The following is a 53,231-nucleotide window of genomic DNA, read 5'->3' as shown; positions in this document are numbered from 1 at the left end:
ATCGCCAGGGTGCCGCCCGTCATCCCGGCGCCGGCGCGGTGTCCGGCATCGCCCTCCACCGTGAGGGTCCCGCCCTTCATGCCGCGCCCGGCCTCCAGGCCGACGGACCCGGCGACGCGGATCGAGCCCGACTCGAGGCCCATGCCGACCCGGTCGAGGCGCGGCGAGCCGCCCTCTATGCGGATCTCCGAAGGGTCGTCGCCGGCGATCGCGAAGACGTCGCCGAGGCGGAGGCCGGCGGCCGTGGTGCCGACCGGGATCGCGGCGATGGCGGCGGCGGACAGGCCCGCGAGGGCGGCCGGGGTGACGGCGGAGAGGTCGAGCCGCTCGGGCGGTTCGCCGAGGAGCCGGAGGGTCAGCGCGGCCATCAGACGAGGTCCCTCAGATGGAAGTGATGGCGACCGAGGTTGCCGCCGTAGTTTCCCGCGGAGATCCGGGTGATGCCCTTGGCCGGCCCGAACGCGCAGGCCGCATGGACGGCGCGGCGCATGGACTCCTTGATGGCCTCGAAGGAGAGCCCGTCCATGACGAGTTCCATCACGCACTCGGTGTCCGGGTCGAGGGCCGAGCCGGGGTCGCCGCGCAGGACCGGGCAGTAGGCGTTGTTGGTGGAGGCGATCATGCCCTTGTACTTGGAGCCGACCTTGGAGCCGGAACGGACGATCCCGCCGGGGAAGGGCAGGATCACGTCCGGCACCGTCGAGGCGGCCTCCACGGCCGCTTCCGAGGCGGCCAGCACCTCGGCGTGGCTGCGGCCGAGAATCAGCACGTTGCCGCCGCCGATGGCGCTCTCGGAGAGGCCGGTCATGTGCTCGATCAGGAACTCGCCGTCCATCACGGGCACGCGCCAGTAGCGCGTCCGGCCGAGGCGCTTGGCGATCTGGTTGCCATCGCCGAAATAGCGCAGCGTCGCACCGAGCTTCAGCTTCTTCGTGCCGTCCATGCCGGAGAAGCAGGCCGAGCCGGGGCTGGTCAGGACGCACTGGCCGACACGGTTCTGCAACTGCGTCTGCAGGCCGCCGCCGTCGAAGCCGAAGATCAGGACGCGGAAGCCGGGCCGGCCGTCGGGCGTCTCCTCGGGGGAGAGCGCCCGGTCGATGCCGGCCTCGCAGCCGCAGGCGATGACGGAGGTGGCGAAGCCCGTCATGGTGCGCGCGGCGATCTCGGCCCACTTGGCGGTCGGCGCGGTCACGACGACGCCGGTCGCCGCCATATCGAAGGCCTCGGCGAAGCCGTCGTCGATGCGGACCCCGTTGAGGCTCAGTTCAGACATGGCTCGACCTTGAAGACATGGCGCTCGCCGAAGGCCTCGTCGGGAACCGCGAAGGCGTCCCGGCCGACCCCGTAGCGGTCGACGAGGTAGTCGCCCATGGCGCGGTCCATGAGGGTGTCGTAGCCCGGGGCGAGCGTGTGGGTGCGGCCGAAGATCCAGCCGGTGCAGCGGCCGTCGCGGACCGCGACCCGGCCGTCCTTGAGGACGAGGCGGGCCTTGGAGAACATGGCGGAGCGGTCGGCGAGGTCGTCGTAGACGGCGACGTCCGCCACGGCACCCGGCTTCAGGTGGCCTCGGTCGTGGAGGCCGAGGAGCCGGGCCGGGGCGGCACGGGTCATGATGGCGATCTCGGCCAGCGTGTACTCGCGCTCGAGCGCGGCGAGGCCGGTGCGCTTGCGCGCCTCCTCGGGCATCGCCTCGATCCAGCGGTTGCGTTCGCCGCGGTCCATCAGGAGATGGATGATCTGCGGATAGCTGGTGAAGGGCCCGCCGTTCGGGTGGTCGGTCGTCATCAGGACCCGCCAGGGGTCGGGCGAGAGCAGGAACAGCTCCATGCCGATCGCCCACTGGAGCTGGTTGATCCAACTCTTGCGCCGGTAGTCGATCGGCACGATGCCGCCGCCCTCGGCGTCGCCGTCCACGAGCGCCCACTTCTTCGGGCTCGCGTAGGGGTGGCCAGCATATTGCTTCATGATATCGAGCGAGATGGTCACGGTCGGGCCGAACATGACCTGCCCGACGTCGACGGAGACGTTCGGGTGCTCGGCGATGGCGGCCGCGATGGCCTCGGCTCCGGAGCGGAAGCCGCCGGCCGGGTCGGCAAGGTATGAGTAGAACTGGACGTGGGCGAGGTGCATGCGTCGCCCTTCGGCGGCCTGCATGGTGGCCCGCACGGTGTCGGGGGCGCCCGGGACGCCGAGATTGTTGCAGTGGACGTGGAGCGGATGCGGCACGCCGATGTCGGCGGCGGCGTCCAGCAGTGCCGTCACGATCTCGCGCGAGGTGACGCCGTAGTGGGGCACCACGTCGTCGAAGTCGAAGGCGCGCAGGTTCGACTTGAAGGCCGGCGCGCCCCCGGCGTTGATCACCTTGAGGCCGAGGCCGCGGCTGTTCTTCAGGGCATACGCGACCGCGTCGCGCACGGCGGTGCGGCCCTCGCGGCGGCGCAGGAGGTCGAGCAGGGCATCGTCGTTGCCGACGACCGTCAGCGCGCCCTTGTCGATGACGGGGAGGTCGCAGAGCTCCAGGTGGGTCTGCAGCGCGTGGGTGGGCGGCAGCGCCGGCTCGATGACGGTGGTGAAGCCCATCTCGGCGTAGAGCCGACCGGTTTCCCAGGTCGACCAGCCGGCCGTCGCGAAGGGCATGCCGGCAGGGGCGGGCGCCTCGTTGGCGTGCAGTTCCGGCAGGAGCAGGCGCGACAGGGTGACGTTGCCGCCGGCGATGTGGCTGTGCACGTCGACGGCGCCGGCCATGACGATCCGTCCGGAGACGTCGAGGGTCTCGACGGGTTCGCCGGGGTCGGGCGCGGCGACGATCCGGCCGTCGCGCACGAAGACGTCCCGGACGGCGTCGAGGGTCTGGGTCGGGTCGATCACCCGGCCGCCGGCGAGGCGGAGGATCATGCGGCGGCTCCCAGCGCGGAGGCCTCGGCGAGGCGGGCGAGGACGGCGGCGGCGGACGGCCGCGCGGACGGCGCGATCGCGGGCACGAAGGCGAAGCCGTCGCGCTCGGCGCCGTAGAGCGTCGCCCCGTGATCGACACCCGGAACGCCGACCTCGATGGTCACGGCGGCGTCCGCTGCGATCCCGGGCGCGACGAGCGCGACCGTGCGGTCGCGCGGCGCCCAGGCGGGCAGCGGCGGTCCGAGCGGGGCGACCCACAGGAGGGCGTCGGCCTCGCCCGAGACCACGAGGCGCTCGGCCTCGAAGCGCCAGTCGTCGTATTCCGGGTAGCCCCGGCCGAAGCCTAGGCGGAGCGGCATGCCGGTCGACCAGGCGGACACGATGGTGGCGATGCGCCCGCCGAGCGGGGGCGGGGCGGGCAGGGTGGTGAAGCGGGTCGCGGCGTTCAGGTCCTTGGCGAGGCCCTGCAGCATCTCGATGCCGAGGGGATCGAACTCGGCCGGGTCGTAGACGAGGACGCCGAAGCGGCAGCCCTTCAGGAGGTCGGCGGCGGTCCGCAGTTCGGCGGGGCTCGGGCCGGCGGCGCCGAGCGGGCCGAGCGCGCGCCCGGCGACCAGGGCGCGAAGCGCGCCGGCGAGGCGATCGACCCGCGTCGGATCGGCGTCCAGCGACATCACCGAGGTGGTCGCGGTGCCGAGTTCGTTGGGGTGCTTGCCGCCGATGGCGAGGGTCAGGACGGTGCGCTCGGTGCGCCAGGGATAGAGCGGATGGGCGTCGTCGAAAAGGCCAACGGAGGCCGCGTAGGCGACCGCGCCGGGGCCGGCGAGGAGCACGAGGTCGGCCCGGTGCCGCGCCTCGGCAGGCGTCGTGTTCATCTGGCCGGTGTCGGCGAAGACACGCATCTCGTCGGCGAGCACGCGGCCGGCCGCATGGTCGATCGCGCCCCTCAGACGCGCGGCCAGATCGAGGGCGGCGCGCAGGCCGTCGACATCGGTGCCGAGGCCGGCCACCACGGGAAAGCGTGCGGAACGGAGGATGCCGGCGGCTCGCGCAACAGCGCTCCCCGGGTCCGCCGGGGCAGGCACCGCCGGGCCCAAGTCATTCTCGGACGACACGTTTCCTCCTGATCTTCTTAAGGGCCCAAGGATGTCACCCCACCGGTCCGAAATGCAAGTCGCGCCGCAGGTGCGGAAGGCGCAGAAAGCCTCGCCCGGCGCCGAGACAACTCGACGCAGTACGCAAATTCGTTCTTATGGAATTCTCAGGATCAGTCGTCGTCGTACTTGATGTAGCTGAAGCGCAGGTCCTTGCGGGGCGTGCCCTCCAGGCCCTTGCCCTCGAGGCCGGGCTGCCACATGACCACCTCCTCGATCTTGGCGGCGAGCGCGAAGTCCTTGTCGGTGATGCCGCGCGCGGCGTGGTTCATGAGGCGGACCTCCACCCAGGCATAGGAGGCGGTGAGGTCCGGGTGATGCCACGCGGCCTCGGCCAGGTGGCCGACGGTGTTGATCACCATCAGGGTGCCCTTCCAGCTGGACGTCTTGTAGGTGCGGCGAATCCAGCCGTCCTCCAGGCGCCACGTGGGCAGTTCGGCCGCGAGGCGGGCCGTCACCTCGTCGTCCGTGTAGGTTCGTTCCTTGGAACGTTCGGTCATCGTTGCGATTCCCCCTGTGAGAGGCCAAACTCGCAGCCCTCGTCCGGCGCATCCGTCCGGACCACCCGAGTCCTGTCCGGTCAACTAGGGGGCGGCATGGCGCGCGTCCAGACGCGGGCGGAGGCGGTCCGCGTGACCGCGCCCGCGCGCCTGCATATCGGTTTCCTCGACCTCAACGGCGACCTCGGACGCCGATTCGGCTCCATCGGGCTGGCGGTCGACCGGCCGGCCGCGACGGTGAGGATCCGGCGCGCGGAGGTCCCGAGCGTGTCGGGGGCGGAGGTCATGCGGGCGCACCGCTACCTGAAGGCCGCCTGCGACGCACTCGGCCTGCCGATGCGGCACGAGCTGGTGGTGGCCGGGACGATCCCGCCGCATGCGGGCTTCGGCTCGGGCACGCAGCTCGCGCTGGCGATCGGCGCGGCGGTGGCGCGGCTGGAGGGCCTGCCCTTCGAGGCCGGCGCCATGGCGGCGCGGCTCGACCGTGGTGCCCGATCGGGAATCGGGGTCGCGGCCTTCGAGACCGGGGGCTTCGTCCTCGACGGCGGCAAGGGGCCGGGCGACCGGCCGCCGCCGATCGTCGCGAGGCTCCCCTATCCGGAGGACTGGCGAATCGTGCTGGTGCTCGACGAGGCCGTGGACGGGGTGCACGGAGAGGCCGAGACGGCGGCGTTCCGCGCCCTGCCGCGGTTTCCGGCGGAGGATGCGGCGCATCTGTGCCGAGTCGTCCTGATGCGCATGCTGCCCGCGCTCGCCGATCGCGACCTCGCCGCCTTCGGGGCGGCCGTCTCGGAGGTGCAGGCCCGGCTCGGCGATCATTTCGCCCCCGCGCAGGGGGGCGGGCGCTTCACCTCGGCGCGCGTCGGGGCGGCGTGCCGGGCCCTCGAGGCGGCAGGGGCGGCGGGGATCGGGCAGAGTTCGTGGGGCCCCACCGGCTTCGCGCTCTTCGGCTCCGAGGCGGAGGCGGAGCGGGCGGTCGCTGGACTTGCGGTGAATGACCGCACGCCGGACGGTTTGTATTTCGTCGTGGCGAGGGGCAGAAACCACGGTGCGCGCATCGAGGCGGAGCCGGACGGGGGGTGACCCGCCGCTCCCGCCCAAAGGGAGCCCCGGGACATGGCCAAGAACATCCTGCACATGCTGACGCCGCTCAAGCACATGAGCCCGTTCGACGTGAACATGGCGGCGGACGCCGGCTACGACGTGCTGGCGACCTACACGTCCGTCACGCCCGAGGAGGTGCGCGGCCTCGTCCAAGACGCCATCTTCTCGCGCTCGCCCGCCGATGCCGTCCGGCAGGGCATCTTCTTCGCCGGCAAGAACGCCATCGCGGCACTCGACATGATGAAGACGGCCGAGAACAGCCTCGTGCCGCCGTTCCTGGTCAACCTCATGGCCGATCCGGCCGGCTCCTTCACGACCGCGGCCGGCATGGTGGCCTGCGCGGCGAAGCTCCTGGAGACCAAGTTCCAGACCACCTTCAAGGGCAAGACCGTGGTCATCTACGGCGGCACGGGCGTGGTCGCCTTCTCGGCGGCGGTGATCGCCGCCCAGGAGGGCGCCAAGGTGAAGCTCGTCGGCTATGACGGCACCAAGCGCGTGGGCGGCATCGCGGCCGACATGAAGGCCCGGTTCGGCGTCGACGTGGAGCCGGCCGACGGGTCGAGCCCGGAGAAGAACGCCGCGCTGGCGATCGACGCCGAGGTGCTGTTCGCCGCCGGCCCCGCGGGCGTGCAGATCCTCGATGCCGAGCAGGTGGCGGCCGCCAAGTCGCTGCTGATCGCCGCCGACGTCAATGCCGTGCCGCCCCCTGGTGTGCACGGGGTCGACGTCTTCGCCAACGGCGACCCGCTCGGCTTCGGCCAGGCGGTAGGACTCGGCGCGCTCGCCATCGGCAATGTCAAGTACCAGGCGCAGCACCGCCTCCTGAAGCGGATGATCACCACGAGCGAGCCGCTCGTCCTGGACTTCCGCCACGCCTATGACGAGGCGCGGGCCTTCATTGGCTGACGCTTCGGGATCCGGCGCATCCGTCCTGATCGCGGCGCAGTCGGGCCGCGCGCTCGCGGCGGCGGCGCGGCGGGCCGGCTACGTGCCGCTGGTCGCCGACCTCTTCGCCGACCTCGACACCAGGGCGCTCGCGGCGGCGGCGGTCGCGGTGGAGGGGGCCTTGCGGACCGGCTTTCGCCGGCGCTCGCTCCTGGCGGCGCTCGAACGGCTGGCCGCGGGCGCCCCGTCGCCGCCGATCGGGCTCGTGCTCGGCTCCGGCTTCGAGGACCGGCCGGGGCTGATCGCCCGCCTGGCGGCGCGGTTCCGGCTCCTCGGATCCGGCGCGGAGGCGGTGCGGGCCGCCAAGGATCCGTTCCGCCTCGCCGCCCTGGCGCAGGACTTCGGCATCCCGATGCCGCGCGTCGCCGCCGCGGTGCCGGAGGGCGGGCGCTGGCTCGTCAAGCGGATCGGCGGGTCCGGGGGCGTGCACGTGCGGCCGGCGCGGCGGGCGGGGCCGCTCGCGGCCGGGCATTACGCGGCCGAGTTCGCGGAGGGCGAGCCGGTTTCTCTCAGCTTCGTGGCGGGCCCAGACGGCGTCCGGTCGATCGGCTTCTGCAGCCAGTGGCCGGATCCCAAGCCCGGAAGGCCCTGGCGGTTCGGCGGCATCGCGGGGCCGATCGTCCTCGACCCGGCGCTGGCGGCCGAGATCGAAGCGAAGGTGGAGCGTCTCGCCCGGGCGCTCGGCCTCCTCGGCCTCGCGAGCGCCGACATGCTCCTCGACGACCGGTCCTGGAGGCTTCTGGAGATCAATCCGCGGCCAGGGGCGTCGCTGCCGGTGCTCGATTGCGGCGATCTGCCGCTCTTCGAGGCGCAGGTCCGTTCATGCAACGGACAATCCTTTGATTTACATACGAATTCTGGGCCCGTGCAGGGCGCCGCGGTGGTCTATGCGGATGCGGACCTTGCTGCGGTGCGTGAAGCCGAGTGGCCCGACTGGGTGTTCGATAGGCCCGAGCCGGGATCCGCGGTCGCCGCACACGATCCCATCGCGACGGTGATCTCGACGGGCGGGACTTTGGGAGAGGTCCGCGCCCGACTGGAGGAGAGGTCCCGGGCGGTCCGTCGACTGGCGGGCGAGAGGCCCTTGGGGGGATGACGAGAATGGATGGAATTTCCACGAAGCCGAGCGTGAACGGGCTCGCGCGCGGATTGGTCGACGGATTCGCCGCGGACGCGGTCGAACTCCGCGCCCGGGTGTATGAGGGGCCGCTGGGGTGCCGCCTCGTCGACGCCGGGGCGACGGTGAGGGGCGGAATCGAGGCGGGCCGCCGACTCGCCGAGATCTGCATGGGCGGCCTGGGGCAGGTCGCTATCGTCCCCTCGGTGACGACCCCGCGCTGGCCGACGGCGATCCGGGTCGGCGCCGCCGACCCGGTGATCGCGTGCCTGGGCAGCCAGTATGCCGGCTGGAGCCTGTCGGACGGCGACTGGTTCGCGCTCGGCTCGGGCCCGGCGCGGGCGATCTACGCCAAGGAGCACATCTACGAGGACATCGGCTATTCGGACCGGGCCGACACGGCCGCGCTGGTGCTGGAGACTGCCGCGCCGCCGCCCGAGGCCGTGGTGCGGACGGTGGCCGAGTCGACCGGCGTCGCCCCGACGGCGCTGACCTTCCTGTACGCCCCGACGCAGAGCCTCGCCGGGTCGACCCAGGTGGTGGCGCGGGTGCTCGAGGTGGCGCTGCACAAGGTCCACGCGCTCGGCTTCCCGATGGGGCGGGTGGTCGACGGGGTCGGCGTCGCGCCGCTGGCGCCGCCGTCACCGGACTTCGTCACCGCCATGGGTCGGACGAACGACGCCATCATCTACGGCGGCTTCGTGCATCTCTTCGTCGAAGGACCGGACGACGAGGCGAGAGACCTCGCCCACAAGCTGCCGAGTTCGGGCTCCCGGGACTACGGATCGCCCTTCGCGCAGGTCTTCTCCCGTTTCGGGGGCGATTTCTACGCCATCGACTCGATGCTCTTCTCCCCGGCCGCGGTCGTCGTCTCGTCGTTGGAGTCGGGCATGAGCCACAGGGCCGGGGCCATCGCGGAGGGGCTCCTCGACGCCTCCTTCGGCTGATCCCATGGCGGAGATCCTCGACCGGGCGGTGGTTTTCGCGGACGGGCGCGACTGGCACGTCCGCGGCCTCATCGCGGGGTTCGAGCGGCGCGGGGTCCCGGCCGACATCGTGCCGCTGGAACGCGTCGGCTTCCGCACCGGGGCGGGCGGCGACCCGATCCGCATTCCCGGCTACGACGGCCGTCTGCCGCGCGCCGCCTTCGTGCGGACGATCTCGGGCGGCAGCTTCGAGGCGGTGACGGTGCGGCTCGGGGTCCTGCACGGCCTGGCCGCCGCCGGGGTGACGGTCTGGAACCGGCCGCGCGCGATCGAGGCCTGCGTCGACAAGTCGATGACGAGCCTCCTGGTGGCCCGCGCCGGGCTGCCCACGCCGGAGACCTGGGTGACCGAGGATGCGGCCGCTGCGGCGGCAGTCCTGGCGGAGGCCGGCGGGCCGCTGGTCCTCAAGCCGCTCTTCGGGGCGCAGGGGAAGGGCCTGCGCCTCATCGAGACGGCGGCCGACCTGCCCGGGCCCGAGGGGGTCGCAGGGGTCTACTACCTGCAGCGCTTCGTCGCCGCCCCAGGCGGGTTCCGGGACTACCGCGTGTTCGTCTCCGGCGGGGCGGTGGTGGCGGGGATGCGGCGGCACGGCGAGACCTGGATCACCAACGTCCACCAGGGCGGCCGTCCGGAGGCCTGGACGCCGGACCGGCGGGCGGCGGACTTGGCGCTGGCGGCGACGGAGGTGGTCGGGGCGGACGTTGCCGGGGTCGACTTGGTCGAGGCGGCGGGCGGTTCCTACCTGGTGCTGGAAGTCAACAGCATGCCGGCTTGGTCGGGGCTGCAGTCGGTCGCCTCGGTCGACATCGCCGATCGGGTGGCCGGCGACCTGGCGCGGGCGGCGTTCGGGGTGGGCGGATGAGCGGGCTCGGCGCGGCGGCGATCGCGGCGGCGTTCCGGGCGGCGTGCCTGGACGAACTTCAGGCGCTGAAGCCCGGCAACGTGCATGTCCACGCGGCCGGACACCGGATGACGGTGCGCGACTTTGAAGCGAGCGCCGAGGCGGCTGCCCCGCACGTGGCGGCCCGGGGCGCCAGCGTCGGGGCGCGCATCCTCGGCGCCATGCGGGCGACCTGGGCGGCGGTCGGCCAGAACACCAACCTCGGCATCCTGCTGCTCGCCGGTCCGCTGGCCGCGGCCGCGGAGCGCGGCGGCGAGCCGTGGGTGGCGATCGCAGAGGTGCTCGCGGGTCTCGACGCGCGGGACGCGGAAGACGTCTTCGCGGCGATCCGGCTGGCAGATCCGGGCGGGCTCGGCGCGGTGCCGGAGCACGACGTGCGGGGACCGGCGGGCGACCTCCTGGCCGCCATGGCGGCGGCGGCAGACCGCGATTCGATCGCCCGGCAGTATGCCACCGGCTTCCGCGACATCCGGATCGTCGGGCTGCCGGCGCTCGATGCCGCGGTCGCGCGGTCCGGCTTCGGTCCGCAGGCCGTGACGGAGACCTACCTCGCCTTCCTGGCGGCCTTCCCGGACAGCCACGTGTTGCGCAAGCACGGCGCCGAAACGGCCGAGGAGATCCGGCGCGAGGCCTCGCGCCTGCGCGAAACTGTCGCAACGTCAGAGGCGCGCGTCATCCTGTTGCAGACGGATTCCGCTTGGAAGAGCCGGGGGATAAACCCCGGCACCTCCGCGGACCTGACGGTTGCGACGATTTTGCACCGGAGAATGTGGCAGAATACGTGAAAACCCGTATGTGGGCTCTCTTGCCGCCCGTCATGGCGCGGATTAGGCTCCGCACCGTCTGGGAATTACCGCGCTATCTGGCGAACCGGTTCGGAGGCTCCCTCTTCACGATGGGGTACCGGGCGCTGACAACAAGGATAGGCGGGGGGCCGTGTCACGGGAGTTGCCTCTGGCGCGGAAACCGGGTTTGTACTGGGAGGTTTACAGATGGCGAAAATCAATAAGGTGATGGTCGGCGAGGCGCTCGTCGGCGATGGGAACGAAATCGCACACATCGACCTGCTGGTCGGACCGCGCAACAGCGCTGCCGAGACGGCGTTCTGCAACAGCCTGACCAACAACAAGGACGGCTTCACGTCGCTCCTCGCGGTCATCGCGCCGAACCTGCCGTGCAAGCCGAACACCTTGATGTTCAACAAGGTGACGATCAAGGGCGCCAAGCAGGCCGTGCAGATGTTCGGCCCCGCGCAGTATGCGGTGGCCAAGGCCGTGCAGGACTGCGTCGCCGACGGCACGATCCCGGCCGACGAGGCCGACGACGTGTACGTCCTGGTCGGCGTGTTCATCCACTGGGAAGCCGAGGACGACGCCAAGATCCAGTCGTTCAACTACGAGGCCACGAAGCTCGCTCTGAAGCGCGCCGTCGCCGGCGAGCCGAAGGCCGCTGACGTCACCGCGAAGCGCGACTCCGTGAAGCATCCCTTCGGGGCTTAGACAGGAAACCACCCTGGGCAGCCGGAAACCCCGGCGATGCCGCGGGGGCTGCTCCAGCGGTTGGTTGCCAAGTTCTTCGGAAAGTGAAGGACCGGATTCGGGGACGGCAAGGGTGCCGTCCCCGTTTTCGTTTCAGCCCCCGGCTTCGGAGGTCGCACCCCGGGATGCCGCCACGGCACCGGGGACAGGGAACCGGCGCGGAGCCTTGCGGAACGGGTCGATCCGGCCTCACCGCGGCGCGGTCGTGCGCTTCGCCGGGCGGGATGCCGCGGGCGCCGGCTTCGGGGCAGGAGAAGCCTTCACGGCGTTCCCCGTGGCCGGAGCCGGGCGTGGCTTGTTGTAGTAGCCGTTGAGGACCCGATAGAACTCCTCGCGCTCCGCCATGTCCTCCTGGTCCGCCCGGGCAGCCGAAACGGCTCCGAGCAGCACCATGGCGGCGGCCGCGAACTTGGCAATCGACATGTCTGACTCCTTTTCCTCCGGCACTGATATTTCGGCCGGTCACGGTCAGGAAGGCTCAAGCGTTGCCTTAAGTAAAGAGAATATTTGATGATTTCACGCTGCATGCACGTGCAGTCCGGTTCACTCCTGATGATTTCCTGGGCAATTGCCGCGAATGCGGCACCGCTGTCTGCAACTATATCGTTTCAGTTCAAAGAATCCGCCACTGTTTCCATCTCAGAAATGTCAGTTGACTAACTTAATGCCAGGGCGTCGAGGTCCGTAGGTGTTATGCGGCCTTCATGGAGCGCCGTGGCCACCAGGGCACCGGACACGCGCAGGTCGGCGAGAGCCTCCAGGTCGGCCCGGTCGCGGACGCCGCCTGCCGCCCACAGCCGAACGTCCGCGGCCCGCCGACGCATCTCCGCCAGCCTGTCGCGGTCCGGGCCGGCGCCGCTGCCGACCCGGGCGAGGGTCATGACGATCACGTCCTCGGGCCACAGGCCGGGGTCCTCCCGCAGGGCCGGCGGGCCCTGGAAGGCGTCGCCGCGGAAGTCAAGCGACAGTACGGCGCCCGGCCCGAGGCGGCGCGCGAGGCCCGTGTCGCGCTGGCTCTCGCTGCCGACGACGAGACGCGCCCTGTGTCGCGCGAGCCAGGCGCGGCAGGCGGTTTCCTCGGAGAGGCCGTTGTCGACCCAGAACTCGACGCCCGGAAAGGCCGCGCCCAGCGCCGCGACGGTCGAATCGTTCCGGTCCCGGCCCTCGATGCCGTCGAGGTCGGCGATGTAGAGGCGACGGAAGGCGTGCAGTGCCATGAGGCCGCGGGCGACGCCGAGCGGCTCGGGGGAGGGCGAGAGAGGCGTGACGATCGGCGCATAGCTGTGCCGGTCGCCGCGGCTGGCGCGGACGACCAGCCCGTGCTTCAGATCCAGGACGGGAACGATCTCCAAGGCATCTCTCCGGTCGGGAGGCATCAGGGTGGCATCGGACGGGGGCGCCGGGCAAGGCCGGCGCATCGGTTGGGACATCGGCGGCGCGCACCTCAAGGCGGCGCTCGCGGTCGGGGGGCGAATTGCCGCCGTGGTGCAGGAGCCCTGCCCGCTGTGGCAAGGCCTGCCGCACCTGGACGCCGCCTTCGCGGCCATCCTGGGGCGGCTCGGACCGGCGGACAGTCATGCCGCCACCATGACGGGCGAACTCGTCGACCTGTTCTCGAGCCGGGCCGAGGGTGTCGCGAGCCTTGCCGCCCGCGCGGCGGCGCATCTGGGCGGGGCGGTGGCGATCTACGGCGGCCGGGCCGGCTGGCTAGCGCCGGAGGCCGCCGGGGGCCGGGCCGAGGACGTCGCCTCGGCCAACTGGCATGCGACCGCCGCGCTCACCGGCGCCCGCATCGGGGACGGGCTCCTGGTCGACATGGGATCGACCACGACCGACATCATCCCGATCCGGGCGGGACGCCCGGCGGCGCGCGGCTACACGGACGCGGAGCGGCTTTCGGGCGGCGAGCTCGTCTATACGGGCCTGACCCGCACGCCCCTGATGGCGCTCGCCGCGGAGGTGCCCTTCGGCGGGCGCCGCCTCGGCGTGATGGCCGAGTATTTCGCGACCGCGGCGGATGCCTGGCGGGTGCTCGGCGTCCTGCCGGAGGGTGTCGACCAGCATCCGACCGCGGACGGCCGGGGCAAGTCGGCCGCCGAGAGCCGGCTGCGCCTGTCGCGCATGATCGGGGTGGACGTCGCGGCCGCCGACGAGGCGGCCTGGCGGGGCCTCGCCGCGGTCTTCGCGGAGCGGCAGGTCCGGCTCGTGCAGGACGGCTGCCTGCTGGCGGAATCCGGAGTGCCGGGCGGCGGCGTCGGCCCGGTCATCGCCTGCGGGATCGGGCGGGCGGTGGTCGGCGAAGTCGCGCGGCGGCTCGGGCGGACCGTGGCGGCTTTCGAGGACCTGGTCCCGGCGGACGGGGAGGCGGCGCCCTGGACGGGCTCCTGCGCGCCGGCGGTCGCCATGGCGCTCCTCTGACGCGCGACTATCGGGGGGTGGCGCGCACGAAGGCCCCGAAGGCGCGCGGGCCGTCGCCGACCTTGACGGCCGCGATCCGCTTCAGGGTCTCGGCGTCGATCACCGACAGGGTGTTGGAGAACCAGTCGGCGACCAGGATCCGGCGTCCGTCCGGCGTCGCCGCGATGCCCTCCGGGTATTCGCCGCCGTAGTCGAGGCGGGCGATCGGTTTCAGGTCGGCGGTCGAGAAGACCGAGATCGTGTCGCCGTGCTGGTCGGTCACGAAGGCGCGGCCGCCGGCCAGCGCAACCGCGTAGGGCGTGTTGCCGACCGGCACGCGGGCGATCTCGCGGGCGGCCGGAATGTCGATCACCGAGACGTCGTTGGAGCCGACATTCGCCGTGTAGGCCCTTGCCCCATCTGCCGAGACGGTGACCCCGAAGGGTCGGGTGCCGACCTTGACGGTGGCCACCGCGCGGGCCGCCGCGGCGTCGACGATCGACACCTGGTCGGAATCGCGGTCGGCGGTGAGGACCAGCCGGCCGTCCGGGGTCGGGGCGATCCCCGAGGGGCTCTCGCCGACGGAGATCTCGGCCGTCACGGTGCCGGCGTCCGGGTCCACCGCGACGAGGCGGTGGGCGTACCAGTCGGCGACGTAGACGGGCCTGCCCGAGGGGTGGACCGCGACCCCGAGCGGGCCGCCGGTCAGCTGGATCCGACGTGAGACCGTGCGGGCCGCCGTGTCCACCACGGTCAGGACCTTGGACTCCGGGCTCGTCACGTAGGCGCGGGCGCCGTCGGGCGAGACCGCGATCCCGGCCGGCTTGCCGCCGATCGGGATCGTCGCCACGGGCTTCAGGCTGTCGAGGTCGACGACCGTCAGGTCGTCGCTGCCCTGGTTCGTCACGAAGGCCTCGTCGGCGCCTGCGGGGGCCGCCGCCGCGAGCCCTGCCGCGACCGCCAGGGCGAGGCCCCGGGCGCGGGCGGCCATCAGCTGCCGCTCTCGACCTTCTTCTTCAGGGCCTCCAGGCCGGACTTGTAGACGCCCGTGATGGCCTTGATGGCGGCCTCGTCGCTCAGCTCCGGCGGCGGATCGTTGTTGGGGAAGCCGCGGTAGAAGGCGCCGCGCCACTCGACCTTCGACTTGCCGCCCTCTTCGGTCACGGCGATTCGCGAGGTGTAGTTGGTCACGGGCAGGACCTTCACGTCCTCCTTGGTGATCCGGTAGCTGTAGTTCATGCCCGGGCCGTCATACTTCTCGAGGGTCTCCTCGGGGATGACGGGGCCGCCCTGGAGCGTCAGGGTGCGGGTGGCGTTGACGTCGTTGCCGCCCTTGCCCTCCTGCTTGGCGACGGCCGGGTGCCAGCTCATGTCCTGGAAGTTGCCGATCACGGACCAGACCTTGGCGGCCGGGGCGTTGATCTCGATGGTCTCGGTCACCTTCTGGCGGGTCGGCCCGTGGGCGTCAGCCATCGTGACGCCGGTCAGCAGGGCGCCGGCAGCGAGGGCGGTCAGCAGGACATGCTTCATGGTTTCCTCCGGTTGCGTCTTCAGGACAGGCCGGCGAAATGGGCCTCGATCTTCTCGACGATCCAGGTCCAGGCTTCTCGCTCGGCCTCGCCCGCGGTCTTGCCGATGGCGATATCCAGATATTTCAGCTCGGCTTCGATCTTATCTCTCGGCAGCATGTGAAGGCGAGTGGACAAAATGGCCGCCTCCAGCACCGCCGCCTGGGCGCGGTTGAAGCCCGCGAAGGGCTTGTGCGCCGCCTCGTGGACGACCCCGCAGCGGAACCGCGGCCTGGTCTCGTCGTCCGTGGCCTCGAGGACCTGCAACTCGATGTGGCCGAAGCAGTCGGCGAGCCGCATGCCGTCGACCTTGTCGGCCTGCACCATCGGCCAGTCGCGGCGGCCGGTTACGTGACCGGCGACGACGCGCATGTCGGTCGGCCCGGAGGCGACCGCGAAGGGGTGGCGGCGCAGGTTGTCGATGGCCGGGGAGGGGCGGAAGGGGGCGAGCACCCAGAGCTCCGCCTCGCGGATCAGACCGTAGGGGGCGACGTGCCAAGTGTCGTCGGCGTTCTTCGTGGCGACCACGGTCTCCAGGATGAAGGGCATCAGTCCGCGTCCTCTCCGGGGTCCACGGCCGGCTCCGCGCCGGGCTCGCTTCGCTTTTTCCTGGTCGCCAAGGTGTGGCCCGCGGCTTTCAGGCGGGTCAAGTCCTCCTCCTTGCGGTCCCATGCCGCGCCCCAGTCGATGGGCTCGTCCTGGGCGTAGCGCTTGCCCAAACGGAAGGCGGTCTCGGCCTTGGCGAGTTCGGCGCCGAGGTAGAAGGCGTGGCTGCCGTCGGCCTCCACGCCCAGATGCGGAAAGGCGTCGAGGGCCTCGCGGGCGACCACGTGGACGTCCCGGTTGTAGACGTGGACGCCGTCCTCGACGACCTCGATGCGGTAGTTCCTGTCCCGGACCGCGGCGGCGTTGGCGGCGACGCCCTCCGGCGTGTTGGCGTAGGGCTTGCGGTCGTGGACGGTGGCGAGCCGGCCGCCGTAGCCCTTCGGCAGGGCACCGTCGTGCCGGGCGGCGAAGAGGATGCGGCGGGCCGCGTCGTGCTCCTCGATGGTGCGCCGGGTGTGGGGGCTGACCTGCACGACCAATACGTTGCGGATGGCGAGTTCGGAGGCGATGCCGAGCAGCGTCATGGTGATGCCCGAGGTGTCGGCCTCGGTCAGCTCGGTGAGGTTGCCGGTGCCCATCAGCATCTCGGCCGCGGGCATGCGGCGGCGGAACTCGTGGTAGCGGACGATCGAGGCGGTGAAGCCGAAGTGGATGGGGTCGAGGATCGGGTCGGCCATGTAGGGCAGGCCCCAGGCCTCCATGCGCTCGGCGGCGCGCACCAGGCTGTCGAGGTCGCCGGGGCGGGCGGGCACCAGGACCGGCACGGCGGGGACGTCGCGGGCGTGGTCGAGCGTGTCCTCGTTGAGGCTCAGCAGAAAATCGCAGCCCGCGCGCGCGCCGGTCAGGAGCTCGGCCAGGTCGGCGCTGTCGACGCTGACCGCGATGCCCTCGGCCTTCAGCGCCCTCACGCAGTCGGCGAGGTGGGGGAAGGGGGTGTCGGGCAGGCAGCCGAGGTCGACGACGTCGGCTCCGGCGGCGACGAGGCCCTTCGCCTTGGCGACCACGCCGGCGACGTCCAGATCCGGGGCGTCGACGATCTCGGCGAAGATCCTGAGATCGTGGCGCGAGAGGTCAGGCTCGCGGGCGCCGCGGCCGAAGAAGGCCGGCAGGTCGACGATCTCGTCCGGTCCGCGCTCCACCGGCACGCCGAAATGGGCCGAGAGGGCCGCGAGGTCGGCGCGGCAGCGGCCAGGCACGACGATGCGGGTGGTGCCCTCCGGCGGCTTCACGCGGCGGCGGATGATGTCCTCGGTCATCAGGGCGGCGACCTTCACGCCGACGTCGGCGACCTGCCACTGGAAGGTCGCGCCGCCCGGTCCCCGGCCGCCGATCTCGGCCAGCGTCTTCTCGAGCCGCGGGCGGGCGAGGTGGCCGGTGAGGAGCAGGATGCGGTCGGGGCGCGGCTCGTCGCTCATGGGGCTGGACCCTAGCCCTGGCCGGCCGCCTTCAGGGCGGCGTCCACGGCCGCCTCGAGATCGGGCAGGGTCTCGACGACGGTCGTGTATTCGAACCCCTTGAGCCGCTCGGTGTTCTCCAGGTCGATCCGGCGCGGATAGACCTTGACCCAGCCCGAGGGCGCCTCGGTGTCCATCTCGGGGGCGGTGTCGCAGGCGAAGACGATAGAGGGCACGCGGCACTTGCCGGCCTGGGCGAAGACGTTGGTGGCGAGCGTGTCGGAGATGCCGCAGACCGCCTTGGCGACCGTGTTGGATGTCGCGGGGGCGACCACGAGAGCGTGGTACTGGCCCTTGTAGAAGTTGCCGACCGGCGCGGCGCTGGCGGTGGTGTCCTTGAAGATCCGGGTGTCGGCGGGCAGGAGCTCGAACTCCTTGCGGTACATGCGGATCACCTCGGCGGCCGCCTTGGTGACGAAGATGTCAAGGTGGGGCACGCGGCGCATGACCGTCAGGCACTCGACGAAATAGTGGCCGGAGCCGGTCAGCGCCCATCCGAGCCGCGGTGTCACGACGTCCTTCGCCACGCTCTCAATCCCTCGCTCGCCGGAGTTCCGTCCCGATCGCGGCCGCCGGGTCGCCGATCGCCTGTCCGAGCCGCCGGTGGTCGGCCGGGCCGAGGAGGCGGACTATACCGGAATAGCCCGCGAGGAAAGCCGGGAAGGCCTGGTCCAGATAGCCGCGCCCGATGAGGCCGTCCAGGTCGGCGCCCGGGGACGGCTCCGCCGACTTCACCAGGAGGAGCGCCGCCGCCCCGATCCCGGCGGCGAGGTGCAGGGCGAGGCTGTCGGAGGTGACGGCCCAGGATTCCGGGATGGCCGGGTCGCCGGCCCGGAGCGCGGCCGGTTGCCAGAGCACGGGGGCGCCGGCGGCGAGCGCCGTCCAGACCTCGGCCGGGGCGGCGGCGAGCCGGAAGGTGGGGCGCAGTTCGGCGACGAACTCGGCGAAATGGCCCATGGCGTCGAGCGCCAGGCGGTGCGCGAGGCCCTCGGAGAAGCCGAGGCGGTGCTGGGCGGCGCGGACGGCGTCCGCGAAAAGGCCGCCGCCGCAGACGATCGCGACCGGGCGGCGGGCGGCGGCGATCGCGTCGAGCAGGACCGACAGGTTGGCGCCCGTCATCAAGCTACCGCCGAGCTTGACCACGACGGGGGCGGCGGCGGGCATCGGTCAGGCGGCGGGGCGGGGGGCGGCGACGGCCCCGAGCCGCGCGGCGGCGTCGGCCACCGCGTCGCGCCGCAGCGGGCGGCGACGGTCGAGGCCCTCGCAGAGGCCGCCGCGGAAGCCGAGCAGATCGGCGCCGAGCGGGGCGAGGCGATCGATGTCGGACACCCGCAGGGAGCCGGCGAGGCCTGCCATGAGGCCGTGGCGCCGGGCGAGAGCCACGAATTCGGCGAGGCGATCGAGGCCCATGAGCGTGAGAAGGCCGCCGGCCTTGCCGGCCGTGTCGAGCATCATCCCGGCGAAGCCGGCCTCGGCCGCGGCCGGCACGAGGGCGAGATCCGGGTTGCGATCGGCGAGGAGCACGCCGACCAGCCTGGCCTGCGGTGCGAGCGCGCGGCCCAGGTCGGCGACCAGGCGCGCCCGGCCGGGGCCGGGAAAGAGGCCGACCTTGACCATGTCGACGCCCGTCCCGGCGACCCGGGCGGCGGCGTCCAGGGCGGCCCCGGGGTCTTCGTGATCGCCGATCACGGCGGTGACGGTGCGCCGGCCGGCAACGGCGGCGACGATGGCCCGGATCGTCGCCTCCGGCAGGGCCCCGAGCGCGCCGGCGGCGGGATCCTTGGCGTCGATCAGGTCGGCGCCGGCGTCGAGCGCCAGGATGGCCTCGGCCGGGTCGGCGACGCTGACGAGGAGCTTGGGCATGGGTCACCTTCGAGTGCGGGCCGGCACCCTAGCGGAGGGGCGCCGGCCCGGGAAGGCGGGCGCCGGAATGTCGCAGGCCCGACCGGCCGCGGCCCGGCGCGCCTCACCGCCCCGAGGACAGGGGATGTTCCATCAGCCGGTTCTTGACGAGGTAGCGCATGCCGCGCAGCCACATCTCGTCGGAATTCGTGCGGATATCGGCCGAGTAGAGGCGGAGGCGCTCCCCCGTGCGGGCGTCGCGGACCGAGAGGTTCAGGTTCAGGATGAGGTTCGAGACCTTCTGGACCCAGCCCGAGACGGAGAGGTCGGCGCCGGCCTCGCGGGCGAGATCCGCCTCGCAGCCGTTGCACTTGTAGAGTGGCGCCTTCTCGGCGAGCTTCGCGGCGACGGGCGCGAGGTCGACGAACGCGACGTCCGGGTCGGCCTCGGCGATCAGCCGGCGGGCCTCGTCGGTCACCAGGCGCAGGCGCGCGGTCTCGTCAGCGCGCTCGCCGCGCAGCTCGCCCTCCAGGCTGGTGTCCTCGAGCTCGAACAGGAAGAGCGCGACCTTGACCTTGGCGGCCGCCGCCGAACTCGGGGCGAGCCCGGCCAGCGCGAGGGCAACGGCGAGGAGGGCCGAACGCAGGGCGGCGGCGAGCATGGTCGGCATGGTATGTCCTTGCGAATGGGGGAGGGGCGTCAAGGCGCCCGGGCGAGCGGGGGCTCGGCGAAGCGGTTGCGGAAGAGCCAGCGGACGCCGCGGACCCACATCTCGTCGGTGTCGCCGTTGACGTCGACGCTCATGGTGCGCACCACCGTGTCGGCGGCGACGTCCCGGACCGCGATGTCGATATGGACGAGGACCGGCGTCAGCTTCTGGACCTTGCCGAGCACCGCGAAGTCCGCGCCGGCCTCGCGGGCGAGGTCGGCGTCGCAGCCGTTGCACTTGTGGAGGGGGGCGGCGTCCTTCAGCTTCTCCGCCATCGGGGCGAGGTCGACGACCGCCTGGTCGCCCTTCTCGGCCACCAGGCGGCGCAGCTCCGCGGTGGCGAGGCCGAGGCGGCGCCGGTCGTCCTCGGCGAGGCGGTTGTTGCCCTGGAGCATGGCGGCGCCGGCCGCGGTCATGCCGGTCGGGTCGGCGGGCATGCCGCCCGAAGCGAGCTCGAAGTCGAAGATCGCCAGCCTGGGTCTCTCGGCCGCGGCAATCGGCCACGCCGCCAGCAGCGCGGCGGCGGCGGCCGAGATTCTGAGGCTCCTAAGAAGCGGTCCGGCCATGGCGGGGGAGACTCCGGGCGACGGGCGGCGGTTCCGCCCCTCCGGACCATGCTAGCGCGCTCCCGTCGACCAGCAAGCCCATGTGGGACTTATGATTTTCTTAGCGGATTGTCGTTGTCAGGCGGTCGGCCGCTGCTAGGGTCCGCCACCAGAAGAGCAATCGGGAGGACCAGGATGGCATCGTCCGGGAGACGGCCCGCCGCCATGGCGGCTGTCGCGGCGTTCCTTTGGGCCGGCCCCGCCGCGGCGGCCGAGCTCACGGTCGGAATCATTTCGCAGAAGCCACCGCCGCCGCCGATCTACGACCAGGACCCGCTGCCGGAGGACCACGGCATCGCCGGGGGTCGGCTCGCCGTGCGCGATTCCAACACCACCGGCCGGCTCGTCGGGCAGAGCTTCAAGCTCGAGGAGGTGGTCATCGAGGAGGACGGCGACCCGGTCGCGGCCTTCGCGGAGCTGACCGCCAAGGGCTTGCAGTTCATCGTCCTCAACCTGCCGGCCGACAAGGTGCTGAAGGTCTCGGACGCGGCGAAGGGCAAGGAGATCACGCTCTTCAACGCCGGTGCGCAGGAGGATGCGCTGCGCGGCGAGAACTGCCGGGACAACGTCATGCACGTGGCGCCCAGCCGCTCGATGCTGACGGATTCGCTCGCGCAGTACCTGGTCTGGAAGCGCTGGCGCAACTGGCTCGTCATCTACGGACCGCATCCGGGCGACCAGGCCTATCTGGGCGAGGTGCGGCGGGCGGCGAAGAAGTTCGCCGGCAAAATTGTCGCCGAGAAGGAGTGGACCTTCGGACCGGACGGCCGGCGCACGGCGCAGCAGGAGGTGCCGCTCCTGACGCAGGGGCTCTCCTACGACGTGGTGGTGATCGCCGACGAGGTCGGCGAGTTCGGCGACTATGTCGAGTTCCACACCTGGGACCCGCGGCCGACTTCCGGCACGCAGGGCCTGACCCCGACGACCTGGCACCCGCAGGCGGAGCAGCACGGGGCGGTGCAGCTCAACAACCGCTTCAAGCGCCTCGCCAACCGGCCCATGACGGCGCTCGACTTCAACGTCTGGATGGCGGTCCGGACCGTGACCGAGACGGCGCCCCGGGTGAAGTCGGTCGACTACAAGCCGATCGTCGACTACATCCGCGGCCCCTCCTTCGAACTCGCGGCGTTCAAGGGCGTGGGATTGACGTTCCGGGACTGGGACTGGCAGCTCCGTCAGCCGATCCTGCTCGCCCAGCCCGCCGCGCTCGTGTCGATGTCGCCGCAGCCGGGGTTCCTGCACCAGCGCACGCCCCTCGACACGCTGGGCACCGACAAGCCCGAATCCAAGTGCAAGCTCAAGTGACGACCCGCAGCGGCGCCCGGGATGCGCCGCAACGACATCAAGGAGGAAGCCCCATGCCGTCGCGGATCGCCGCCGTCGTCCTCTCGCTCGCCGGCCTCGTCGCCGCCGATGTGGCCGAGGCCTACACGGTCTTCGTCTCGAACGAGAAGGACAACACGATCAGCGTCATCGATTCGACGACGCTGACCGTCACCAACACGTTCAAGGTCGGCCGCCGGCCCCGCGGCCTCGCGGTGACCCAGGACGGCAAGTACCTGATCGTCTGCGCCAGCGACGACCACCGGGTCGAGGTCTGGGACACGACCACGTTCCAGCGCGTGAAGACGCTGCCGTCGGGGCCGGACCCGGAGCTTTTCGCCTTCAGTCCGGACGGCAAGCTCCTCTACATCGCGAACGAGGACGACAATCTCGTCACGGTGGTCGACATCGAGGCCAGCAAGGCGGTCAAGGAGATCCCGGTCGGGGTGGAGCCGGAGGGAATGGCGGTCAGCCCGGACGGGAAGACCGTGATCAACACGTCCGAGACCACCAACATGGTGCACTTCATCAACGCCGAGACGCTGGAGATCACCGACAACGTCCTGGTCGACAGCCGTCCGCGCTTCGCGGAGTACACCCGCGACGGCGCGAAACTCTGGGTCTCCTCGGAGGTCGGGGGGACGGTGGCGGTCATCGATCCAAAGACCCGGCAGGTGGTGAAGAAGATCGAGTTCGCGGTGCCGGGCCTCAACAAGGAGGCCATCCAGCCGGTCGGGATCCGCATCACCAAGGACGCCAAGAGGGTCTTCGTCGCCCTCGGCCCGGCGAACCGCGTCGCCGTCATCAACGGCGACACCTACGAGGTGGAGAAGTACCTGCTCGTCGGCCAGCGGGTCTGGCAGCTCGCCTTCACGCCGGACGAGAAACAGCTCTGGAGCACGAACGGCGCCTCGGGCGACGTCTCGGTCATCGACGTCGACACGCTCCGGGTGACCAAGTCCATCAAGGTCGGGCGGCTGCCCTGGGGCGTGTGGGTGAAGCCGTGACGGGCGGCGCCCCGGGCCGTGGCGCGACAGGGGAGTGGGCCGTGAGCAACGACGAGACGGGCAGCCGCCGGGGCGGCGGGGCGGACACCCTGGCGCGCAACGCCATCCTGGTCGAGCGGGTGAGCCACAGCTTCGGAGCGCGCAAGGCGCTCGACGACGTTTCGCTCGACGTGCCGGAGGGGCGCTTCACCGCGCTGCTCGGGCTCAACGGGGCCGGCAAGACGACGCTGTTCTCGCTTCTGACCCGGCTCTACGACAACGTCACGGGCCGCATCGAGATCATGGGCCACGACCTGCGCCGCCGGCCGACCGCGGCCCTCGGGCGCCTCGGGGTGGTGTTCCAGGCGCGCACGCTCGATCCGGACCTGACCGTGATGCAGAACTTCGTCTACCACGCCGCGCTGCACGGCTACGGGCGGGCCGAGGGCAAGCGGCGGGCGGAGCGGCTCCTGGAGCGGATCTCGCTCGCCGACCGCATCAACGACAAGGTGCGCGGGCTGTCGGGCGGGCAGGCGCGGCGGGTCGAGATCGCCCGGGCGCTCCTGCACGAGCCGCGGGTCGTCATCCTGGACGAGCCCACCGTCGGCCTCGACATCGCGGCCCGGACCGAGATCGTCAACCTCGTGCGCCGCCTGATCGACGAGGACGGCCTCAGCGTGCTGTGGGCCACGCATCTCTTCGACGAAGTCAGGCCGCAGGACCGGGTGGTCCTGCTGCACAAGGGCCGGGTGCTTGGGCGGGGCACGTCCGCCGAGATCGTGGCGGCCGGCGGGGAGGCGACCCTCGCGGCGGCCTTCCGCAAGATCACCGGAACCAAGGCCGAGGAGGCCGCGTGATGCACGGGACCATGGCGCCTGCGGCCCGCGACGCCGCCTTCAAGCTGCCGCGCCTCGGCTATCTGCACTGCTTCCTCGGCATCCTGAAGCGCGAGATGCTGCGCTTCGTCCTGCAGCGCGGACGCTTCCTATCGGCGCTGGTCCGGCCGCTGGTCTGGCTCTTCATCTTCGCGGCCGGGTTCCGCTCGGTGCTGGGCGTCTCGATCATCCCACCCTACGAGACCTACGTGCTCTACGAGGTCTATGTGACGCCCGGGCTCTGCGCGATGATCCTGCTCTTCGCCGGCATGCAGTCGTCGCTGTCGATGGTCTACGACCGGGAGGTCGGGTCCATGCGCATCCTGCTGACGAGCCCCTATCCGCGCTGGTTCCTGCTCTCCTCCAAGCTCGTCTCGGGGGTGACGATCTCGCTCCTGCAGGTCTATGTCTACCTCGCCATCGCGTACTGGTGGGAGGTCGAGCCGCCGCCGATCGGCTACCTGATGGTGCTGCCGGCGCTCTTCCTGTCGGGCCTCATGCTCGGCTCGATCGGGCTCTTCATGTCGTCCCTCATCAAGCAGCTCGAAAACTTCGCCAGCGTGATGAACTTCATCATTTTTCCGATGTTCTTCACCTCGTCGGCGCTCTATCCGCTGTGGCGCGTGAAGGAATCGAGCCTGCTGCTCTACTACGTCTGCATCCTCAACCCTTTCACCTACTGCGTGGAGCTGATCCGCTTCGGCCTGCACGGCAAGCTCTTCATCCCGCAGTCCTGGTCGGAGATCCCGGCCATGTTCGAGGCCATGGGGCGGGCGAACGCCTTCGATCCCTTCGCGGGCGACTACCCGGCCTTCGTGGCCCTGGTCGTCGTGGCCGTCACCACCATCATTTTCATGGGCCTCGCCATCCTGGCCTATGACCCGTCGCGCGGCCTGATCGGCAAGCGCGGGGGCCCCGAAGGAGTCGCATCATGATGTCCGCCGCCGCTTTCCGCCGCCTCGCGGCCGCCTGCCTCCTGGTCCTCGCCGGAACCGCCGCCGCGGCGGCGGCCTCCACCGATCCGGACTGGCCCTGCGTCCAGGTGCGCAACCCGCAGATCGCCGCGACCGCCATCTGGGGCGGGCCGGAGATCCCGGAGGCCGCGAAGGAGTGGTGGACGGAGCCGGACGTCGCGGACGCGGTGCGGACCATCGCGTCGCGGCGGATCCCGATCGAAGAGGCCGAAAAGATCATCGACGGGATCGCCAAGGGCGAGGGCGACAGGACGCTGCGGCTCTCGAAGCTGTTCGTGGGCATGCTCGAGCGCGTCAACGTGGAGCGCAACCGCATCATGGCGGGGCTCGGCCGCTATGCCCGCAAGCAGCGCGCCTTCGCGGACCGGATCGAGAAGGTCGGCGACCAGATCGCTCTCTTGAAGGCCGGCAAGACGGTCGAGGGCGTCACCACGGCCGACCTGCCGAAGCTCGAGGAGGAGATGAAGTGGGACATCAGGGTCTTCGACGAGAGGAACCAGTCCCTGACCTATGTCTGTGAATCACCAGGGCTTCTGGAGCAGAGGGCGTTCGAGCTGGCGCGCCTGATCGCCGAGCGGATGTGAGCGCCGGTCCGCGGGACCGCGGCGGCGCCGGGTCCGGCGGGCATCGCGCCCGCCGGGGCCAGGGACCGATTACCAATCCTTAACTTGTACTTCCGGGCGTCTCACCGCATCTTTCCGTCACGGCGGGACAGGGCCCGCCGTCCCGGACCGGTCAGTCGATGAAGTTCCTCCTCGCGCTCTTCGTGCTCTTCGGCCTCGCCGGAGCCGGCGTCCTCGTGTCGGCGGAGCGGTTCCCGCAGGCGGCCTGGCTCGTCCGCGAGGTGGCGGCGCGGACGGGGGTGCAGTTGCCGGCCGGGCTCGTCGATCCCAAGGTGCCGGTGGAGCGCTGGAAGACGGCGCCGGTCGAGAAGGGCACCGTCCAGGCGGCGGTGCTGGCGACCGGCACGCTGCAGCCCGTGCAGACCGTGCAGGTCTCCTCCCAGGTCTCCGGCCAGATCGTCGCGATCGTGGCGGACTTCAACGCCAAGGTCTCGGCGGGCGAGATCATCGCGCGGCTGGACCCGACGACCTTCCAGGGGCGCCTCGCCTCGGCGGAGGCCGACCTGGCGGTCGCGGAGGCGACCATCCGCACCAAGCAATCGGCGCTCGACAAGGCCAAGGCGGAGATCCAGAAGGGCGAGGAGGCGGCGCGCGACGCCGACCGGGCGCTGGAACGGGCGCGGCAACTGGTCAAGACCGGCTCGGTCACCGAACGTGCGGTGGAGCAGGCGGAGGTCCTGGCGCGGCAGACCAAGTCCGACGTGGCGAGCGGCCGGGCCAGCATCGCGATGGCGGAGGCCGAGGTGACGGTCTCGCAGGCCAACGTGGAGCAGAAGCGGGCGGCCGTGCGGATCGCGCGCACGGACCTCGAGCGGACGACCATCAAGGCGCCGATCGACGGCGTGGTCATCGACCGCCAGGTGGAGCTCGGGCAGACCGTGGCGGCGAGCCTCTCGGCGCCGACGCTCTTCATCATCGCGGCGGCGCTCGAAGAAATGCAGCTCGAGGCCTCGATCGACGAGGCCGACGTCGGCCGGATCCGCGAGGGCCAGAGCGTCCGCTTCACGGTCGACGCCTATCCGGGGCGGACCTTCGAGGGCAAGGTCGCGCAGGTCCGGCGCGCCGCCAAGGCGGTACAGAACGTCGTGACCTACACGGCGGTCGTCTCGGCGGACAATTCCTCCATGGTGCTCTTCCCCGGCATGACCGCGAACGTCCGCATCATCGTGGACGAGCGCAAGGACGTCCTGAAGGTGCCCCAGGCGGCGACCCGCTTCCGGCCGAACGACAATCCCGAGGTGGGGCCGTCCGCGACGAAGCGGGTGCGCACCGTCAGCGCCGCGGCCGACGAGGGACGGCGGACGCGCCTCTACGTGCTGCGCGACGGGGACCGGCTGGAGCCGGTCGAGGTGTCGGTCGGGCTCTCGGCGGAGAACATGGTGGAGGTGCGCGGCGACGGGCTCGGGCCCGGCGACCAGGTCGTGGTGGCGCGGGCCAACGACCCGAACGACCGGCGCCAGCGCGCGCCGCTCGGCTTCTGAGGCCCGGCATGGGCACGGACGCCATCGTCACCGCCGACGGCCTCACGAAGGTCTACGCCACCGGCGACGTGGAGGTCCCGGCGCTGGCCGGCGCGAGCTTCCGGATCGCGCGCGGCAGCTTCGTGGCCGTGATGGGCCCGTCCGGCTCCGGCAAGTCGACGCTCATGAACCTGATCGGCTGCCTCGACCGGCCGACCCGCGGGCGGCTCCTGATCGACGGGGTCGACGTGGCGGCGCTGCCAAGCGACGCCCTGGCGGCGATCCGGCGCAAGACGATCGGCTTCGTGTTCCAGAGCTTCAACCTGCTGCCGCGATTGACCGCGCTCGAGAATGTCGGGATGCCGCTCTCCTACGGCGGGGTCTCGACCAGGGCGCGCCGGGGCCGGTCGGCCGAGCTCCTGGCGGCGGTCGGGCTCGCCGACCGCGGGCGTCACTATCCGCCGCAGCTCTCCGGCGGCCAGAAGCAGCGCGTCGCCATCGCGCGGGCGCTCGTCAACGACCCTTCGCTGATCCTGGCGGACGAGCCGACCGGTGCGCTCGACAGCCGCACGGGCCGCGAGATCCTGGCGCTGATGCAGCGGCTCAACCGCGACGGGCGGACCATCGTGGTGGTCACCCACGACGAGGAGGTGGCGCGGCACGCCGGCCGGATCCTGCGCTTCCGGGACGGGCGGCTCGTCGCCGACGAGACCGTGGCGGCGCCGCTCGACGCGCGCGCCGAGACGGCGCCGCCGGTCCGGGAGGCGGCCGAATGAGGATCACCGAGGCGGTCCGCATGGCGCTGGCCGCGCTCACCGCCAACTGGCTGCGGTCGGCGCTGACCATGCTCGGCATGGTGATCGGCGTCGCGGCGGTGATCGCCACCTTCGCGATCGGGGTCGGGGCGCACGAGACCATCGCCAGGGTGATGACCAGCCTCGGCTCCAACGTCCTGGTGGTGTGGCCGGGCAACGCCAACGTGGGCGGTGCCCGCGGGCCATCCGGCAATGCCGGGCGGCTCACCGAGCGGGAGGTCGCGGCGCTGGAACCGGAGCTGCCGGCCGGCACCGTGATCGCCCCGGCGGTCTCGGGCGGCGTGCAGGTGGTCGCCGGCAATCTCAATTGGCAGAGCCGGGTCAACGGCGTCGACAACCGCATGTTCGAGGCGCGCGACTGGGAGCTGGACGCCGGGCGGCTCTTCACCGAGGACGAGGAGAAGCGCGGCGGCAAGGTTGCGATCATCGGGTGGACCGTCGCCGACCAGCTCTTCGGCGACCGCAACCCGATCGGCGAGACCATCCGCGTCGCCAGGGTGCCCTTCGAGGTGATCGGTGTGATGCGACCCAAGGGCCAGACGATGTTCGGCCAGGACCAGGACGACACCCTGTTCGTGCCGCTCGACACCGCGCGCCAGCGGGTGCTCGGCCGCTTCCGCTCGCGCCCGGACCAGATCGACAACATCACCATCAAGGCGGCGTCGAGCGACGTCCTGGAGCGCACGGAGCGGGAGGCGCGGCGGGTGCTCGACCGGCGCTTCGGCACCTCCGTGGACAATCCGGAGCCCTACAACCTGCGCAACCTGACGCAGATCGTCGAGGCGCAGACCTCCGCGGCCAAGACGCTGTCGCGCCTGCTCGGGCTCGTCGCCTCGATCGCGCTGGTGGTCGGCGGCATCGGCATCATGAACATCATGCTGGTGTCGGTGACCGAGCGGACGCGGGAGGTCGGCCTCAGGATGGCGGTCGGGGCGCGGCGGCGCGACATCCGCCGGCAGTTCCTGATCGAGGCGATGGTGCTGGCGCTGGTCGGCGGCAACATCGGCATCATGATCGGGATCGCGACGTCGCTCTTCGTCGCCAGCGCCACCGGCTGGCCGCTCGTGATCGCCCCGGAGGTGATCGCGGTCGCCTTCGCGTTCTCGGCCGCGGTCGGCATCTTCTTCGGCTGGTACCCGGCCACCAAGGCCGCCCGCCTCGATCCGATCGAGGCGCTCCGGTACGAGTAGGACCCGGTCAGTCCGCGAGCACACCCAGTGCCCTCAGGCGGGTCTCCAGGTCCTCGGGGCCGACGAAGTGGATGGCCTCCATGCCGACCGCGCGAGCGCCGGCGACGTTCTTCTCGACGTCGTCGATGAAGACGCAGCGGGCGAGGTCCAGGGCGTTGCGTTCGGCCAGGATGCGGTAGATGCGCGGGTCGGGCTTCAGCACGCGCTCGGCGGCGGAGACGACCACGTCCCGGAAGCGCTGCAGGAAGGGGAAGCGGTCGCGCGCCTCCATGAAGGTGTCGGCGGCGAAGTTCGTGATCGCGTAGAGCGGCACGCCCCCGGCGTGCAGCCGCTCCAGGATCGCCACGGTGCCCTCGATGGCGTCCGGGATCATCTCGTGCCAGCGCTCGCGATAGGCGCGGATCTCGCGCTCCCAGTCGGGGTGGCGCGCGATCGCCTCGGCGACCGCCTCGTCCCAGGTGCGACCGGCGTCCTGGGCGACGTTCCAGTCGTGATGGGTGACCTCCGAGAGGAACCACTCCATCTTGGCCTCGTCGGCGAAGATCGACCGGTAGAGGTAGCGCGGGTTCCAGTTCAGGAGCACGCCGCCGAGGTCGAACACGACGGTGTCGACCTGCCGGATCGCGGGTTCGGACTCCGTCGTCCCGTCGAGCGTGATGGTCGTGTCCTGCATGGTCGGCAAAGCCCTCTTCGATGTCGTGCGGGCGGGCTCATCGCCGAATCCCGTGGCGGGATCATGGCCGCGGTCGCGATCCGGCGGGGGATTCCGGCACCGCCCCGAGCAGGTCGTCCCGAGAGAGCGCGAAGTCGCTCTCGATCCACAGCGCCTCGGCGCGGCGCAGGGCCTCGCCCACGGACGGTCCCCTGGCGAGGCCGCGCGCTAGGAAGTCCCGGCCGGCGACGGGCAGCTTCCCGGGCTGCCAGCGGAAGGGCAGGGCGAGGTCGTGGGCGAGGCGGCCCTCGTCCGTGATGCGCCGCCGGGCGGCGGCGAGCGCAAGGGCGTCGCGGTAGCTCTCCTCGCCGGCCCGGTACAGGAGGGCGCGGGCGCGCCGGTCGTCGAAGCCGGGCCCGACCGCGCGGGCGAGATGCACGCCCCGCTCCATCCGGTCGAGCGCCGCGTTGGGCAGGCGCAGGCGCTCGGCGAGGCGGGGGGCGTCGGCCTCGGTCCAGACCGCGAGGGCGGCGAGGAAGAGCGGCCAGTCCGCCTTGCCCTGCGGGGCGACGACCATGTCGCGGGCGAGGGTCGTGAGGCGGGCGAACCCGGCGAGGTCGGCGGCGGAGCCGAGCACCCGCTGCAGGAGCCCGCAGTCGCTCATCACGCGCGCGGTGGCCGGCGCCCCGGGGGCGGCGACCAGCTTGACTGTCTCCTGGCCTATCCTCTCGGCTGAGAGGCGGTCCAGGCCGGCGCGCTCGCGGATGCAGGCGGCGAGGCCGGCCGGGTCCGGGTCGCCGTGGCCGTAGGCGGCGTGGAACCGGAAGAAGCGCAGGATGCGCAGGTAGTCCTCGCGGATGCGGTCCTCGGGGCGGCCGATGAAGCGGACCCGGCGCGCCAGGCAGTCCTCGACGCCGCCGACGAAGTCGTGGACCGTACCGTCCGCCGAGACGTAGAGCGCGTTCATCGTGAAGTCGCGCCGGTGCGCGTCGGCACGCCAGTCGCGGCCGAAGCGGACGACGGCATGGCGGCCATGGGTCTCGATGTCTTCCCGGAGCGTCGTCACCTCGAAGGGGTGGCCGTCCACGACGACCGTGACGGTGCCGTGGTCGAGCCCGGTCGGCACCGGCTTGAAGCCGGCCGCGGCGGCCCGCGCGCTCACCACCTCGGGGAGCGCGGTCGTGGCGACGTCGACGTCGTTGACAGGCAGTCCCATGAGGGTGTTGCGAACGGCGCCGCCGACCGCCCAGGCCTCGTCGCCGTCCCGCGCGAGAGCGGCGAAGAGCCGCTGCAGGCGCCGGTCGGCGAGCCAAGGGGCCGCGGCGATGGAGGCCGCGCCGGTCATTTCTCGAAGTGGCCGGGGACGAGCGTGCCGTTCTCGATGTGGGTCGGCACGTAGGCGCCGTTGCCGGCGTCGTCGTTGAGGAGCGCGAGCATCGCCAGGCCGATGGCGACCAGGACGAGGCCGCCGATGGCGAGCCAGGCGAGCGGCGCCTCCCGCCAGGCGTCCCCGGTGCCGACGGCGCGGCCGCGGGTCGCCAGGATCGCGGCGTAGATCGCGAAGGGCACCAGGAAAAGCGCGGCCTCGATCAGGACCTGCCTGAGCATCAGAGATAGACCCTCTCGAAGATGCGGCGCACGATGCCGGCGGTGACGCCCCAGATATACCGGTCACCATAGGGCATTTCGTAGAAGAAACGACGGCCGAGCGGGGCGACGCGGGAGCCGACCCGATGGTTCTCGGGATTCATCAGGAAGCCGAGCGGCACCTCGAAGACCTCGGCGACCTCCTCGGGATTGGGCGCCAGGCGGAAGCCCGGCTCGACCAGCGCCAGGACGGGCAGGATGCGGAAGCCTGAGCCCGTGTGGTAGGGCGCCGAATAGCCGAGGACCTCCACGTGCGCGCGTTCGAGGCCGATCTCCTCCTCGGCCTCGCGCAGCGCGGCTTCCGCGGGGGTGAGGTCGCCCTCGTCGATCTTGCCGCCCGGAAAGGCGATCTGGCCGGCGTGGTTGGGCAGGTGCTCGGTGCGCCGGGTCATGATGACGCTCGCCTCGGGACGGCGGGCGACGACGGGAACCAGGACCGCCGCGTCGCGCAGGCGCGGGCGGTCGGCGGCGACGGGATAGTCGGGGTTGAGCTCGTGATCGCCGTTGAAGGGGCGGGCATAGACCTCGTCGACGTCGTGGGTGAGCTGCGGGGCCGCCAGCGCACGGAAGCGCTCGGGGGCGAAGGGGGGGAGATCGAGGAGATCGGCGTCGGGGCTGCCGGGCATGGGCGGCGTGTCACTCGGGGGGGCGGGATCAGTCGAAGCGGGCGTCTTCCGCCGGCACAATGGGGAAAAAAGTCCCGTCCGACCAGACCCCGAACCAGGGCCGGCCGTCGATGTCGCGCTCCACGCCCTCGGCGACCAGCTCGTACATGACCGGGCGGGCGAGGCGGGCCTCCAGACGGCCGCGGACATGCAGGTAGGGCTTCAGGCCGTCGTTGCCGGGCACGATCTCGAAGCGGAGCGGATGGGCCGGGCCGGCCTCGACCACGTCGCCCACGTTGGTGCGGAAGACCAGGCGGCGCGCCTCGCCCTCGCCGACCGCCTGCATCTCGACGGCCACGAAAGGGGCGTCGTCGACCGTGATGCCGCAGCGTTCGACGGGGGTGACCAGATAGGTCCGGCCGTCCTCGTCCCGGCGCAGCACGGAGGCGAAGAGGCGCACGAGCGCCTCGCGGCCGATCGGAGTCCCCATGTAGAACCAGGTGCCGTCGGCGGCGATGCGCATGTCGATGTCGCCGCAGAAGGGCGGGTTCCAGGTCTCGACGGGCGGCGGCCCCTTGTGGGAGCCGGCGCGGCGCATGAGGGCCTCGAGGCCGCCCTCGATCACATTGCCGTGACTCCGCTGGGTATCGCTCATGCTACGCGTGGCTCCGCGGGCCGTCGGCCCCGTTTACGAGTTGGGGGCGGCGCCATGATTTGTCCACACCCGGCCGGTTCGATCCGGCAGGTCCGACGCGCCGTTCAAAACACCGCCGGCCTGCGACGCCGGGGGAGAGGATGAGTGCAGAATACGGGGTGCGCGTCATCCCGGTTCCTGTCAAACTCGTATACCTGGGCCGGTGAGGGCGCTCCGGCCGCCGGCCACGAGACGAGAAGGCGAGCTTGCGATGACTGCCATGAACGACGTGGCCAAGGTGGACGAGAAGGCGATCGTCGCGGAGGCCGAAGCCGCCGTCGCGAAGCTCGCGGAGGTGCGGCGCGCGATCGGGGTCGTGATCTTCGGCCAGGAAAGCGTGGTGGAGCGCTCGCTGGTGACGATCCTGTCGGGCGGCCACGGGCTGCTCGTCGGCGTGCCGGGCCTCGCCAAGACCAAGCTCGTCGAGACGCTCGGCACCGTGCTCGGGCTCGACGCCCGGCGCATCCAGTTCACGCCGGACCTGATGCCCTCCGACATCCTGGGCACCGAGGTGCTCGACCAGGCGCCGGACGGGGCACGTTCGTTCCGCTTCATCCGCGGGCCGGTCTTCGCCCAGCTCCTGATGGCCGACGAGATCAACCGCGCTAGCCCGCGCACCCAGTCGGCCCTGCTGCAGGCCATGCAGGAGTACCACGTGACGGTCGCGGGCCAGCGGCACGACCTGCCCCGCCCCTTCCACGTGCTCGCCACCCAGAACCCGCTCGAGCAGGAGGGCACCTACCCGCTGCCCGAGGCGCAGCTCGACCGGTTCCTGATGCAGATCGACGTGCACTACCCGGACCTCGCCTCGGAGCGGAAGATCCTCCTGGAGACGACAGGCGTCGGCGAGGGGGCCGCCAAGGCGGTGCTCGACGCGGCCTCCTTGTCGAAGATCCAGGGGCTCGTGCGGCGCATGCCGGTCAGCGAGAAGGTGGTCGAGGGCATTCTCGAACTGGTCCGCTCCTGCCGGCCCATGGAGAAGACCGATGAGATCACCCGTCACATCGCCTGGGGGCCGGGGCCGCGCGCCAGCCAGGCGCTGATGCTCACGGTTCGGGCCCGCGCCCTGTTCGACGGGCGCCTGGCGCCCTCGCTCGACGACGTGCATGCGCTCGCCGAACCGGTGCTCCAGCACCGCATGGCGCTCACCTTCGCGGCGCGCGCCGACGGGATCACGCTCGGCCAGCTCATCGGCAAGGCCCGGGCGCGGATCGGGTGACGGCGGAGCGGAAAGGGAGCGGCGTGGCGGATTCCGGCAGCCTCGGACTTGTCAAGTCGGCGAAGAGCCTGTCCTCGGCCTTGCCGGACCTGCTCGTCGAGGCCCGGCGCGTGGCCGCCACGGTGGCATCCGGCTGGCACGGGCGGCGGCAGGCCGGCCCGGGCGAGACCTTCTGGCAGTTCCGGCCCTTCGCGGCTGGCGAATCCGTCGCGCGCATCGACTGGCGACGTTCGGCCCGGGACGATCATCTCTACGTGCGCGAGCGTGAGTGGGAAAGCGCCCACACGGTCTGGCTCTGGCCGGACCTGTCGCCCTCCATGGATTTCCATTCGCGGCTGGCGCCCGTCTCCAAGCGGGACCGGGCGGTCGTGCTGATGCTCGCGGTCGCCGATCTCCTCGCCCGGGGCGGCGAGCGGGTCGGGGTGCCCGGGCTCGTGCGGCCGACGGCCAACCGCGCGGCGGCGGAGCGCACCGCGACGGCGCTCGCCCTCATGCAGGGGCGGGAGCCCTTCCCGGACACCCATCCGATCCGCCGCTTCTCCGATCTCGTGCTGGTCGGCGACTTCCTGGACCCGATCGAGCGCACGGGCGAGGTCCTGAGCCGCATCGCGGGATCGGGCGCGCGCGGGCACCTGGTGCAGGTGATGGATCCGACCGAGGAGACCTTCCCGTTCGTCGGCCGCACCGAGTTCCGCGATCCGGAGACGGGTGAGCGGATCACGGCCGGGCGCGCCGAGACCTGGGTCCAGGCCTATCGCGACCGGCTCGCCGCCCATCGGGAGGCGCTCAGGCAGATGACGGGCCGGTTCGGCTGGACCTTCCTGGTCCACCACACGGACCGCTCGGCGGCCGAGCCCCTGCTGGCGCTGCACGGCCGGCTCTCGGCCGGGGCGCGGGGGGCGATGAACGTCAAGGCCGGCGGCACGGTTTCGACCATGGAGGTGGCGGGATGAGCGGTTTCCTGCCCCTCGCCTTCACGGCGCCCTGGGTGCTCGGCGCGCTCGTTCTGGTGCCGGCGATCTGGTGGCTCTTGCGCCTGACGCCGCCGCGGCCGCGCGAGGTCAGCTTCCCGCCGACGCGGCTGCTGCTCGAGATCATCAAGCGCGAGGAGACGCCGTCGCGGAGCCCGTGGTGGCTGACGCTGCTGCGGCTCACGCTGGCGACGCTCCTGATCCTGGCGCTGGCCGGACCCGTGTGGCGGCCGCTCGCCCGCACGGACAGCGGCACGGGGCCGCTGTGGATCGTGCTCGACAACGGCTGGGGCAGCGCGTCCCGCTGGGACCAGATCCGGCCGATCGCGGACCGGCTCATCGGCCAGGCCGGCGACGATGGCCGGCCGGTGGCGCTGATCGCCACCGCCGAGGGGGCGACCCAGCCGGTGGAGCCGACCGGGGCGGCGGAGCAGCGGACGCGGCTTGCCGCGCTCGAGCCGCGGCCCTGGGCGCCCGACCGCACCGCCCTGCTGCCGGCCCTGCGGCGGAGCGCCGAGAAGGCCGCGCCGGGGTCGGTCGTGTGGCTCGCCGACGGCCTCGACCACGGCTCGGGACCCGGCTTCGCGGGCGACCTCAAGGCCATCGCGCGGGAGGCGGCCGTCACGGTCTATGCCGGCGGGGCGGCGCTGCCGGTCGCGCTCGGGGCGGCCGAGAACCAGCTCAAGGCGTTGACCGCCACCGTTCTGCGCGCCGACAGCGAGGGCGAGCGGGCGGGCTCGGTGCGGGCGCTCGACCCGAAGGGCCGCATCATCGCGGAGGTGCCTTACCGGGTGGCGGCCGGGCAGACCGGCGCGCAGGCCTCGTTCGACCTGCCGATCGAACTCCGGAACGACATCGCGCGGGTCGAGATCACCGGCGCGGGCCACGCCGCTGCGGTGCAGCTTCTCGACGAGCGCTGGCGGCGGCGGGCGGTCGGCATCCTGTCGGGGGCGAGCGCCGACACCGCGCAGCCGCTGCTCTCGCCGGTGCACTACCTGGAGCGAGCGCTGGCGCCTTTCGCGGAGGTGCGCGAGCCGCGCGCGACCGACACCGTGCAGGCGATCCGCGACCTCGTCCGGCAGAACGTCTCGGTCATCATGACGGCCGACATCGGCACGATCGTGGGCGATGCCGAGAAGGTGCTCGAGGAGTGGGTCGGCAACGGCGGGGTGCTGGTGCGCTTCGCCGGGCCGCGGCTGGCTGCGGTGCGCGGCGGCGACCGGTTGGTGCCGGTGCAGCTGAGGCAGGGCGGGCGGACGCTCGGCGGGGCCCTCTCCTGGCAGCAGCCGCAGTCGCTCGGCAGTTTCTCGGCGAACGGTCCCTTCGCGGGGCTCGACGTGCCGAAGGACGTGACCGTGACCCGGCAGGTCCTGGCCGAGCCGCATCCCGACCTGCAGGGCAAGACCTGGGCGAGCCTGACGGACGGCACGCCGCTCGTCACGGCGACGCGCTTCGGCAACGGCTGGCTCGTGCTCTTCCACGTCACGGCCGACACGGCCTGGTCGAACCTGCCGCTCTCCGGCAGCTTCATCGAGATGCTGCGGCGGGTGGTGGGCTTCTCGTCGTCGGCGGCCGCCCACCAGGACGAAGGGCAGCCGCAGGGCGACGCGGCCGGGCAGGGGCGGGCCGCGAACGCGGTATTGCTGCCACCGCTCCGTCTGCTCGACGGCTTCGGCCGCTCGGCCGCGCCGGGGCCGGACGCCAAGCCGATCGCCGAGGGGCAGCGGGGCGTGGCGGTCGGGCGCGAGCATCCGCCGGGGATCTACGGCACCGAGGAGGCCTTCGTGGCAGTCAACCTGATGCGACCCGGCGACACGATCGCGCCGCTCGACCTCTCGGCGGCCGGATCCGTGCGGCTCGAGAGCTATGCGCAGGAGGGGCCGCGGGACCTCAAGCCCGGGACCTTCGCGGCGGCGCTCGTGCTCCTCATCCTGGACGCGCTCGCGGTGCTGTGGCTCGCCGGGCGGCTCGTCCTCCGGCGGGCAGCGGCGGTCCTGGTGGTGGCGACGGGAACCGCGGTCCTGCTGGCGGCGGCGGGCGGTCCGGCCTCGGCCAACGACCCCGCCCGGGAGAAGTTCGACAAGGACGCGGCGCTCGGCACCCGGCTCGCCTATGTGGTGACCGGCAACGCGGAGATCGACGAGGTGTCGCGCCGCGGCCTGGAAGGCCTGTCGCGGGTGCTCGCGGACCGGACCGCGCTGGAGCCGGCGACGCCGGTGGGCGTCGACGTGTCGCGCGACGACCTCTCGTTCTTCCCGCTCCTCTACTGGGCGATCGACCCGGCCGCCGGGGCGCCGAGCGGACAGGTGGTGACGCGCATCGACGCCTTCATGAAGAACGGCGGGTCGATCCTGTTCGACACGCGCGACAGCCTGAACAGCGCCGTTCTGCGCGGGACGGGCCGCGCCTCGCCGGCCAACGAGTCGCTCCGGCGCATCCTCTCCGGGCTCGACATCCCGGACCTGGAACCGGTGCCGCAGGATCACGTGCTGACCAAGGCCTTCTACCTGCTGCAGGACTTCCCCGGCCGCTTCGACGGGGGCCCGCTCTGGGTCGAGGCCACGCCGGCGCAGGACCCGGCCCAGGCGGCTGAACGGCCGGTGCGGCCGGGCGACGGGGTGTCGCCGATCATGATCACCGGCAACGACATGGCGGGGGCCTGGGCGCTCACGGAGAGCGGCGACTTCCTGCTGCCGACCGTGCCGTCCGATCCGCGCCAGCGCGAGATGGCGTTCCGGGTCGGGATCAACATCGTGATGTACACGCTGACCGGCAACTACAAGGCCGACCAGGTGCACGTGCCGGCGCTCCTGGAGCGGCTCGGACAGTGAGCGGGCGGGGGCCGATGCGGACCGAGGGACGTTCGGGGCGGGGAACGAGGACGACTGACGCATGACCTGGTCCCTGGACTTCTCGCCCGTCCTGCCCGTCTGGCTGATCGTGCTCCTCGGCGCGGCGGCCGGCGCGCTGGCGGTCTTCGCGATCTGGTCGGGCATCCGCGGGTCGTGGATCCGGGCGGCGGCGGTCGCGGCCCTGGTCCTGGCGCTCCTCAACCCGGTGCTGCAGCGGGAGGACCGCGAGGCGCTGCCGAGCGTGGTCGCGCTCGTGGTCGACAAGAGCCAGAGCCAGGCGCTCGGCGACCGGCGGGCGGAGACCGAGCGGGCGCGGGCGCAGCTCGCCCAGCAGATCGGCAAGCTGAAGAACTTCGAGATCCGCGAGGTCGAGGCCGGCGCGGACCGCGACGGGGTCGGGGCCGACGGCACCCGGCTCTTCGAGGCGCTCGGCCAGGCGCTCTCGGACGTGCCGCCGGACCGGGTCGCCGGGGCCGTGATGGTCACCGACGGGCAGGTCCACGACGTGCCGCGCGACAAGGCCGCGCTCGGCTTCGACGCGCCCGTCCATGTGCTCCTGACAGGGCGCGACAAGGAGGTCGACCGCCGCGTGGCGGTGGTCAACGCGCCCCGCTTCGGGCTCGTCGGCACCGACCAGGTCATCCAGTACCGGGTGATCGACGCCGGGGTCGCGCCGGGCGGGCGGGTGCGCGTCACGGTCCGCCGCGACGGTGAGCAGGTGGCCGAGCAGCGGGTCGCCCCGGGCGAGGTCGCGCGCGTGTCGGTGAAGATCAAGCACGGCGGCGACAACATCCTGGAGATCGAGGCGGAGGCGCTGCCGAACGAGCTGACCGCAGTCAACAACCGGGCGGTCGCCACCATCGAGGGCATCCGCGAGAACCTGCGGGTGCTGCTCGTCTCCGGCGAGCCGCACGCGGGCGAGCGGACCTGGCGCAACCTGCTGAAGTCCGACGCCTCGGTGGACCTCGTCCACTTCACGATCCTGAGGCCGCCGGAGAAGCAGGACGGCACGCCGATCCACGAGCTGTCGCTGATCGCCTTCCCGACGCGAGAGCTATTCCAGGAGAAGATCAAGGACTTCGACCTGATCATCTTCGACCGCTACCAGCGGCGCGGGATCCTGCCGTCGATCTATTTCGACAACATCGCCCGGTACGTGCGCGAGGGCGGGGCGGTGCTGGTGGCGTCGGGGCCGGATCCGGCGGGGGCAGGGAGCCTCTTCCGCACGCCGCTCGCCAGCGTGCTGCCGGCGGAGCCGAACGGCACGGTGCGCGAGGAGGCCTTCTACCCGAAGATCAGCGAACTCGGGCAGCGCCATCCGGTGACCCGCGCCCTGCCGGGCTCGCAGACCGACCCGCCCCAGTGGAGCCGCTGGTTCCGCCTCATCGAGTCGACGCCGTCGAGCGGCACCACGGTGATGACGGGGGTCAACGACAAGCCGGCGCTGATCCTGTCGCGCGAGGGCGCCGGTCGGGTGGGGCTGCTGCTCTCCGACCACGTCTGGCTCTGGGCGCGCGGCTACGAGGGCGGCGGGCCGCACGGACTGCTGCTCCGGCGCCTGGCGCACTGGCTCATGAAGGAACCCGACCTCGAGGAGGAGGCGCTCCGGCTCGTCCAGCGCGGCCGCGACCTCGTCGTCGAGCGCCAGACGCTCGGCGTCGACGTGAAGCCCGTGACCATCACCAAGCCGACCGGCGAGACGATCCCGGCCAAGCTGGAGCAGTCCGAGCCGGGGCTCTGGCGGGCGCAGGTGCCGGCGCGCGAACTCGGGCTCTGGCGGGTGACCGACGGGGAGCGCACCGCGCTCGCCCATATCGGCCCGCCGAACCCGCGCGAGTTCACCGAGGTCCTGTCCTCCGCGAAGCCCACCGAGGCGATCACGCAGGCGAGCGGGGGCAGCGCGCGGCGGCTGGTGCAGAACGAGACCTTCGCGACGCCGCGCATCCTGCCGCTCAGGGCGGGCGTGACCATGGCGGGATCGGACTGGATCGGCCTGAAGACCACCGACGCGAGCGTCCTCAAGGGTGTCGACCGCTACGGCCTGTTTGCCGGTCTCCTCGGCCTCGCACTCCTGCTCGGCGCGGTCTCGCTGATGTGGTGGCGCGAGGGGCGTTAAGGCGGGCGGCGCCCGCGCGAGGGGCCGCCGAAGCGATGCCCCCGCACGGACCGCGCGGTCTACCAGCGCCAGTTCTTCGCGAGCCCCTGGGCGGCCTCGTAGGCGCCGGGGACGAGTTCGGCGATCAGGACCCGCTTCGGGTCGACCGGGCCCGGGAGCTGCACTCTCGCCGGCGGCACGTGGCGGAAGCCGAGGGGGCCGTAATAGGGCTCGTCGCCGACCAGAAGGACCATCCGGTGACCGCGCCGCCGCGCCTCGTCGAGCGAGGCGCGGACGAGCGCCCGGCCGGCGCCCCGGTTGCCGAAATCCGGGTGGACGGCCAGGGGCCCGAGGAGGAGGGCCGGCTCGTCGCCGATCCGGATCGGCGTCAGCCGCACGGAGCCGCCGAGACGGTGGCCGAAGAGAGCGACGAGCGAGAGGTCGGGGTCGTGCGGCACGCCCTCGCGCAGCCGGTGGGCGGTGCGGGCGAAGCGGCCGGGACCGAAGGCGAGGTCGTGGAGGGCTTCGATCTCGGCGTCGTCGGAGGCGACCTCCGGCCGGATCAGGTAGAGCGGCGCGTGCATGTCCATGGATCCGCGGTATGGCTCGGTTGCTCGGAGCCTAGCGCGGCGATCGGGACCTGGGCTCGCGTCTGGGGAGGACGGCCGGTCAGCGAGGCGCGCGCAGGCGGGCAGCGTGGGCAGGGCCACGTCGCTCGCCTCGTCGTCGCCGAATGAACGGCCGCGTCATGCGTCGATCCTCGAAGGGCTTGTCCGCTAACACGAGCCGCGGCGGCGCGCAAGGCGCGGTGCGCCGTGCCCGACCATCGCCGAGGTCGGTCGAGGCGGTCAGGCCACGGCCGGCGCCCGCGGCCGCTCCAGGTGGCGGAGCCCGACCAGGCAGGCGAGGGCCACCACGGTCGCGAGCGCTACCAGGGCGAGGACCGCCCCCGGCCCGATGCGGTCGAGGAGGGCGGTGAAGACCAGGGGGGCGGCCGCGTTGGCGAGGTTCTGCGGCAGGGCTAGGCGGCTCGACAGCCGCGCATAGTCGGCCGCGGCGAAGAAGCCGAGCGGCAGCAGGGCGCGGGCCAGCGTGGCGACGCCGGCGCCGAAGCCGTAGAGCACCACGAAGGCGACGACGAGCACCGGCGAGCCTCCGAGGGCGAGAGCCGCGACGCCGGTCAGCACCATGGCGCAGCTGGCGATCCCGGTGGTGACCGCGCTCGACCGGCCGCCGAGGGCGGTGTCGGCGAGGCGGGCGGCGGTCCCGCAGACGTTGCGCAGGGAGGCGAACCAGAGCGCCATCGTGGCGGCCGTGCCGGAGCGCTCCAGGAGCTCGATCATTACGGGCGCGATGCCGAAGCCGACGAAGGTGGTCAGGGTCGTGGCCACGGCGATCAGCGCGAAGGCGGCGCGCCGCTCGCGGGTGGTCAGGGCGGGCGGGCCGGCCGCTCCGGTGCCGATCGTCGGGCCGGTGCGGTTGCGCGCCGGGGGCAGGACGAGGAAGTGCAGCGGGGCGCAGACGAGAAGATGGACGGCAGCGCCGCACAGGCAGGCGCCGCGCCAGCCGAGGCTCGCCTCCAGGGCCGACAGGATCGGCCAGCAGATCGCCGAGGAGAGCCCGGTGAAGAGCAGGAGCGTCCCGATCGTGCGCTTCGACCCGGCCCCGCGCCGCTCCACGATGGCCGCGTAGGCGGCGAGGGACAGGCCGGCGGATCCGCCGACGCCGACGAGGAGCCAGGCGAGGTAAAGGAGGACGATGCCGTTCGCGACCGCGAGCGTGGCGAGCCCCGCGGCGATCAGCAGCGAGCCGGCCGTGAGGACGCGGGCGGCGCCGATCCTGTCGAGCAGGGTGCCGATCGCGGGCGCGGTGGCGGCGCCGGTCAGCATCATCAGGGTGAGGCAGCCGAAGACCCACTCGTTGGCCAGCCCGAGGTCGCGGGCCATGACCCGGCCGAGCACGCCGGGCAGGTCGAAGGTCGTGCCCCAGCCGACGATCTGCGTGAAGGCCAGCACGCCGACCAGGCGGACCGGCTCCAGGGACGAAGGGCGGGGGAGGGGCATCGGGGCGGATCGCGGGGGGGGCGGGGCTGCAGTCTAGACCGCCGAGGCCGGGGGGCCAACGGCGGCTTCGTCACCAGAGCGGGTCCGGCCGGCGCCCCTCGAGGATCTCGGCGATGCGCCGCCGGGTCGCGCCGGTCGTGTCCGCCGGCAGGGCCTCGAGCGGGAAGAAGCCGGTCTCGGCGATCTCCCGGTCGCGGGGGCGGGGCGGAAGCGGCTCGATCCCGGAGCCGACGAAGAGGGCGACATGGTCGCGCCGCGAGGCGCGGCGGTTCAGGTAGAGGCCGAAGAGATCGAGGTCCTCGACGCCCAGCCCGCCCTCCTCGGCCAGTTCGCGGCGGGCTGCCTCGGCGGCCGTCTCGCCCGCGTCGACGCCGCCGCCCGGCAGGTACCAGCCGGGCAGGTAGGTGTGGCGGACCAGGAAGACCCGCCCCTCCTCGGCCAGGAAGACCCGCACGCCGAGGCTCATGGGACGGCGCAGGAGGGCCGCGGCCGTGACGGTTCGGCGGACGAGCGGCTTCAGGCGGGCGAGAAGGGTCATCGAAGTCTTTCCGCGATCCGGCGAAAGGGCGGGCGTACCGTTGCCGAAGCTTAACCGCGCCCGCCGGTATGTGCCGGACGCATGGCCCACCGGCAAGCATAGCCTTGGCTATTCGCGAGGCGATTGCCTATTTCGTAACCTGACGGGCGCAGGGTGGTGCCCGTATCCGGTGCGGGGCGATGGACGTCCCGGCGCCGGCCCGCGGGCCAGTCCGCGCGGGCGGCGCACAGCTCACGTCGAGGCTCGCCATGTTGAAGGCCGTCCGCAAGCTCCTGGTCTCGCATCGTTTCCTCTGGGCGCCCGCCCTGGAGCCGGTTCCCGTCCGCCGCACCGCGGCCTTGCGGAACTACGACTGGGCCTGAAGACGGGCCGGAAGGCGGCGAGGAAATTTTTCCCGGCAGGGATCGAACGGGCCTCACTGGACGTTCGGCATGCTCTTGGCTATCCCCCACCGCATGTATTCCTTCGCCCACCTCTCGGACCCTCACCTCGGCCCGCTTCCGGAGCCCCGCCTGTCGGAGCTCATGTCGAAGCGCATGCTGGGCTACCTCAATTGGCGGCTCAACCGCGGTCGCGGCGCCATGCGCCCCGCCGTGCTCGATGCCCTGGTGGCCGACATCCAGGCGCACCGGCCGGGGCACGTCTGCGTCACCGGCGACATCGTCAACATCGCGCTCGAGGCCGAGCTGGTCGTCGCCAAGTCCTGGCTGGCGAGCATCGGCGCTCCGCACGACGTCTCGGTGGTGCCGGGCAACCACGACGCCTACGTGCGGACCTCGCTGCGCCGGTCGACGGAGGCCTGGGCGCCGTTCCTGTGCGGCGACGGGGCGGAGCACGTGCGCTTCCCCTTCGTCCGCCGCCGCGGGCCGGTGGCCTTCATCGGGGTTTCGTCCGCCAAGGCGACCGGTCCCTTCATGGCGACCGGCACGTTCGAAGTCGGCCAGGGCATGCGGCTCGCCGAGATCCTCGCGCACGAGAAGGCGCAGGGCTTCTTCCGGGTGGTGATGATCCACCATCCCCCCGTCCGCGGGGTCGCCCCCTGGGCGGCGCGGCTGATCGGGGCGGAGCGCTTCCGGCGCGTGATCCGCGAGGCCGGCGCCGAGCTCGTCCTGCACGGCCACATCCATCGCTGGAGCCGCGAGGAGATCGCCGGGCCGAACCGGCCGGTGCCGGTCGTGGGCGTGACCTCGGCCTCGGCGCAGCCGGGCGCGGGCGGCGGCAAGCGGGGGGCGGGCTGGAACCATTTCATCGTCGAGGGCGGCCCCGGGGCGTGGAAGCTCACGCACGTGGAGCGGGGCTTCGGCCTCGCGGCGACAGGGGCGGCCGAGCTCACCCGGCGCGAAATCCTTCTCTGACGGTCACAGGCCGCCCTTCGAGGCGGCCCAGGCGAAGAGCCCGACCGCGCCGGTGACGACGCCGAGCGCGAAGGCGGCGAGAACGCGCCAGCGCGTGCGGCCGGCCGGCGGTCGCGTGGCCCCGGAGGCCGCCGCCGCGGTCGTGGTCTCCGGGCGCGGCCCGCGGGCGAGGAGCCAGTCGGCCTCCAGCGCCTTCTCGCGCTCGATGACGCGCTCGGCGACATAGTCGGTGATGCAATCCGCCATGGCGTCGAGGCTGTCGGTCTCGCGGAGGACGGTCCGGCCGAGGCGGGTGTCCTTCAGGAACCGGTAGGTCCTCCGGTCGCGGCCCATGGCGACATGGCTCGTCATGTCGATCCAGAGGCGGGGCGGCTCGCCGCCCGACACCGAGAAGGCGAAGATGTCCGTCTCGGACGGGACGGCCTTGAAGACGTCGGCCAGTTCCTCGGCGAGCATCTCCAGGCGCGCCCGTTCGGCAGCCTGCAGGTCGGCGATGCCGTCGGCCCGCTCGGTGGAGACCATGCGCATGCGGCGGATGGCCTCCTGCAGGCTCCTCACGTTGCCGGCCGGCTTCCGGCCCGGCGTCCGATCGCTCATCCTCGCCACTCCATACGTCGACAAGGGTCCCGTTTCGAGGCGCTCCGTCCCGCCATGGACCGCGATTCCCATTGCGGGATCGCGCGACTTCGTCTTCACCACTCTTTAGCAAATGCCGTGCCCCCGGGCACGGTTTCGCAACCGAGGGCGCGCGCATGGCCGGGAAGACGTCGGGACTGGAGCGGGTGAGGGCGGCCGCGGAGGCGCTGGGCCTGCCGATCGAGATCGTGACCATGCCGGACTCGACGCGGACCGCCGAGGAGGCCGCGGCGGCCTGCGGCTGTCCGGTCGGGGCCATCGTCAAGTCGCTGGTCTTCGTCGGTCGGGAGAGCCGGCGGCCCATCCTGATGCTCGTCTCCGGCGTGAACCGGGTCGACGAGGAGGCGGTCGCGCGGGACCTCGGCGAGGCGGTGGACCGGCCGGATGCGCGCTTCGTGCGGGAGGTGACCGGGTTCGCGATCGGCGGCGTGGCCCCGTTCGGCCACGCCACGCCGCTCGCCACCCGGATCGACCGGGCCCTTCTCGCCCACGACCGGGTCTGGGCGGCGGCGGGCACGCCGCACGCCGTCTTCTCGGTCGACCCGCGGGACCTGGCCGGCCGGATCGGGGCGGAGCCGATCGACCTCGTCTGAGCCAGGGGCGCGGGGCCGGCGAGGCCGCGACGGCTCAATCGTCCTCTTCTTCCTCGATATCCTCGTCCTCGTCCTCGACCGCGTCGTCGTGCTCGACGGCCGTCAGGGCGATCACGGGGACGGAGCTCGTGCGGAGGACCTCCTCGCCGTCGGCGTACCAGAGGCAGGTCACGATGTTGTCGGCGACCTCGATGACCGTCATCGCCGGCCCGCCCGACTTCAGCATGACGACATCGCCGGGTTCTATGCTCGCTGCGGCCATTGGGGCACCCTCCCCGTGTCTGGTGAGGCGGGTCTAACCGGCAGGCGCGACGCTTTGTTCGAGGCCTTCAGGGCCACTTCACCACGGGGGGCATGGAGGAGAGGATCGAGTCGACGTTGCCGCCGGTCTTCAGGCCGAAGATGGTGCCGCGGTCGTAGAGGAGGTTGAACTCGACGTAGCGGCCGCGACGGACGAGCTGCTCGTCGCGGTCGGCTCCCGACCAGGGCATCTCGTAGTTGCGGCGGACGAGCTCCGGATAGATGCCCAGGAAGGCTTCGCCGACGGCACGCGTGAAGGCGAAGTCGGCCGACCAGTCTCCGGAATTCAGGTAGTCGTAGAAGATGCCGCCGATGCCGCGCATCTCGTTCCTGTGCTTCAGGAAGAAGTATTCGTCGCACCACGCCTTGTAGCGCGGATAGTCGGCGACCGCGTGCGCCTCGCAGGCGGCCCGCATGGCGGCGTGGAACGCGACCGTGTCGGGGTCCTCCTGGGTGCGTCGGCGCGCGAGGACCGGGGTCAGGTCGGCGCCGCCGCCGAACCACTGGCGCGTGGTGACGACCATGCGGGTGTTCATGTGGACGGCCGGCACGTTCGGGTTCTGCAGGTGGGCGATGAGCGAGATCCCGCTCGCCCAGAAGCGCGGGTCCTCGTCGGCGCCCGGAATCTGGCCGCGGAACTCGGGGCTGAACTCGCCGTGCACGGTCGAGACGTGGACGCCGACCTTCTCGAAGACGCGGCCCTTGAGGATGGCCATCACGCCGCCGCCGCCGTCCGCGCCGGTGTGGTCGGACCGGCTCCAGGGCGTCCGCTCGAAGCGGCCCGGCTCGCCGCAGGCCAGCGGGCCCGCGATGTCGTTCTCCAGGGCCTCGAAGGCGGCGCAGATCCGGTCGCGCAGGGTCTCGAACCAGGCGCGGGCCTCGGACTTGCGCGCTTCGAGGTCGGCGGGAAGGGTCATGGTCGGGGCTCGCGAGTTTGCGTGCGGGACGGGCAGTCTAGCGCCAAGCCGCGGCGGATGTCATGCGGCGTTGTCAGTCGAGGTCGCACCGGGCGGCGGACAGACGGGGCCGAGCTGGCGCAGGGCCTCGCCGAGCACCATGGCGGCGGCGACCGCCACGTTCAGCGAGCGCATGCCGGGCCGCATGGGGACGGCCACGCGGGCGTCCGCGCGGGCGTGGACGGCGTCGGGCACGCCGGCCGATTCGCGGCCGACCATGAGGAGGTCGCCGGGCCGGTATGCGAAGGCGGTATAGGCCAGGTCGCCGCGGGTGGTGAGGAGGACGAGCCGGCGGCCGGTGCCCGCGCGCCAGGCCTCGAAGGCCGCGAAACTCGCGTGCCGGGTCCACAGCGCGGCCGGCAGGTAGTCGAGGCCGGCCCGGCGCAAGCCCTTGTCGGTGAGCGCGAATCCGGCCGGCTCCACCAGCTCCACGGTGACCCCGAGGCAGGCCGCGGTGCGCAGGATCGTGCCGGTGTTCTGGGGGATGTCGGGCTCGTAGAGGACGATCCCGAGGGGGGCTCGGAGAGGCTCTTCCGGCATTCGGCTTTCCCTTTGGTCGGCGACAGAATAGTCAGCATTGTCATCAGGATGTTGCAGTGCGGCGATCTCGCCGAAAATCCCGGCGCTTCCATCTTTAGGCGCGCTGGACAATCGGCGGAACTGTTGTAAAACACCGCGCGACCGGCGAAGGGTGCGCCCGGTGCCTCTTCGTCGGGCACGCCCCCGCAAGACCCGCTCTCAAGTCCAGCCTGCGCGCTCCGAGCGCCCGTGCCGGCGGTCGGAGACGGCGACCGGCCGACAGTTCGAGAGGATCCGATCTTGGCTACTACCGCTACGGCAGAAGAACCGACCCGCCGCGACTTCCTGTACATCGCCACGGGCGCGATGGGCGTCATCGGCGCCGGCAGCCTCGCCTGGCCGTTCATCGATCAGATGAACCCGGACGCCTCGGCGCTGGCGCTGGCCTCGACCGAAGTGGACATCTCGGCCATCCAGCCGGGCCAGATCGTCACCGTGAAATGGCGCGGCAAGCCGGTCTTCATCCGCAACCGGACGCAGAAGGAGATCGACGAGGCGCGCGCCGTGCCGGTCAACTCCCTGCCGGACCCGAAGCCCGACCAGGAACGTGTCAAGCCCGGGCACGACAACTGGCTGGTCGTCGTCGGCGTGTGCACTCATCTCGGTTGCGTGCCGCTCGGCACCGCGGGCGCCCGGGGCGACTACGACGGCTGGTTCTGCCCCTGCCACGGGTCGCACTACGACACCTCCGGCCGCATCCGGAAGGGCCCGGCGCCGCTCAACCTGGCCGTCCCCACCTACGAGTTCCTGTCCGACAAGGTCGTGAAGATCGGCTGATCGCCGGCCCCGAGGAGACGAGATCATGCAGGGTCATTCGACCTATACGCCCACGAACGGGTTCACGCGCTGGCTGGAGCGTCGGCTGCCGATCATCAGCATGATGCACGGGCAGGCGGTCGCCTATCCGGTCCCGAAGAACCTCAACTACTTCTGGACCTTCGGCGCGATCCTGATGGTCATGCTGGTGTGCCAGCTCGTGACCGGCATCGTGCTGGTGATGCACTACACGCCCCACACCTCGATGGCCTTCGCGTCCGTCGAGCACATCATGCGCGACGTCAACTGGGGTTGGCTGATGCGCTACATGCATGCCAACGGCGCGTCGATGTTCTTCATCGCCGTCTACATCCACATGTTCCGCGGCTTCTACTACGGCTCCTACAAGGAGCCGCGCGAGGTGCTGTGGATCCTGGGCGTGCTGATCTTCCTCCTCATGATGGCGACCGCCTTCATGGGCTACGTGCTGCCCTGGGGCCAGATGAGCTTCTGGGGCGCGACGGTCATCACGAACCTCTTCTCGGCCTTCCCGCTCGTCGGCGAGCCGATCGTCACCTGGCTGTGGGGCGGCTTCTCGGTCGACAACCCGACGCTGAACCGCTTCTTCTCGCTCCACTACCTTCTGCCCTTCGTGATCGTGGGCGTGGTCGTCCTGCACATCTGGGCGCTGCACGTGGTCGGCCAGAACAATCCGGCCGGCGTGGAAGTGAAGTCGACGCAGGATACCGTGCCGTTCACGCCCTATGCGACGCTGAAGGACACCTTCGCGATCGTGATGTTCCTGATCGTCTTTTCGTGGTTCATGTTCTACGTGCCGAACTATCTCGGGCACCCGGACAACTACACGGAAGCCAACTCGCTGGTCACCCCGGCTCATATCGTGCCGGAGTGGTACTTCCTGCCCTTCTACGCCATCCTGCGCGCGGTGCCGTCCAAGCTCGGCGGCGTGCTCCTGATGTTCGGCGCCATCGCGGTGATGTTCATCGTGCCCTGGCTCGACACCTCGCGGGTCAAGTCCGGCGCCTTCCGGCCGCTGTTCAAGCAGTTCTTCTGGGTGTTCGCGGCGGTCTGCGTCGGCCTCGGCTACCTGGGCTCGCTGCCGGCGGAAGGAACCTACGTGATCTGGGCGCGGGTGCTCACCTTCTACTACTTCCTCCACTTCCTCGTGATCCTGCCGCTGCTCGGCCTCTTCGAGACGCCTAAGCCGCTGCCGGCCTCGATCTCGGAGGCGGTGCTCGCCAAGAACGGTGGGGGCATGCCGCAAGGCGCCGTCGCCGCTCCCGAGCGCAAGGGCTGAAACGGGCGAACCGGAGAGACATCATGGAAAGCGTCATGAAGGGTAACCGGATCGCCCGCCTCGGCCGCGGCCTGCTCGTCGCGGCGGCGGTCGGGCTCGCCGGCTCCACGGCGGCCCTGGCGGCCGGCGAGGTGCCCCACATCGAGAAGCAGTCCTGGACCTTCGCGGGTCCGTTCGGCAAGTTCGACCGGGGTCAGCTCCAGCGCGGCTACAAGGTCTACAAGGAGGTCTGCTCGGCCTGCCACTCGATGAAGTTCGTGTCCTTCCGCAACCTGGCGCAGCCGGGCGGACCGGAGTTCACCGAGGAGGAGGCGAAGGCGATCGCGGCCGAGTACAAGGTGAAGGACGGCCCGAACGACGAGGGCGAGATGTTCGAGCGCCCCGGCCGGCTCTCGGACCGCTTCCCGTCGCCGTTCGCGAACGACGCCGCGGCGCGGGTCGCCAACGGCGGCGCGCTGCCGCCGGACCTGTCGCTGATGGCCAAGGCGCGCGCGGCGCACCGCGGCTTCCCCTGGTTCCTGTTCGACATCTTCACGCAGTACCAGGAGAGCGGGCCGGACTACATCTACGCGCTCCTGAACGGCTACCACGAGCCGCCGAACGGGGTGACCTGCGCCCCTGGCCTCAACTACAACTCGGCCTTCCTGGCGGGCACCTGCATCGCCATGTCACAGCCGATCCAGGATGGCCAGGTCGAGTACACCGACGGGACGCCCGCTACGCTGACGAACTACGCCAAGGACGTCTCCAGCTTCATGATGTGGGCGGCCGAGCCGAAGCTCGAGGAGCGCAAGCACACGGGCTTCAAGGCGATGGCCTTCCTGATCGTCTTCGCCGGGCTTCTCTGGTTCACCAAGCGCAAGGTCTGGGCCGACGTCGCCCACTGAGCGACGTCGCCGCCGAGGCACGGGATTCCGCCGCCCCGTCCGGACCTCCGGGCGGGGCGGTTCTCTTTCGGGCGATCGGTCCCGCGGCGCCGGCGGATTGCGTCCGGCTCCAGAATCGCCAGACTGGCGCAGGTTTATCGAGCGCGGGGCGGAAAGGTCATGGCGAAGGCGGTCATCGGCATCATCGGCGGGTCCGGGCTCTACGACCTGCCCGGCCTCACGGGCGCGGCCTGGCGGCGGGTGGAGAGCCCTTGGGGCGAGCCCACGGACGAGCTCCTGCATGCGGAGATCGGCGGGCGGCCGATCGTGTTCCTGCCGCGGCACGGGCGCGGCCACCGCTTCTCGCCCTCGGACATCAACTACCGCGCCAACATCGACGCCCTGAAGCGGGCCGGGGTGACCGACATCGTGTCGGTCTCGGCGGTCGGGTCCTATCGCGAGGACCTGACGCCCGGCACCTTCGTGCTGATCGACCAGTTCGTCGACCGGACGGTCCGGCGGACCTCGTCCTTCTTCGGCGCGGGCTGCGTGGCGCATGTCGCCTTCGGGCACCCGACCAGCCCGGGCCTGATGGACCGGCTCGCGGCCGCCGCGCAAGCCGAGGGGATCGCCGTGGTGCGCGGCGGCACCTACGTGTGCATGGAGGGCCCGCAGTTCTCCACGCTCGCCGAGAGCCGGGCCTACAAGGCGCAGGGCTTCGACGTGATCGGCATGACCAACATGCCGGAGGCCAAGCTGGCGCGCGAGGCCGAGATTCCCTACGCGACCGTCGCCATGGTGACGGACTACGACTGCTGGCATCCGGAACACGACCACGTGGACGTCGCACAGGTGATCCGCGTGCTGCTCGACAACGCCGACCGGGCCCGCCGGCTGGTCGCCCGCTTCGCCGCCGACTTCCCGGCCGAGCATCCGGCCTGCCCCATCGGGGCCGACCGCGCCCTGGACCATGCGGTGATGACCGCCCCGGCGATGCGCGATCCGGCCCTCATCGCCAAGCTCGACGCCGTCGCGGGCCGCGTGCTCGGCGGGTGAGCGGGGGCGACTGCGCCTGGCTCTCGTGCCGGTCCGGCGACCGGGTTGCCAGCCGGGATGCGGCCCCCCAGTATGACGCCGCCGGAGGCCGGCCCGCCTCGACCTGGGAACACCGATCCATGCCCGACGCCTTTCCCGACCGCACGCTCGCCGACGCCATCCGGACCATCCCGGATTATCCGAAGCCCGGCATCCTGTTCCGGGACATCACCACGCTGCTGGGCGATGCGCGGGCGTTCCGCCGCACGGTCGACCAGCTCGTGGCGCCTTGGGCCGGGGGCAAGATCGACAAGATCGCGGGGATCGAGGCGCGCGGCTTCATCCTCGGGGGCGCGGTGGCTCATCAGCTTTCGGCCGGCTTCGTGCCGATCCGCAAGAAGGGCAAGCTGCCCCACACGACCGTGCGCATCGCCTACTCGCTGGAATACGGGCTGGACGAGATGGAGGTGCACGAAGACGCGGTGCCGGCCGGCGAGCGGGTCATCCTGGTCGACGACCTGATCGCGACGGGCGGGACGGCCTGCGCGGCCGTCCAGCTCCTGCGCAACATCGGCGCGGAGGTGGTCGCCGCCTGCTTCGTGGTGGACCTGCCGGACCTCGGCGGGGCCGACAGGCTGAGGGAGATGGGCGTGGACGTGCGCACGCTGGTGGCCTTCGCGGGCCACTAGGCCGCCCTCGGGGCTCAGCCTTCCACCGGCACCCACAGGACGTCGTCGATGCGCGGCGCGCCGGTCGCCAGCATGACGAGGCGGTCGAAGCCGAGGGCGATGCCGCTCGCCTCGGGCATGACGGCGAGCGCGGACAGGAAATCCTCGTCGATCGGGTAGCGCTCGCCGTAGACCCGCTCCTTCTCGGCCATCTCCTCCTCGAAGCGGCGGCGCTGCTCGACCGGGTCGGTCAGCTCGCCGAAAGCGTTGGCGAGTTCGACGCCGCAGATGTAGAGCTCGAAGCGCTCGGCGACGCGGGGATCTCGTGGCGTGCGGCGCGACAGGGCGGCCTCGCAGGCGGGATACTCGTACAGGACGGTCGCCCGGCCGAGGCCGAGGTTCGGCTCGACGCGGTCGACGAGGATGCGGGAATAGACGTCCGTCCACGTGTCGTCGTCGGCGATGCGGTGGCCGGCTGCGCGGGCCGCGGCGGCGAGGCGCTCGCGGTCGGGCGTGCCGTCGGCGCCGAGCGTCGCCAGCAGGTCGAGCCCGGCGAAGCGCCGGAAGGCGTCGGCGACGGTCAGCCGCTCGGGGGCCGCGCAGGGGTCGGCCTCGCGACCGCGCCAGCGCCACAGGCGCGTGCCGGCGGTCTCTGACGCCAGGGTCAGCAGGGCAGCGCAGTCCTGCATGAGGCGCTCGTAGGGCTCCCCGGCGCGGTACCATTCGAGCAGGGTGAACTCGGGGTGGTGCAGGGCCGTGCGCTCGCGGTTCCGGTAGACGCGGGCGAAATCGAAGATGCGGCGCTCGCCGGCGGCGAGCAGCTTCTTCATCGAGAATTCGGGTGAGGTGTGCAGGTAGCGCCGCCGCGCGATCCCGTCCGGACCGAAGACGTCCGTCTCGAAGGCGTGCAGGTGCGCCTCGTTGCCGGGGGAGACCTGCAGGGCCGGGCACTCGACCTCCGTGAAGCCGTCCGCCTCGAACCAGGCGGCCACCGCGCGGCGGATGCGGGCGCGGGCGGCGAGCCAGGGGCGGCGGTCGGCATGGCGCGACTTCGACCACCAAGGCGAGGCTTCCTGCATGGACCCACTTCCCTTCCGGCGCTCAAGATGGCACAGAGACGCCCGAACGAACCCGCCGCTCGCGCGTGCCCGGGTTAGCACCCCTTTTCGCCACGCTCAAATCCGAGGTCGCTCCCCGTGAAGGTCAATGCTCAAGCGCTCCGCCGCGGCAACGTCGTCGAACTGGACGGCAGGCTCTACGTCGTGCTCTCCGCGGAGAGCTTCCACCCGGGCAAGGGAACCCCGACCACGCAGATCGACATGCGCCGCATCTCGGACGGCGTGAAGGTGTCGGAGCGCTGGAAGACGACCGAGCAGGTCGAGCGCGCCTTCCTGGATGAGCGGCCCTTCACGTATCTCTACGAGGACGCCGAGGGCTTTACCTTCATGAACATGGAGAGCTTCGAACAGGTCGCCGTGCCGAAGGACGTGATCGGCGACCAGTCGGTCTACCTTCAGGAGAACATGGAGGTTCAGCTCAGCCTCTACCAGGGCGTCCCGGTCTCCATCGAGCTGCCCCAGCGCGTGACGCTCGAGATCGTCGACACCGAGCCGACCGTGAAGGGCCAGACGGCCTCGTCCTCCTACAAGCCCGCGGTCCTGTCCAACGGCGTGCGCACCATGGTGCCGCCGCATATCAGCACCGGCACGCGCGTGGTGGTGATGACGGCCGACGGCTCCTACGTGGAGCGCGCGAAGGACTGACCCGGGCGCGCCGGGGCACAACGCTCCTGAAGAAAGGCCCGGGTTCGTCCCGGGCCTTCGTCGTTTCCGGACGGCCGATCCGGGGCGCGCCGGGCCGGCGGCCCCTCAGGCCGGGCGCCGGCGGACGAAGACGTTGCCGGTATACTCGAACACCTTCTCGCCAGCCTGGTTGAAGGCCTCGTGGTGCTGCGTCAGGAGACCCCAGCCCGGGCGGCTCGCGGAGAGGCGCTTGCCGGTGACGGTCGACCGGTAGGTGAGCGTGTCCCCGGCATAGACCGGCTTCAGCCAGCGCATGTCCTCGAAGCCCGGGGACGGGCCCCACTCGGGAACGGCCTCGCCGCGGGCGCTCAGGGCGGCGGCGGCGCGGTCGTTGGCGGCGACGTAGAGCTTCATCCAGACCGACGCGGTCTGCCAGCCGGAGGCGGCGAGGCGGCCGAAGAGGCTGTTCCGGGCGCCTTCGTCCGAGAGGTGGAAGGGCTGCGGATCGAACTGGCGGGCATAGG

The 53,231-nt window shown here is 71.8% G+C and carries 58 protein-coding genes (2 of these 58 only partly in view); 28 read left to right on the top strand and 30 right to left on the bottom strand.

Translation table 11 applies throughout. The features are described 5' to 3' along the window. The 5 genes from WBG79_RS21280 to WBG79_RS21260 form a co-directional block, all read right to left on the bottom strand. A protein-coding gene (locus tag WBG79_RS21280) for a formylmethanofuran dehydrogenase subunit C (protein WP_337359237.1) crosses the window boundary here: on the bottom strand, window positions 1-368 show its start. Its footprint begins 439 nt before the window's first position; the window shows 368 of its 807 coding nt (coding positions 1-368); the start codon lies at window positions 366-368; its stop codon lies beyond the left edge, outside the window. Beyond that, window positions 368-1,273 (bottom strand): formylmethanofuran--tetrahydromethanopterin N-formyltransferase, encoded by a 906-nt coding sequence (gene fhcD / locus WBG79_RS21275; protein WP_337359236.1) that lies wholly within the window; start codon window positions 1,271-1,273, stop codon window positions 368-370. The genes WBG79_RS21280 and fhcD overlap by 1 nt, the downstream gene beginning before the upstream one ends. Next, a complete protein-coding gene (locus tag WBG79_RS21270; RefSeq protein ID WP_337359235.1) occupies window positions 1,261-2,895 on the bottom strand; it encodes a formylmethanofuran dehydrogenase subunit A in 1,635 nt (544 codons plus the stop codon). Before WBG79_RS21270 ends, fhcD begins: the two co-directional genes overlap by 13 nt. Beyond that, entirely contained in the window at window positions 2,892-4,010 is a 1,119-nt protein-coding gene (locus WBG79_RS21265; RefSeq protein ID WP_337359234.1) for a hypothetical protein, read from the bottom strand. Before WBG79_RS21265 ends, WBG79_RS21270 begins: the two co-directional genes overlap by 4 nt. A 152-nt stretch (window positions 4,011-4,162) precedes the next feature. Then, window positions 4,163-4,549, bottom strand: coding sequence for a 4a-hydroxytetrahydrobiopterin dehydratase (locus tag WBG79_RS21260; protein ID WP_337359233.1), 387 nt, complete (start codon window positions 4,547-4,549; stop codon window positions 4,163-4,165). Between the two features lie 96 nt (window positions 4,550-4,645). Between WBG79_RS21260 and WBG79_RS21255 the strand changes: the two genes are divergently transcribed. From WBG79_RS21255 to fae, 7 genes are all read left to right on the top strand, one after another. Continuing rightward, window positions 4,646-5,632: a beta-ribofuranosylaminobenzene 5'-phosphate synthase family protein gene (locus WBG79_RS21255; protein ID WP_337359232.1), complete on the top strand. Its 987-nt coding sequence runs from the start codon at window positions 4,646-4,648 to the stop codon at window positions 5,630-5,632. Between the two features lie 33 nt (window positions 5,633-5,665). After that, entirely contained in the window at window positions 5,666-6,559 is an 894-nt protein-coding gene (locus WBG79_RS21250; protein WP_337359231.1) for an NAD(P)-dependent methylenetetrahydromethanopterin dehydrogenase, read from the top strand. Continuing rightward, window positions 6,552-7,694 carry an ATP-grasp domain-containing protein gene (locus WBG79_RS21245; RefSeq protein ID WP_337359230.1) on the top strand — a complete coding sequence of 381 codons (1,143 nt, stop codon included), beginning with the start codon at window positions 6,552-6,554 and terminating at the stop codon, window positions 7,692-7,694. Before WBG79_RS21250 ends, WBG79_RS21245 begins: the two co-directional genes overlap by 8 nt. A gap of 5 nt (window positions 7,695-7,699) precedes the next feature. Then, on the top strand, window positions 7,700-8,662 hold the full coding sequence (gene mch, locus WBG79_RS21240) for a methenyltetrahydromethanopterin cyclohydrolase (protein WP_337359229.1): 963 nt from the start codon (window positions 7,700-7,702) through the stop codon (window positions 8,660-8,662). A gap of 4 nt (window positions 8,663-8,666) precedes the next feature. Then, a complete protein-coding gene (locus WBG79_RS21235; RefSeq protein ID WP_337359228.1) occupies window positions 8,667-9,563 on the top strand; it encodes an ATP-grasp domain-containing protein in 897 nt (298 codons plus the stop codon). Further along, window positions 9,560-10,387 carry a triphosphoribosyl-dephospho-CoA synthase gene (locus WBG79_RS21230; RefSeq protein WP_337359227.1) on the top strand — a complete coding sequence of 276 codons (828 nt, stop codon included), beginning with the start codon at window positions 9,560-9,562 and terminating at the stop codon, window positions 10,385-10,387. Before WBG79_RS21235 ends, WBG79_RS21230 begins: the two co-directional genes overlap by 4 nt. Window positions 10,388-10,594: 207 nt before the next feature. Then, on the top strand, window positions 10,595-11,101 hold the full coding sequence (gene fae / locus WBG79_RS21225; protein WP_337359226.1) for a formaldehyde-activating enzyme: 507 nt from the start codon (window positions 10,595-10,597) through the stop codon (window positions 11,099-11,101). A gap of 228 nt (window positions 11,102-11,329) precedes the next feature. On the opposite strand, the gene WBG79_RS21220 is transcribed toward fae, so the two are convergent. Both WBG79_RS21220 and WBG79_RS21215 read right to left on the bottom strand, forming a co-directional pair. Beyond that, window positions 11,330-11,563 (bottom strand): hypothetical protein, encoded by a 234-nt coding sequence (locus WBG79_RS21220; protein ID WP_337359225.1) that lies wholly within the window; start codon window positions 11,561-11,563, stop codon window positions 11,330-11,332. Between the two features lie 233 nt (window positions 11,564-11,796). Further along, window positions 11,797-12,492 (bottom strand): HisA/HisF-related TIM barrel protein, encoded by a 696-nt coding sequence (locus tag WBG79_RS21215; RefSeq protein WP_337359224.1) that lies wholly within the window; start codon window positions 12,490-12,492, stop codon window positions 11,797-11,799. 28 nt (window positions 12,493-12,520) lie between these two features. On the opposite strand from WBG79_RS21215, the gene WBG79_RS21210 reads away from it, so the two are divergent. After that, window positions 12,521-13,558, top strand: a complete 1,038-nt coding sequence (locus WBG79_RS21210; protein ID WP_337359223.1) for a hydantoinase/oxoprolinase family protein — start codon at window positions 12,521-12,523, stop codon at window positions 13,556-13,558. A gap of 7 nt (window positions 13,559-13,565) precedes the next feature. On the opposite strand, the gene WBG79_RS21205 is transcribed toward WBG79_RS21210, so the two are convergent. The 9 genes from WBG79_RS21205 to WBG79_RS21165 form a co-directional block, all read right to left on the bottom strand. Next, the gene (locus WBG79_RS21205; protein WP_337359222.1) at window positions 13,566-14,528 is read right to left on the bottom strand and encodes a YVTN family beta-propeller repeat protein; all 963 of its coding nucleotides are present in this window, start codon (window positions 14,526-14,528) and stop codon (window positions 13,566-13,568) included. After that, on the bottom strand, window positions 14,528-15,067 hold the full coding sequence (locus tag WBG79_RS21200) for an SRPBCC family protein (RefSeq protein WP_337359221.1): 540 nt from the start codon (window positions 15,065-15,067) through the stop codon (window positions 14,528-14,530). The genes WBG79_RS21205 and WBG79_RS21200 overlap by 1 nt, the downstream gene beginning before the upstream one ends. 20 nt (window positions 15,068-15,087) lie before the next feature. Then, window positions 15,088-15,654 carry a DUF447 domain-containing protein gene (locus tag WBG79_RS21195; protein ID WP_337359220.1) on the bottom strand — a complete coding sequence of 189 codons (567 nt, stop codon included), beginning with the start codon at window positions 15,652-15,654 and terminating at the stop codon, window positions 15,088-15,090. Further along, window positions 15,654-17,126, bottom strand: coding sequence for a DUF6513 domain-containing protein (locus tag WBG79_RS21190; protein ID WP_337359219.1), 1,473 nt, complete (start codon window positions 17,124-17,126; stop codon window positions 15,654-15,656). Before WBG79_RS21190 ends, WBG79_RS21195 begins: the two co-directional genes overlap by 1 nt. Before the next feature lie 11 nt (window positions 17,127-17,137). Next, window positions 17,138-17,692 carry a flavoprotein gene (locus WBG79_RS21185; RefSeq protein WP_337359218.1) on the bottom strand — a complete coding sequence of 185 codons (555 nt, stop codon included), beginning with the start codon at window positions 17,690-17,692 and terminating at the stop codon, window positions 17,138-17,140. Between the two features lie 4 nt (window positions 17,693-17,696). Then, window positions 17,697-18,329, bottom strand: coding sequence for an amino acid kinase family protein (locus tag WBG79_RS21180; RefSeq protein WP_337359217.1), 633 nt, complete (start codon window positions 18,327-18,329; stop codon window positions 17,697-17,699). A 3-nt stretch (window positions 18,330-18,332) separates the two neighbouring features. Then, window positions 18,333-19,028 (bottom strand): (5-formylfuran-3-yl)methyl phosphate synthase, encoded by a 696-nt coding sequence (locus WBG79_RS21175; RefSeq protein ID WP_337359216.1) that lies wholly within the window; start codon window positions 19,026-19,028, stop codon window positions 18,333-18,335. Between the two features lie 103 nt (window positions 19,029-19,131). Then, complete coding sequence (locus tag WBG79_RS21170; protein WP_337359215.1) at window positions 19,132-19,677, bottom strand: DUF3280 domain-containing protein; 546 nt, start codon at window positions 19,675-19,677, stop codon at window positions 19,132-19,134. Window positions 19,678-19,706: 29 nt separating this feature from the next. Beyond that, window positions 19,707-20,282 (bottom strand): DUF3280 domain-containing protein, encoded by a 576-nt coding sequence (locus WBG79_RS21165; protein WP_337359214.1) that lies wholly within the window; start codon window positions 20,280-20,282, stop codon window positions 19,707-19,709. A gap of 204 nt (window positions 20,283-20,486) precedes the next feature. On the opposite strand from WBG79_RS21165, the gene WBG79_RS21160 reads away from it, so the two are divergent. The 8 genes from WBG79_RS21160 (at window position 20,487) to WBG79_RS21125 (ending at window position 28,567) form a co-directional block, all read left to right on the top strand. Next, window positions 20,487-21,626 (top strand): ABC transporter substrate-binding protein, encoded by a 1,140-nt coding sequence (locus WBG79_RS21160; RefSeq protein ID WP_337359213.1) that lies wholly within the window; start codon window positions 20,487-20,489, stop codon window positions 21,624-21,626. Window positions 21,627-21,679: 53 nt separating this feature from the next. Beyond that, on the top strand, window positions 21,680-22,651 hold the full coding sequence (locus WBG79_RS21155; RefSeq protein WP_337359212.1) for a YVTN family beta-propeller repeat protein: 972 nt from the start codon (window positions 21,680-21,682) through the stop codon (window positions 22,649-22,651). Window positions 22,652-22,692: 41 nt separating this feature from the next. After that, window positions 22,693-23,487, top strand: coding sequence for an ABC transporter ATP-binding protein (locus WBG79_RS21150; protein ID WP_337359211.1), 795 nt, complete (start codon window positions 22,693-22,695; stop codon window positions 23,485-23,487). Continuing rightward, window positions 23,487-24,440, top strand: coding sequence for an ABC transporter permease (locus tag WBG79_RS21145; protein WP_337359210.1), 954 nt, complete (start codon window positions 23,487-23,489; stop codon window positions 24,438-24,440). Before WBG79_RS21150 ends, WBG79_RS21145 begins: the two co-directional genes overlap by 1 nt. Beyond that, window positions 24,437-25,063: a hypothetical protein gene (locus tag WBG79_RS21140; protein ID WP_337359209.1), complete on the top strand. Its 627-nt coding sequence runs from the start codon at window positions 24,437-24,439 to the stop codon at window positions 25,061-25,063. The genes WBG79_RS21145 and WBG79_RS21140 overlap by 4 nt, the downstream gene beginning before the upstream one ends. A 158-nt stretch (window positions 25,064-25,221) precedes the next feature. Further along, complete coding sequence (locus tag WBG79_RS21135) at window positions 25,222-26,583, top strand: efflux RND transporter periplasmic adaptor subunit (RefSeq protein ID WP_337359208.1); 1,362 nt, start codon at window positions 25,222-25,224, stop codon at window positions 26,581-26,583. Window positions 26,584-26,591: 8 nt separating this feature from the next. Then, window positions 26,592-27,338 (top strand): ABC transporter ATP-binding protein, encoded by a 747-nt coding sequence (locus WBG79_RS21130; protein ID WP_337359207.1) that lies wholly within the window; start codon window positions 26,592-26,594, stop codon window positions 27,336-27,338. Beyond that, window positions 27,335-28,567, top strand: coding sequence for an ABC transporter permease (locus WBG79_RS21125; RefSeq protein WP_337359206.1), 1,233 nt, complete (start codon window positions 27,335-27,337; stop codon window positions 28,565-28,567). The genes WBG79_RS21130 and WBG79_RS21125 overlap by 4 nt, the downstream gene beginning before the upstream one ends. A 7-nt stretch (window positions 28,568-28,574) precedes the next feature. Here the strand turns inward: WBG79_RS21125 and WBG79_RS21120 are convergent, their stop codons facing one another. From WBG79_RS21120 to WBG79_RS21100, 5 genes are all read right to left on the bottom strand, one after another. After that, window positions 28,575-29,240, bottom strand: coding sequence for an HAD family hydrolase (locus WBG79_RS21120; RefSeq protein ID WP_337359205.1), 666 nt, complete (start codon window positions 29,238-29,240; stop codon window positions 28,575-28,577). A gap of 61 nt (window positions 29,241-29,301) precedes the next feature. Then, window positions 29,302-30,564 carry a CCA tRNA nucleotidyltransferase gene (locus tag WBG79_RS21115; protein ID WP_337359204.1) on the bottom strand — a complete coding sequence of 421 codons (1,263 nt, stop codon included), beginning with the start codon at window positions 30,562-30,564 and terminating at the stop codon, window positions 29,302-29,304. Further along, complete coding sequence (locus WBG79_RS21110; protein WP_337359203.1) at window positions 30,561-30,827, bottom strand: DUF6111 family protein; 267 nt, start codon at window positions 30,825-30,827, stop codon at window positions 30,561-30,563. Before WBG79_RS21110 ends, WBG79_RS21115 begins: the two co-directional genes overlap by 4 nt. After that, window positions 30,827-31,492 carry a CoA pyrophosphatase gene (locus WBG79_RS21105; RefSeq protein WP_337359202.1) on the bottom strand — a complete coding sequence of 222 codons (666 nt, stop codon included), beginning with the start codon at window positions 31,490-31,492 and terminating at the stop codon, window positions 30,827-30,829. Before WBG79_RS21105 ends, WBG79_RS21110 begins: the two co-directional genes overlap by 1 nt. A 28-nt stretch (window positions 31,493-31,520) precedes the next feature. Continuing rightward, window positions 31,521-32,126, bottom strand: coding sequence for a DUF1285 domain-containing protein (locus tag WBG79_RS21100; RefSeq protein ID WP_337359201.1), 606 nt, complete (start codon window positions 32,124-32,126; stop codon window positions 31,521-31,523). A gap of 250 nt (window positions 32,127-32,376) precedes the next feature. Between WBG79_RS21100 and WBG79_RS21095 the strand changes: the two genes are divergently transcribed. From WBG79_RS21095 to WBG79_RS21080, 4 genes are all read left to right on the top strand, one after another. After that, complete coding sequence (locus WBG79_RS21095; RefSeq protein WP_337359200.1) at window positions 32,377-33,384, top strand: AAA family ATPase; 1,008 nt, start codon at window positions 32,377-32,379, stop codon at window positions 33,382-33,384. Between the two features lie 23 nt (window positions 33,385-33,407). Further along, window positions 33,408-34,337: a DUF58 domain-containing protein gene (locus tag WBG79_RS21090; RefSeq protein ID WP_337359199.1), complete on the top strand. Its 930-nt coding sequence runs from the start codon at window positions 33,408-33,410 to the stop codon at window positions 34,335-34,337. Next, a complete protein-coding gene (locus WBG79_RS21085; RefSeq protein WP_337359198.1) occupies window positions 34,334-37,186 on the top strand; it encodes a DUF4159 domain-containing protein in 2,853 nt (950 codons plus the stop codon). Before WBG79_RS21090 ends, WBG79_RS21085 begins: the two co-directional genes overlap by 4 nt. A gap of 61 nt (window positions 37,187-37,247) precedes the next feature. Beyond that, window positions 37,248-39,323 carry a hypothetical protein gene (locus WBG79_RS21080; protein ID WP_337359197.1) on the top strand — a complete coding sequence of 692 codons (2,076 nt, stop codon included), beginning with the start codon at window positions 37,248-37,250 and terminating at the stop codon, window positions 39,321-39,323. 59 nt (window positions 39,324-39,382) lie between these two features. Here WBG79_RS21080 and WBG79_RS21075 read toward each other — a convergent pair whose 3' ends face one another. The 3 genes from WBG79_RS21075 to WBG79_RS21065 all read right to left on the bottom strand — a co-directional run bounded on the left by WBG79_RS21075 (window position 39,383) and on the right by WBG79_RS21065 (window position 41,903). Continuing rightward, window positions 39,383-39,886, bottom strand: a complete 504-nt coding sequence (locus WBG79_RS21075; RefSeq protein WP_337359196.1) for a GNAT family N-acetyltransferase — start codon at window positions 39,884-39,886, stop codon at window positions 39,383-39,385. Between the two features lie 264 nt (window positions 39,887-40,150). Beyond that, window positions 40,151-41,365: an MFS transporter gene (locus tag WBG79_RS21070; RefSeq protein WP_337359195.1), complete on the bottom strand. Its 1,215-nt coding sequence runs from the start codon at window positions 41,363-41,365 to the stop codon at window positions 40,151-40,153. A gap of 70 nt (window positions 41,366-41,435) precedes the next feature. After that, the gene (locus WBG79_RS21065; protein ID WP_337359194.1) at window positions 41,436-41,903 is read right to left on the bottom strand and encodes an NUDIX domain-containing protein; all 468 of its coding nucleotides are present in this window, start codon (window positions 41,901-41,903) and stop codon (window positions 41,436-41,438) included. A gap of 455 nt (window positions 41,904-42,358) precedes the next feature. Between WBG79_RS21065 and WBG79_RS21060 the strand changes: the two genes are divergently transcribed. After that, window positions 42,359-43,258 carry a metallophosphoesterase family protein gene (locus WBG79_RS21060; RefSeq protein WP_443147499.1) on the top strand — a complete coding sequence of 300 codons (900 nt, stop codon included), beginning with the start codon at window positions 42,359-42,361 and terminating at the stop codon, window positions 43,256-43,258. A 3-nt stretch (window positions 43,259-43,261) separates the two neighbouring features. Here WBG79_RS21060 and WBG79_RS21055 read toward each other — a convergent pair whose 3' ends face one another. Next, window positions 43,262-43,855, bottom strand: a complete 594-nt coding sequence (locus tag WBG79_RS21055) for a hypothetical protein (RefSeq protein ID WP_337359192.1) — start codon at window positions 43,853-43,855, stop codon at window positions 43,262-43,264. Between the two features lie 155 nt (window positions 43,856-44,010). Between WBG79_RS21055 and WBG79_RS21050 the strand changes: the two genes are divergently transcribed. After that, complete coding sequence (locus tag WBG79_RS21050) at window positions 44,011-44,487, top strand: YbaK/EbsC family protein (protein ID WP_337359191.1); 477 nt, start codon at window positions 44,011-44,013, stop codon at window positions 44,485-44,487. A 34-nt stretch (window positions 44,488-44,521) separates the two neighbouring features. On the opposite strand, the gene WBG79_RS21045 is transcribed toward WBG79_RS21050, so the two are convergent. From WBG79_RS21045 to WBG79_RS21035, 3 genes are all read right to left on the bottom strand, one after another. Next, window positions 44,522-44,749 carry a YodC family protein gene (locus tag WBG79_RS21045; RefSeq protein ID WP_337359190.1) on the bottom strand — a complete coding sequence of 76 codons (228 nt, stop codon included), beginning with the start codon at window positions 44,747-44,749 and terminating at the stop codon, window positions 44,522-44,524. Window positions 44,750-44,816: 67 nt separating this feature from the next. Beyond that, complete coding sequence (gene hemF / locus WBG79_RS21040) at window positions 44,817-45,704, bottom strand: oxygen-dependent coproporphyrinogen oxidase (protein WP_337359189.1); 888 nt, start codon at window positions 45,702-45,704, stop codon at window positions 44,817-44,819. Window positions 45,705-45,764: 60 nt separating this feature from the next. Beyond that, complete coding sequence (locus WBG79_RS21035; RefSeq protein WP_337359188.1) at window positions 45,765-46,283, bottom strand: tRNA (cytidine(34)-2'-O)-methyltransferase; 519 nt, start codon at window positions 46,281-46,283, stop codon at window positions 45,765-45,767. 279 nt (window positions 46,284-46,562) lie between these two features. On the opposite strand from WBG79_RS21035, the gene petA reads away from it, so the two are divergent. The 5 genes from petA to WBG79_RS21010 all read left to right on the top strand — a co-directional run bounded on the left by petA (window position 46,563) and on the right by WBG79_RS21010 (window position 50,986). After that, window positions 46,563-47,099, top strand: a complete 537-nt coding sequence (gene petA, locus WBG79_RS21030; protein ID WP_337359187.1) for a ubiquinol-cytochrome c reductase iron-sulfur subunit — start codon at window positions 46,563-46,565, stop codon at window positions 47,097-47,099. Between the two features lie 25 nt (window positions 47,100-47,124). Further along, window positions 47,125-48,396: a cytochrome b gene (locus tag WBG79_RS21025; protein ID WP_337359186.1), complete on the top strand. Its 1,272-nt coding sequence runs from the start codon at window positions 47,125-47,127 to the stop codon at window positions 48,394-48,396. 23 nt (window positions 48,397-48,419) lie between these two features. Beyond that, window positions 48,420-49,283: a cytochrome c1 gene (locus WBG79_RS21020; protein ID WP_337359185.1), complete on the top strand. Its 864-nt coding sequence runs from the start codon at window positions 48,420-48,422 to the stop codon at window positions 49,281-49,283. A 159-nt stretch (window positions 49,284-49,442) separates the two neighbouring features. After that, window positions 49,443-50,318: an S-methyl-5'-thioadenosine phosphorylase gene (locus tag WBG79_RS21015; protein ID WP_337359184.1), complete on the top strand. Its 876-nt coding sequence runs from the start codon at window positions 49,443-49,445 to the stop codon at window positions 50,316-50,318. Between the two features lie 119 nt (window positions 50,319-50,437). Next, complete coding sequence (locus WBG79_RS21010; protein WP_337359183.1) at window positions 50,438-50,986, top strand: adenine phosphoribosyltransferase; 549 nt, start codon at window positions 50,438-50,440, stop codon at window positions 50,984-50,986. A gap of 14 nt (window positions 50,987-51,000) precedes the next feature. Here the strand turns inward: WBG79_RS21010 and epmA are convergent, their stop codons facing one another. After that, the gene (gene epmA, locus WBG79_RS21005; protein ID WP_337359182.1) at window positions 51,001-52,044 is read right to left on the bottom strand and encodes an EF-P lysine aminoacylase EpmA; all 1,044 of its coding nucleotides are present in this window, start codon (window positions 52,042-52,044) and stop codon (window positions 51,001-51,003) included. A gap of 117 nt (window positions 52,045-52,161) precedes the next feature. Here epmA and efp point away from each other — a divergent pair, with 117 nt between their 5' ends. Further along, the gene (efp, locus tag WBG79_RS21000; protein WP_337359181.1) at window positions 52,162-52,728 is read left to right on the top strand and encodes an elongation factor P; all 567 of its coding nucleotides are present in this window, start codon (window positions 52,162-52,164) and stop codon (window positions 52,726-52,728) included. A 105-nt stretch (window positions 52,729-52,833) separates the two neighbouring features. On the opposite strand, the gene WBG79_RS20995 is transcribed toward efp, so the two are convergent. Beyond that, on the bottom strand, window positions 52,834-53,231 hold the 3' portion of the coding sequence (locus WBG79_RS20995; RefSeq protein ID WP_337359180.1) for a MaoC family dehydratase. It continues 79 nt past the right edge of the window; 398 of the gene's 477 nt are visible here — the last part of the coding sequence; its start codon lies beyond the right edge, outside the window; its stop codon occupies window positions 52,834-52,836.

It is taken from the genome of Prosthecomicrobium sp. N25, assembly GCF_037203705.1.
Taxonomy (GTDB): domain Bacteria; phylum Pseudomonadota; class Alphaproteobacteria; order Rhizobiales; family Ancalomicrobiaceae; genus Prosthecodimorpha.
This window is presented reverse-complemented; position numbering and strand designations above follow the sequence as displayed.

What these genes read in the sequence shown, in the direction of transcription:
- fhcD (WP_337359236.1), bottom strand. Translation starts at nt 1,273, where the DNA reads ATGTCTGAACTGAGCCTCAACGGGGTCCGCATCGACGACGGCTTCGCC.
- WBG79_RS21270 (WP_337359235.1), bottom strand. Translation starts at nt 2,895, where the DNA reads ATGATCCTCCGCCTCGCCGGCGGCCGGGTGATCGACCCGACCCAGACC.
- WBG79_RS21260 (WP_337359233.1), bottom strand. Translation starts at nt 4,549, where the DNA reads ATGACCGAACGTTCCAAGGAACGAACCTACACGGACGACGAGGTGACG.
- WBG79_RS21255 (WP_337359232.1), top strand. Translation starts at nt 4,646, where the DNA reads ATGGCGCGCGTCCAGACGCGGGCGGAGGCGGTCCGCGTGACCGCGCCC.
- WBG79_RS21250 (WP_337359231.1), top strand. Translation starts at nt 5,666, where the DNA reads ATGGCCAAGAACATCCTGCACATGCTGACGCCGCTCAAGCACATGAGC.
- mch (WP_337359229.1), top strand. Translation starts at nt 7,700, where the DNA reads ATGGATGGAATTTCCACGAAGCCGAGCGTGAACGGGCTCGCGCGCGGA.
- WBG79_RS21235 (WP_337359228.1), top strand. Translation starts at nt 8,667, where the DNA reads ATGGCGGAGATCCTCGACCGGGCGGTGGTTTTCGCGGACGGGCGCGAC.
- WBG79_RS21230 (WP_337359227.1), top strand. Translation starts at nt 9,560, where the DNA reads ATGAGCGGGCTCGGCGCGGCGGCGATCGCGGCGGCGTTCCGGGCGGCG.
- fae (WP_337359226.1), top strand. Translation starts at nt 10,595, where the DNA reads ATGGCGAAAATCAATAAGGTGATGGTCGGCGAGGCGCTCGTCGGCGAT.
- WBG79_RS21220 (WP_337359225.1), bottom strand. Translation starts at nt 11,563, where the DNA reads ATGTCGATTGCCAAGTTCGCGGCCGCCGCCATGGTGCTGCTCGGAGCC.
- WBG79_RS21205 (WP_337359222.1), bottom strand. Translation starts at nt 14,528, where the DNA reads ATGGCCGCCCGCGCCCGGGGCCTCGCCCTGGCGGTCGCGGCAGGGCTC.
- WBG79_RS21200 (WP_337359221.1), bottom strand. Translation starts at nt 15,067, where the DNA reads ATGAAGCATGTCCTGCTGACCGCCCTCGCTGCCGGCGCCCTGCTGACC.
- WBG79_RS21195 (WP_337359220.1), bottom strand. Translation starts at nt 15,654, where the DNA reads ATGCCCTTCATCCTGGAGACCGTGGTCGCCACGAAGAACGCCGACGAC.
- WBG79_RS21190 (WP_337359219.1), bottom strand. Translation starts at nt 17,126, where the DNA reads ATGAGCGACGAGCCGCGCCCCGACCGCATCCTGCTCCTCACCGGCCAC.
- WBG79_RS21180 (WP_337359217.1), bottom strand. Translation starts at nt 18,329, where the DNA reads ATGCCCGCCGCCGCCCCCGTCGTGGTCAAGCTCGGCGGTAGCTTGATG.
- WBG79_RS21175 (WP_337359216.1), bottom strand. Translation starts at nt 19,028, where the DNA reads ATGCCCAAGCTCCTCGTCAGCGTCGCCGACCCGGCCGAGGCCATCCTG.
- WBG79_RS21170 (WP_337359215.1), bottom strand. Translation starts at nt 19,677, where the DNA reads ATGCCGACCATGCTCGCCGCCGCCCTGCGTTCGGCCCTCCTCGCCGTT.
- WBG79_RS21165 (WP_337359214.1), bottom strand. Translation starts at nt 20,282, where the DNA reads ATGGCCGGACCGCTTCTTAGGAGCCTCAGAATCTCGGCCGCCGCCGCC.
- WBG79_RS21160 (WP_337359213.1), top strand. Translation starts at nt 20,487, where the DNA reads ATGGCGGCTGTCGCGGCGTTCCTTTGGGCCGGCCCCGCCGCGGCGGCC.
- WBG79_RS21155 (WP_337359212.1), top strand. Translation starts at nt 21,680, where the DNA reads ATGCCGTCGCGGATCGCCGCCGTCGTCCTCTCGCTCGCCGGCCTCGTC.
- WBG79_RS21145 (WP_337359210.1), top strand. Translation starts at nt 23,487, where the DNA reads ATGCACGGGACCATGGCGCCTGCGGCCCGCGACGCCGCCTTCAAGCTG.
- WBG79_RS21140 (WP_337359209.1), top strand. Translation starts at nt 24,437, where the DNA reads ATGATGTCCGCCGCCGCTTTCCGCCGCCTCGCGGCCGCCTGCCTCCTG.
- WBG79_RS21135 (WP_337359208.1), top strand. Translation starts at nt 25,222, where the DNA reads ATGAAGTTCCTCCTCGCGCTCTTCGTGCTCTTCGGCCTCGCCGGAGCC.
- WBG79_RS21130 (WP_337359207.1), top strand. Translation starts at nt 26,592, where the DNA reads ATGGGCACGGACGCCATCGTCACCGCCGACGGCCTCACGAAGGTCTAC.
- WBG79_RS21125 (WP_337359206.1), top strand. Translation starts at nt 27,335, where the DNA reads ATGAGGATCACCGAGGCGGTCCGCATGGCGCTGGCCGCGCTCACCGCC.
- WBG79_RS21120 (WP_337359205.1), bottom strand. Translation starts at nt 29,240, where the DNA reads ATGCAGGACACGACCATCACGCTCGACGGGACGACGGAGTCCGAACCC.
- WBG79_RS21115 (WP_337359204.1), bottom strand. Translation starts at nt 30,564, where the DNA reads ATGACCGGCGCGGCCTCCATCGCCGCGGCCCCTTGGCTCGCCGACCGG.
- WBG79_RS21110 (WP_337359203.1), bottom strand. Translation starts at nt 30,827, where the DNA reads ATGCTCAGGCAGGTCCTGATCGAGGCCGCGCTTTTCCTGGTGCCCTTC.
- WBG79_RS21105 (WP_337359202.1), bottom strand. Translation starts at nt 31,492, where the DNA reads ATGCCCGGCAGCCCCGACGCCGATCTCCTCGATCTCCCCCCCTTCGCC.
- WBG79_RS21100 (WP_337359201.1), bottom strand. Translation starts at nt 32,126, where the DNA reads ATGAGCGATACCCAGCGGAGTCACGGCAATGTGATCGAGGGCGGCCTC.
- WBG79_RS21095 (WP_337359200.1), top strand. Translation starts at nt 32,377, where the DNA reads ATGACTGCCATGAACGACGTGGCCAAGGTGGACGAGAAGGCGATCGTC.
- WBG79_RS21085 (WP_337359198.1), top strand. Translation starts at nt 34,334, where the DNA reads ATGAGCGGTTTCCTGCCCCTCGCCTTCACGGCGCCCTGGGTGCTCGGC.
- WBG79_RS21080 (WP_337359197.1), top strand. Translation starts at nt 37,248, where the DNA reads ATGACCTGGTCCCTGGACTTCTCGCCCGTCCTGCCCGTCTGGCTGATC.
- WBG79_RS21075 (WP_337359196.1), bottom strand. Translation starts at nt 39,886, where the DNA reads ATGCACGCGCCGCTCTACCTGATCCGGCCGGAGGTCGCCTCCGACGAC.
- WBG79_RS21070 (WP_337359195.1), bottom strand. Translation starts at nt 41,365, where the DNA reads ATGCCCCTCCCCCGCCCTTCGTCCCTGGAGCCGGTCCGCCTGGTCGGC.
- WBG79_RS21065 (WP_337359194.1), bottom strand. Translation starts at nt 41,903, where the DNA reads ATGACCCTTCTCGCCCGCCTGAAGCCGCTCGTCCGCCGAACCGTCACG.
- WBG79_RS21060 (WP_443147499.1), top strand. Translation starts at nt 42,359, where the DNA reads ATGTATTCCTTCGCCCACCTCTCGGACCCTCACCTCGGCCCGCTTCCG.
- WBG79_RS21055 (WP_337359192.1), bottom strand. Translation starts at nt 43,855, where the DNA reads ATGAGCGATCGGACGCCGGGCCGGAAGCCGGCCGGCAACGTGAGGAGC.
- WBG79_RS21050 (WP_337359191.1), top strand. Translation starts at nt 44,011, where the DNA reads ATGGCCGGGAAGACGTCGGGACTGGAGCGGGTGAGGGCGGCCGCGGAG.
- WBG79_RS21045 (WP_337359190.1), bottom strand. Translation starts at nt 44,749, where the DNA reads ATGGCCGCAGCGAGCATAGAACCCGGCGATGTCGTCATGCTGAAGTCG.
- hemF (WP_337359189.1), bottom strand. Translation starts at nt 45,704, where the DNA reads ATGACCCTTCCCGCCGACCTCGAAGCGCGCAAGTCCGAGGCCCGCGCC.
- WBG79_RS21035 (WP_337359188.1), bottom strand. Translation starts at nt 46,283, where the DNA reads ATGCCGGAAGAGCCTCTCCGAGCCCCCCTCGGGATCGTCCTCTACGAG.
- WBG79_RS21025 (WP_337359186.1), top strand. Translation starts at nt 47,125, where the DNA reads ATGCAGGGTCATTCGACCTATACGCCCACGAACGGGTTCACGCGCTGG.
- WBG79_RS21020 (WP_337359185.1), top strand. Translation starts at nt 48,420, where the DNA reads ATGGAAAGCGTCATGAAGGGTAACCGGATCGCCCGCCTCGGCCGCGGC.
- WBG79_RS21015 (WP_337359184.1), top strand. Translation starts at nt 49,443, where the DNA reads ATGGCGAAGGCGGTCATCGGCATCATCGGCGGGTCCGGGCTCTACGAC.
- WBG79_RS21010 (WP_337359183.1), top strand. Translation starts at nt 50,438, where the DNA reads ATGCCCGACGCCTTTCCCGACCGCACGCTCGCCGACGCCATCCGGACC.
- epmA (WP_337359182.1), bottom strand. Translation starts at nt 52,044, where the DNA reads ATGCAGGAAGCCTCGCCTTGGTGGTCGAAGTCGCGCCATGCCGACCGC.